Source organism: Pseudomonas putida (assembly GCF_001941965.1).
GTDB lineage: Bacteria > Pseudomonadota > Gammaproteobacteria > Pseudomonadales > Pseudomonadaceae > Aquipseudomonas > Aquipseudomonas putida_L.
This window is the reverse complement of the sequence record NZ_MKZO01000047.1, coordinates 169,987-226,869: the sequence shown is the minus strand read 5'-3', so window position 1 is coordinate 226,869 and position 56,883 is coordinate 169,987. Positions and strand designations below refer to the sequence as shown.

Here is a 56,883-nt window from a genome sequence, read left to right as displayed (position 1 = left end):
ATACGTCTTCGACCTGGTTGCGCGTGGCCGCCGCGACCCACTGCGGCGAGAGCAATTGCGCGCCGTTCCACTGGCCCTGCTGCAGGTGCAGCACGCCGAACTTCAGGGAGTCCTCGGCCGTGCAGCTCAGGCCGTTACCACCACTGTTGCAGCCTTCGGGCGCCAGGTCCCAGCTGATCGGGTCCAGGCCCAGGTGGCGCAGCACGCGGTCTTCGAGCAACTGGTGCAGGGTCTGGCCGCTGACCTGGCTGACGATCGCCGAGAGCATGTAGCTGGAGGCGCTGCTGTAGATGAACGACTGCCCTGGCACGTCGTCCACCGGCTCGTCGAGAAAGGCCTTGATCCAGCTGCTCGACAGGTTGCGCCAGTCGCCGCCGGAAATACCGCGACGGTGCCCGGTGCGCATGGTCAGCAGGTCTTCGACGGTCATCGCGGCGAGGTTGGCACTGACGTGTGCCGGACAGAGTTGCGGGAAGAAATCCACCACCTTGTCGGTCAGGGCCAGGCGCCCGTCGTCGATCAGCAGGCCGATCCCGGTGGCGGTCCAGCTCTTGGTCGCCGAGTGCTGCACATGGGGCCGCCGCGCCGCATAGGGGCGCCAGTACGCCTCGCTGACCAGCGCGCCATCGCGGTACAGCAGGAAGCTGTGCAGCTCCAGTCCGGCGGCCTGCACCGTCGCGAGGAAATCGACGATGGCCTGGGGATCGACGCCCTTGTCCTGGGGCAAGGCGCGCGGGAGGGGGATGTAACTCATCAACGGATTCCTCGAACGAATCGGTGGCAGACCACCGATGTTTTTATATGCAAAATAAAACAAAGATGCGTAAATACGCTGCGGTAACGCTTGTACGGGTGTTGCCTGTCGAACACCGGGCCCTGGCCTTCGGTATGCTTCCCTCCCCCAGTCACAGGAACGACTTCGCCTCATGGCTCAACTCACCTCGCTGCAGACCAAGGTTGCCGGGCAGATCCTCTCGGCCATCGATACCGGCGACCTCGCTCCCGGCAGCCACCTGAAGGAAGTCGAGCTGGCCGAGCGCCTTGGTGTATCGCGCTCGCCGGTACGGGGTGCGCTGGCCTACCTGGCCGAACAGCAACTGATCGAACCGCTGCCGCAGCAGGGTTTTCGCGTGCCGCTGGAGCCGCGGGCGGGGCAGGCCGAGGTCAGCGAGTTGCACAACGAAGAGGACGCGCTGTACGCGCGGCTGATCGACGACCGCCTGAACCAGGCGCTGCCCGACCAGATTTCCGAAAGTGACCTGCTGCGCCGCTACGGCGCCGGCAAGAGCGTGTTGCGCCGTTGCCTGCTGCGCCTCTCCGATGAAGGCGTGATGCAGCGCAAGCACGGCCATGGCTGGCAGTTCGCGCCGACCCTGAGCGATCGCCAGACGCGTTTCGAGAGCTACCGTTTCCGCATGCTGCTGGAGCCGGCGGGGTTGCTGGAGCCGACCTTCCGCCTCAACCCGGAGCAGATGCAGCGCTGCCGGCGGCAGCAACTGGACCTGCTCGAAGGCGTGGCCGACAGCAAGCGTTTCTTCGAGAGCAACGCGCAGTTCCATGAACTGCTCGCGGCAGCCTCGGGCAACGCCTACATCCTCCAGGCGGTGCAGCAGCAGAACCGCCTGCGCCGGCTCACCGAGTTCCATTCGGTGAACAACGTCGAGCGGGTCAAGGCCTCGTGCCGCGAGCACCTGGCGATCCTCGATGCGCTGGAACAGGGCGACAACGAATGGGCCTCGACCTTGCTGCATCGCCACCTGGAAGTGGCGAGCAAGATGGGGGTGGCGCGGAGCAAGGGCTGAGCACCGGTGTTGCTCCGGTCGCCGGCAACGCCGGCCAGGAACATGCGCCACCCCGGCCATCACCAGATCGCCACGGTGTAACCGAGGATCACCCGGTTTTCGTTCATGTCACGCAGGTAGTTGGCCTGGGTCAGGGCATTGCGCCAGCGCAGCGACAGGCCCTTCAGCGGCCCGCCCTGGAACACGTAGCCGAGGTCGATGTCCCGCTCCCATTCCCGCGCCTCGCCCTCGAAGCCCTTGACCTGCGCCTGGTCGCCCTTGGCCCAGCGGGTCGAAAAGCTCAGGCCGGGAATGCCGAGGGCGGCGAAGTCGTAGTCATAGCGCGCATGCCAGGTACGTTCCCGGGTCTGCGAGAAGTTGCTCAGTTGGTACTCGGAGAACAGGAAGGTGTTAGTGCCATCCACGTAGGTGAACGGGGTGTCGCCGAACTGCTCCTGATAGCCGCCGCCGAAGGTGTGGCCCTTGTAGCTCCAGGCCAGGCGGGTACTCAGCGCGCGGTTGTCGACCTTGCCGGCAAGGCCGGCGCCGGCCTTGTCGGCGTCGAAGTAGCGCAGATCGCTTTTCAGGGTGCCGCCGCCCAGGGCAAAGCTGTGCTTGAGGCCCAGGTAGTGCTGCTGGTAGATGTCCTCCAGTTGGGCGAAGTGGTAGCTCAGCAGCAGGCTCGGGGTCAGCTTGTAGTCACCACCGACGAAGCGGAAACGGTCGCTTTTCGCCGAGCTGCGGTAGGCGCCGCTCTGGCTGGTCAGGCCCATGTCCTCGTAGTCGGTGGACTCGCGCTGGCGCACCTGGTCGATCTGCCCGCCGATCAGGGCCAGGCCGGGAATGTCGCCGGACTTGAGCTGGGTGCCGCGGAAGGTCTGCGGGAAGATCCGGCTGGTGTTCGGCTGCAGGGTCGGCAGGTCCGGCAGCAGGTGACCGCTGCGCAACTCGCTCTGGGCGAAGCGCACCTTGCCGGTCACGCCGAGCTTGGAATACTCGTCCTGGGCCCGCTTGACGTAGCTCGGCTTGCCCGGCTCGGCTTCGTTGTCCCGGGCCAGCAGGCCGGAACCGGAACGCTCCGGGCTGGAGTCGAGCTTGAGGCCGAGCATGCCCACCGCATCCACGCCAAAGCCGACGATGCCTTCGGTAAAGCCCGATTGGAGGTTGAGGGTAAAGCCCTGGGCCCATTCTTCACGCTTGGACTGGCCGGCGTCTTCGCGGTAGTCGCGGTTGAAGTAGTAGTTCTTCAGTTCCAGCGAGGCCTTGCTGTCCTTGATGAAGTCGGCATGGGCCTGCACGGAAAGCAGGCCGACACCGGTGAGCAACAGGTTGAGGTTCGGGTGTTTCATGGGTTCTGGCTCCTGGCAGTCGTTGTAGGAAGGCTGTTGTTGTTGTTTTTCGGACATGACTTGCCCCTCCACGCCGCTGCGAAGGCGGCGCGCTGGGGTTGGATCAGGGGTTCAGGTCAGCTGGCGCGGCGTATTCGGTAACTGCCGTCGTCGAGCTTCTCCAGGGGGCTGGCTGCGGCCAGCAACTGCCGGGTATACGGATGGCGCGGGGCATCGAAGACCTGCTCCCGCGTACCCACCTCGACCACCTCGCCCTGGTGCATCACCGCCACCCGATGGGCGATGCGTTCCACCGCCGAGAGGTCGTGGGAGATGAACAGGCAGGCGAAGCCGTAGCGCGCCTGGAGGCGCTCGAAGAGCTCGAGGATCTGCTTCTGGATGGTCATGTCCAGGGCCGAGATCGGCTCGTCGGCGATCACCAGCTGCGGGTGCCGCACCAGCGCCCGGCCAATCGCCACGCGCTGGCGCTGGCCGCCGGAAAGCTGGTGCGGGAAGCGCTCGGCGAAGGCTTCCGGCAGGCCGATATCGAGCATGGTCTGCGCCACCCGCTCGCGCCGCGCACTGGCGCTGAGGCCTGGTTCGTGGCGCAGCGGTTCGATCAGGATGTCGCCGATCTTCATCCGCGGGTTCAGCGAGGAGAACGGGTCCTGGAAGATCATCTGGCACTGCAGGCGATGGATACGGTTGGCGGCCTTGAGGATATCCACGCCCTTGAAGCGGATCGCCCCGGCGCAAGGTTTGACCAGACCGACCAGGGAGCGACCGAGGGTGGTCTTGCCCGACCCGCTGCCGCCCACCAGGGCAAGGGTTTCTCCCGGCGCGATGCTCAGGCTGGCGGAGTGCACCACGCGCTTGAACGCGCGCTTGCCCCAGAAATTGCTCGGCCCGGGATGTTCGATGCAGACCTGGTCGACCTCCACCAGCGGCCCCTCGCTGGCCGGCAGCGCGGGCAGTTCGCCGCGGCGCGGCAGCGCTTCGAGTAGTTGTCGGGTGTACTCGGCCTTCGGTGCCAGGAGGATATCGCCGATGGCGCCCTGCTCCACCGCCTGGCCCTGGCGCATCACCACCACCTTGTGCGCATAGCGCGCCACCAGCGACAGGTCGTGGCTGATGAACAGGATCGCCGTGCCCTGCTCCCGGGTCAGTTCCAGCATCAGCTCGATCACGTCCAGTTGCGCCAGGCAATCCAGGGCGGTGGTCGGTTCGTCGGCGATCAGCAGTTTCGGCCGCAGCAGCATCACCGAGGCGAGCATGATGCGCTGGCGCATGCCACCGGAGAACTGGTGCGGGTAGGCCTTGAGGCAGCGCTCGGCGTCGCGGATGCCGATACGCTGCAACATCACCAGGCAACGCTCGTGGATCCGCGCTTCGTCGAGGTCGGTGTGCAGGCGCAGGGCCTCGGCCATCTGCCGGCCGATGGTCAGGGCCGGGTTCAGCGAAACCATTGGCTCCTGGAACACCATGCCGATCTGCGCGCCACGAATGGCACGCATGGCCGGGGCGTCGAGACGGTTGAGGTCGCGACCCTGGAACTCCAGTTGCCCGCCGCAGACCTGCATGGGCATCGGCAACAGGCCGATGGCGGCGCGGGCGGCCATGGTCTTGCCGCTGCCGGACTCGCCGACCAGGGCGACGATCTCGCCCGGGGCCACGTCGAAACTCAGGCCGTCCACCGCCAGCGGGCCGTGCTCGCCGACGCGGATCTGCAGGTCGCGGACCCGCAACAGGGAATTTGCCGAAGACATGATCATTTCCTCATGCGCGGGTCGAGACGATCGCGCAGGGCATCGCCGAACAGGTTGATGGCAAGCAGTGCCAGGCAGATGAACAGCCCCGGGAAGATCCCCAGCCAGCTGGCCGAAGCGATGTACGGACGGCTGCTGGCGAGCATGTTGCCCCAGGTCGCCGCCGGTGGCGGCACGCCCAGGCCGAGGAAGCTCAGGGCGCTTTCCGAGAGCAGCGCCCAGCCGAACATGCTGGTGGCCAGCACGCACAGCGGGGCCAGGCAGTTGGGAGCGATATGGCGGAACATGGTGTACAGCTCGGAGTTGCCGATCACCCGCGAGGCCTCGATGAACTCCAGCTCGCGCAGCGACAGCACGCTGCCGCGCACCACCCGCACCACCGACGGCGTGTAGGCAATGCCAAGGGCCAGGACGATGCCGTACTGGCTGGCACCGATGATCGCCATGATGCCCAGGGCCATGAGGATCCCGGGAAACGCCAGCAAGGCATCGTTGAACATCATCAGCAGGCGGTCGGTCCAGCCACGCAGGTAGCCGGCGAGCATGCCGATCACGGTCCCGGCGCACACCGCGCAGCTCACCGCCAGCAGGCTGATCCACAGGCTGGTGCGGGCGCCGATCAGCAGGCGGCTGAACACGTCGCGGCCAAACTCGTCGGTGCCCAGCCAATGCACCGCCGAAGGTGCCTGGAGGCGTGACAGCAGGTCGATGCGCAGCGGATCGAACGGCGTCCACAGCAGCCCGAGCAGGGCCAGCAGGATCAGCGCCATCAATAGCGTGGCACCGATCAGCGCATTGGCCGGCGGCCAGGCCCGCGGGGCCTTGCGCGGCGCCGCGGCGGGCGCGGCCAGGGGCGCGCAGGAGGGTTTCGGACTCATAACTTCACCCTTGGGTCGAACAGTGGGTAGAGCAGATCGACGAACAGGTTGACCAGCACGTAGACGAAAGTGATCAGCAGCAGGCAGCCCTGCAGCACCGGGTAGTCGCGGGCGAAGATCGCATCGACCATCAGCCGGCCGATGCCCGGCAAGGTGAACACCGTCTCCAGCACCGCGATGCCGCCGAGCAGGTTGCCAAGGATCAGCCCGACCAGGGTCCAGGTCGGGGCAAAGGCATTGCGCAGGGCATGCCGCCACAACACCGCGCTTTCCGACAGGCCCTTGGCCCGGGCATGGGCGATGTACTCCAGGCGCAGCACCTCGATGGTGCTGGCCCGGGCCATGCGGGTGATGGCGCCGACTTCCACCAGGGTCAGGGTGACGATCGGCAGCACCAGGTAGCTCAGCGCCTGCCATGGGTCCTGGCCGAAGCTGACGTAGCCCACCACCGGCAGCCAGCCGAGCTTGATGCCGAAGGCATAGAGCAGCAGCAGGCCGAGCCAGAAACTGGGGATCGACAGCAGCAGCGTGGCGCTCATGACCAGGCCCAGGTCGAGGGCGCTGTTCTGTTTCCACGCCGCCAGCAGCCCCACCGGCACCGCGATCAGGGTCGCCAGCAGCACCGCCACCAGGACGATGCCGGCACTGACCGTGAAACGCTCGAGGATCAGCGGCAGCACCGCTTCGCGGGTGCTGATGGAGAAGCCCAGATCACCGCTGAGCACGGCCTTGAACCAGATCAGGAACTGGGTCACCAGCGAATGATCCAGACCCAGGTTGCGGCGCATGTCGGCCAGGCTCTGCGGGTCGGCCATATCACCGAGCATGAGCAGCGCCGGGTCGCCGGGAATCAGGCGGATCAGGGCGAAGACCATCAGCGAGATCAGCAGCAGGGTCGGCAGCGCCATGCCGAGTTTTTGCAGGATAAAGCGCAACATCGTCGGGCCCGCCCTACTGCGTCGCGAGGCTGACGCCCCACAACCGTGGTTTGGCCACCGGCCAGGAATGGTAGCCACGGGTGCTGTCGCGCAGCGCGCCGATCACCGTGCCGTTGTAGATGATCACCATGGGCGTGTCCTCGATCATCATTTTGTGCATCTGGTCGAACAGCACCTGGCGCTTGCCGCTGTCACGCTCGCGGATCGCCTCGCGCAGCAGTGCCTGGGCCTGCGGGTTGTCCCAGACCTTGCGCGGTTCCTTGCTTTTGTCGCCCATCAGCGAGTCGAAGCCCAGCGCCGGGTCGAGACGCGACGAATAGGAGAACGACATCATCTGGTAGTTGCCGCTCTGGTAGCGCTCCAGCTGGGTGCCCCATTCCAGGGTTTCCATCTGGATATTCAGGCCACTGGCCTGGGCCATGGCCTGGCTCAGCACGCCCATGTCGAACATCTGCTGGTAGCGCTTGTTGACGATCATCCTGATCGGCTGACCGCTGTAGCCGGCTTCCTTGAGCAGGCGCCGGGCTTCATCCGGGTCGTAGCGGTAACCCTGTTTCGCCACCTCGTCGTAGAAGGCACTGGTCTGCGGGATCGCCGAGTTGTTCGGCTGCGACAGGCCGTTGGACAGCGCCGTGACCATCTGCCCGTAGTCCAGGGAATGGGCGATGGCCTGGCGGATGCGCACGTCCTTGAGCAGCGGGTCGTTGGTCTGGAACAGCAGGCCGCAGATGGCCATGATCGGGCTCACCGAGACCCGGATCCCCGGCAGGGCCTTGAGCTCCTGGGCGTCGCTGGCAGTGACGTCCGGCAGCAGGTCGACGTTGTTCGACAGCAGCGCGGCCTTGGCCGAGGACGGATCGGGAATGATCATGAAGCGCAGGTTGTCGACCAGTGCCTGCTTGTTGCCGGTGAAACCGTCCGGCCCGGCTTCGGCGCGGGCGCTGTAGTCCTTGAAGCGCGCCAGGCGCACGTATTGGCCCGGCTTCCATTCGGCGAAGCTGAACGGACCGGTGCCGACCGGGGCTTTCCAGCTGCCGTCGGCGGCCAGGGAATCCGGGTGCAGGATGCCGGCGCCACCGCAATCGGGGCGCGACATCGAGGCAAGGAACAGGGCGTTGGGCTGATCGAGGGTGAAGACCACGGTGCGCGGGTCCGGCGTGGTGATCGCGGTGATCTTCGCCCCGCCCCGGCCATCGAATTCCGGCAGGCAGCGCCATTGGGTCTGCGGATCGAGGTAGCGCTCCCAGGTCCACTTCACTTCGGCCGAACTCAGGGTCGCGCCGTTATGGAAATGCACGCCGTCGCGCAGGGTGAAGCGGTAGCTCAGGCCGTCGTCGGAGACGTCCACGGCGCTGGCCAGCAGCGGCCCGACCGAGGCGTCCTCGCGGTGGGCCACCAGGCCCTCGACCACATGCAGGATCACCGTATCGGTGTTTTCGTCACGGTTCACACCGGGTTCGGTGCTGCGGATATCGGCCCCCAGGCCGACGCGCAGGGTGGTATCGGCCATGGCCTGCTGGGCCAGGGTGCCAAGGGCCGCAAGGCCGATCACTCGCAGGCTGCGAGCAAGGGAAGGATTACGGAAGCGATGCACGGGAGAGGTTCTCCTTCGCTGAAGGACCGGTCGTTGGCAGGCCCGGCCTAAAGGTTCTGATCATGTCGTTGTTGTTATGGCCCGAGGGTGGTCAGGGGCCAGGCGATTTTGTTTTTTTCAATTCGCCGGGACATATTCACAGCGTACAAAGACTTTGTAAATGTTTTTTTATGAATTAAAAAACAATGAAAAATACATTGCCGGCTCTTACTGCCACCCCTCCAGCCGCATCGTCGCCCGCACCAGCCGCTGCTCCTCCTGCTCGATCTCCCGCAGGTTGTTCCTGATGCTCCCCAGATGCTCCCGCGCCGCCCGTTGCGCCTGCTCCGGCAACTGCTCCATCACCGCGTGGTACAGGCGCGCGTGCTGGCGATCGATCTGGCGTTTCTGCGCCGGGCGGCAATAGAGGTTGTTCACCGAGGCGAACACCGTGCTGAGCATCAGGTCGTTGAGCCCCTGCAACGTGTGCACCAGCACCGGGTTGTGCGAGGCCTCGCTGATGGCGCGGTGGAAGGCGTGATCGAGACGGGCCTGCTCGCGGGCATCCTGCTCCTCGGAACCGACCATTTCATCGAAACGCCGCTTGATCAGCAGGCGGTCGACATCAGTAGCGCGCAACGCCGCCAGCCGCGCCGACTCCCCTTCCAGCAGCGCCCGCACCTCCAGCAGGTCGAACAGCGTGCGCGGCTGCGAGGCGAACAGGTGCATCAGCGGCGTGGTGTCGTCGGCCCGGCTCAGGTCGGCGACATAGGAGCCACGCCCATGTTCGGTCTCGACGATGCCGCGCCCGCGCAGGATGCGCAGCCCCTCGCGCAAGGCCGAGCGCGAACAGCCCAGCTTGTCCACCAGGCGCCGCTCCGAAGGCAGCGCCTGGCCGACCTTGAGCACCCCATCGACGATCAGCTTCTCGATACGCTCGGCCACCTGGTCGGCGACCTGCTTCTTGCCCGCAGTGGAATCGGCCATCGGATGACGCTCCGAAACTGGTAGGACCAGTATGAATCTGACGATGATTTTTGCCCGGAGTGTATGGGCAGAATCTTTGAGATAGCCACCTGTCTCTGTAGATCTTCGGAAAAACTGGTAGGACCAGTTCGCTCCCCGGTCGACGGACAAGCGCACGGACGAGCAGTCTGCAAGGCGTTCACCCCATAACAAGAATGGATGCCCCAGCCCGATGAACATCCTCTACGACGAACGCGTGGACGGCGCCCTCCCCGCCGTCGACAAGCCGCGCCTGCTGGCGCAATTGCGCCAGGCCCTGCCCGATCTGGAAATACTCCACAGCACCGAAGACCTGCGGCCCTACGAGTGCGATGGCCTGTCCGCCTACCGCGTGGTGCCGCTGCTGGTGGTCCTGCCGGAGCGCATCGAGCAGGTACAGACTCTGCTGCGCCTGTGCCACGCCAACCAGGTGCCGGTGGTGGCCCGTGGCGCCGGGACCGGCCTGTCCGGCGGCGCCCTGCCCCTGGAAAAGGGCATCCTCCTGGTGATGGCGCGCTTCAACCGGATCATCGAGGTCAACCCGCAGGGCCGCTTCGCCCGGGTCCAGCCCGGGGTGCGCAACCTGGCAATTTCCCAGGCCGCCGCGCCCCACGGCCTGTACTACGCCCCCGATCCGTCTTCGCAGATCGCCTGCTCCATCGGCGGCAATGTCGCCGAGAACGCCGGCGGCGTGCATTGCCTGAAGTACGGGCTGACCGTGCACAACCTGCTGCGGGTCGACATCCTCACCGTCGAGGGCGAGCCCCTGACCCTGGGCAGCGATGCCCTGGACTCGCCGGGCTTCGACCTGCTGGCGCTGTTCACCGGCTCCGAAGGCATGCTCGGCATCGTCACCGAGGTCACCGTCAAGCTGCTGCCCAAACCGCAGGTGGCGCGGGTGCTGCTGGCCAGCTTCGATTCGGTGGAACTGGCCGGGCGGGCGGTGGCCGATATCATCGCCGCCGGCATCATCCCCGGTGGCCTGGAAATGATGGACAACCTGTCGATCCGCGCCGCCGAGGACTTTATCCACGCCGGCTACCCGGTGGACGCCGCGGCCATGCTCCTGTGCGAACTGGACGGGGTCGAGGCGGATGTCCATGAGGACTGTGCGCGGGTCGATGCGGTACTGCGCCAGGCCGGCGCCACCGAGGTGCGCCTGGCCCGGGACGAAGCCGAGCGCGTGCGCTTCTGGGCCGGACGCAAGAACGCCTTCCCCGCCGTAGGGCGCATCTCTCCGGACTACTACTGCATGGACGGCACCATTCCGCGCCGCGAACTGCCGGCGGTGCTGCGCGGAATCGAGGAACTGTCGCGGGAGTTCGACCTGCGGGTGGCCAATGTCTTCCATGCCGGCGACGGCAATATGCACCCGCTGATCCTCTTCGACGCCAACCAGCCCGGCGAGCTGGAGCGGGCCGAAGCCCTGGGCGCGAAGATCCTCGAACTGTGCGTGGCGGTGGGCGGCAGCATCACCGGCGAGCACGGCGTTGGCCGGGAAAAGATCAACGCCATGTGCGCCCAGTTCAGCAGCGAGGAAATCACCCTGTTCCACGCGGTCAAGCACGCCTTCGATCCCAAGGGCCTGCTCAACCCCGGCAAGAACATCCCCACCCTGCACCGCTGCGCCGAGTTCGGCTCGATGCATATCCACCAGGGCAAGCTGCCCTTCCCGGAACTGGAGCGTTTCTGATGAGCCTCGATCACGATGACAGCACGGCGCTGCTGGAACAGGTCAACCAGGCGCTGAACGCCGGCAATGCCTTGCGTATCCAGGGCGGCAATACCAAGGCCCTGCTGGGGCGCCACACCAGCGGCGAGGTGCTGGACACCCGCAGCCATCGCGGCATCGTCAGCTATGACCCAACCGAACTGGTGCTGAGCGCCCGGGCCGGCACGCCGCTGGCGGAGATCGAAGCGGCGCTGGAGGCCGAGGGGCAGATGCTGCCGTTCGAACCACCGCATTTCGGCGCCGGGGCGACCATTGGCGGTGCCATCGCCAGCGACCTGTCGGGGCCGCGTCGGCCCTGGTCCGGTTCGGCGCGGGACTATGTGCTCGGCACCCGCGTCATCACCGGCCACGGCAAGCTCCTGCGCTTTGGCGGCGAGGTGATGAAGAACGTCGCCGGCTACGACCTGTCGCGCCTGCTGGCGGGCAGCTTCGGTTGCCTGGGCGTACTCGCCGAAGTCTCGCTCAAGGTGCTGCCGAAACCACGCACCTGCGTCAGCCTCAAGCTGGAAATGGGCGCCGCCGAGGCCCTGTGCGAACTGGCCGAGTGGGGCCAGCAACCGATCCCGATCAGCGCCGCCTGCCACGACGGCGAACACCTGCACCTGCGCCTGGAAGGCGGCGAAGGCTCGGTGAAATCCGCCTGCCAGCGCCTCGGCGGCGAGCACATCGACAGCGGCTACTGGACGCAACTGCGCGAGCAGCAATTGCCGTTCTTCGCCAGCACCCGGCCACTGTGGCGACTGTCCGTGCCCAACAACACCGGGTTACTGGATCTGCCAGGCCAGCAGTTGCTGGACTGGGCCGGGGCGCAGCGCTGGTTGCTATCGGAGGCGCCTGCGGAAGATATCCGCCGCGTGGTGAGTGCGGCGGGCGGTCACGCGACCCGTTACGGGCCTCACGACTCACCGTTCCAGCCCTTGCCGGCGCTGCTGTTGCGCTATCACCAGAACCTGAAAAAGCAGCTCGATCCCCAGGGCATCTTCAACCCTGGCCGACTGTACGCGGAGGTCTGAGACGCCATGCAAACCCATCTGAGCGAACAGGCCAAGCGCCTGCCCCGCGCCGCCGAAGCCGAACGTATCCTGCGCTCCTGCGTGCACTGCGGATTCTGCACCGCCACCTGCCCGACCTACCAATTGATGGGCGACGAGCTGGATGGCCCGCGCGGGCGCATCTACCTGATCAAGCAGGTGCTGGAAGGCCAGGACGTGACTGCCAGCACCCGGGAACACCTGGATCGCTGCCTGTCCTGCCGCAACTGCGAAACCACCTGCCCGTCCGGGGTGGAGTACCACAACTTGCTGGATATCGGCCGGGCGGTGGTCGAAGAGCAGGTGCCACGCGGTCTTGGCGAGCGCCTGTTGCGCCAGGGGCTGAGAGCGCTGGTGCCGAACCCCGTGGTGTTCAAGGCGCTGGCCCGCACCGGGCAGGTGTTCCGCCCGTTGCTGCCGGAAAGCCTGAAAGCCAAGCTGCCCCGCCATCCGGTTGCGGCCAAGGCGCGTCCGCTGAGCCAGCATCCACGCAAGGTGCTGATGCTGGAAGGTTGCGTGCAGCCGTCGCTGTCGCCCAATACCAATGCGGCGGCGGCGCGGGTGCTGGATCGGCTGGGCATCTCCGTCGTCGCGGCGAAGGAAGCTGGCTGCTGTGGCGCCATCGACTATCACCTGAATGCCCAGGAACAAGGGCTGCAGCGGGCACGGCGGAATATCGATGCCTGGTGGCCGGCGATCGAGGCCGGCGCGGAGGCGATCGTGCAGACCGCCAGTGGTTGCGGTGCCTTCGTGCGGGATTACGGGCACCTGCTGGAAAACGATCCGGCCTATGCGGCCAAGGCGGCGCGGGTCAGCGAACTGAGCCGGGACCTGGCCCAGGTGCTGGGTGCCGAGCCGGTGGAGCGCCTGGGAATTCACGCCGAACGGCGCCTGGCGTTCCACTGCCCTTGCACCTTGCAGCATGCGTTGAAGCTGGGCGGTGCGGTGGAAAGCATTCTCCAGCGCCTGGGCTTCAGCCTGACCGCCGTGAGTGACGGGCACCTGTGCTGCGGCTCGGCGGGAACCTACTCGCTGACCCAGCCGGAGCTGTCACGGCGCTTGCGGGATAACCGCCTGAATGCCCTGGAGGCCGGCAATCCGGAGGTGATCGTCACCGCCAATATCGGCTGCCAGACCCACCTCGACGGGGCCGGGCGAACGCCGGTGCGGCACTGGATAGAGCTAGTAGAAGAAGCATTGGCATAAGCAACGCGGACCCTGTGGGAGCGGGTTTACCCGCGATTGCGATGCTGAATTCACTGATGTCATCGCGGGTGAACCCGCTCCCACAGGGCCCGCGTATCGCTCTCGAACGTCGAAAAAGGAGAACCCCCATGCAACAAAAAGCAGTCCTGGAAAACACCGACGCCACCCGCCTCCTCGCCGCCGCCCGCGACGAGGCCCGGCGCAACGGCTGGAACGTGAGCATCGCCATCGTCGACGACGGCGGCCATCTCCTGGCCCTGGAACGCCTCGACGGCAGCGCACCGATCAGCGCCTACATCGCCACCGAAAAAGCCCGCTCGGCCGCCCTGGGCCGACGCGAAACCAAAGGCTACGAGGAGATGGTCAACAACGGCCGCACCGCCTTCGTTAGCGCCCCGCTGCTGACCTCGCTGGAAGGCGGCGTTCCGGTCCGCTTCGAGGGCCAGGTGATCGGCGCCGTCGGCGTGTCCGGCGTGAAGTCGGAACAGGATGCACAGGTCGCGGCAGCAGGTGTCGCCGCGCTTTGAACCCAACATGTCCCAAGGAGTACTGGCCGTGACCCAGCGTATTGCCAGCCACCGGTTGCAGGTGGCGGAAAACCTCAAGCGATTCATCGATGACGAAGCCCTGCCGGGTACCGGGGTCGATGCCACAGCGTTCTGGAGCGGCTTCGACCGGCTGGTCCACGATCTCGCCCCGAAGAACCGCGCCCTGCTGGCCGAGCGGGATCGCCTGCAAACCCTGCTGGACACCTGGCACACCGAGCACCCGGGGCCGGTCACGGACCTGCCGGGCTACCAGGCGTTTCTCGAAGAGATCGGCTACCTGGTGCCGCAACCGGCGAACGTGAAAGTCGCCACCGCCAAGGTCGACCACGAAATCACCACCCAGGCCGGCCCGCAGTTGGTCGTTCCGGTGATGAATGCCCGCTATGCCCTGAACGCAGCCAACGCCCGCTGGGGCTCGCTGTACGACGCGCTGTATGGCACCGATATGCTCAGCGAAGCGGATGGCGCACAGAAAAGCGGCGGCTATAACCCGCAGCGCGGCGCGAAGGTGGTGGCCTGGGCCAAGGCGTTCCTCGACCAGGTGTTTGCCCTCGAAGGTGCGTCGCACACGGAGGCCGTGGCCTATCGCGTGGCTGCCGGGGAACTGAAGGTCGCGCTTGCCGATGGCCGTGACACGGGGCTGAGCAAACCCGGGCAGTTCGCCGGTTATCAGGGCAGCGCCGAAGCCCCAGGCGCGGTGCTGCTGCAAAACCACGCCCTGCATATCGAAGTGCAGATCGACCACGACAGCCCCATCGGCGCCACCGACCCCGCCGGGGTCAAGGACCTGCTGGTGGAGTCGGCCATCAGCACGATCATGGACTGCGAGGACTCGGTGGCGGCCGTGGATGCCGACGACAAGGTGCTGGTCTACCGCAACTGGCTGGGCCTGATGAAAGGCGAGCTGAGCGAATCGGTGAGCAAGGGCGGCAAGACCTTCTCCCGCACCCTCAACCCCGATCGCCGCTACCACGGGCGTGACGGCGCGGAACTGACCCTGCCTGGTCGCTCGCTGCTGTTCGTGCGCAATGTCGGCCACCTGATGAGCAACCCGGCGATTCTCGACGAGGCCGGCCGGGAGATCCCCGAAGGCATTCTCGACGCGGTGGTCACCAGCCTCGCCGCCGTGCACGACCTGCAGCGCAAGGGCAACTCGCGGACCGGCAGCGTCTATATCGTCAAGCCGAAGATGCACGGCCCGCAGGAAGTCGCCTTCGCCAACGAACTCTTCGGCCGCGTCGAGGACCTCCTCGGCCTGCCCCGCCACATCCTGAAAATGGGCATCATGGACGAGGAGCGGCGCACCAGCGTCAACCTCAAGGCCTGTATCGCCGAGGCGGCGCAGCGGGTGGTGTTCATCAACACCGGCTTCCTCGACCGCACCGGCGACGAGATGCACAGCGCCATGCAGGCCGGGGCCATGCTGCGCAAGGGCGACATGAAGGGCAGCGCCTGGATCCAGGCCTATGAGCGCAGCAACGTGCTGGTCGGTCTGGCTTGCGGGCTGCGTGGGCGGGCGCAGATCGGCAAGGGCATGTGGGCCATGCCGGACTTGATGGCGGCCATGTACGAACAGAAGATCGCCCACCCGCAGGCCGGCGCCAACACCGCCTGGGTGCCCTCGCCCACCGCCGCGACCCTGCATGCCCTGCACTACCACCAGGTGGATGTGCAGCAGGTTCAGGCCGGGCTCGAAGCCATCGATGCGGACGCCGAGCGCGGGGCGTTGCTGCACGGGTTGCTCAGTGTTCCGGTCAGTGCCGGGCGCGATTGGAGTGCGGCGGATATCCAGGCGGAGCTGGACAACAACTGCCAGGGCATCCTCGGTTATGTGGTGCGCTGGGTGGAACAGGGCGTGGGGTGCTCCAAGGTGCCGGATATCCATGATGTCGGGCTGATGGAAGACCGTGCGACCTTGCGCATCTCGGCGCAGCATATTGCCAACTGGCTGCACCATGGGGTGGTGGGTGCCGGGCAGGTGCGCGAGACGCTGGAGCGCATGGCGGCGGTGGTGGACGGGCAGAATGCCGGGGATCCGGCGTACCGGCCGATGGCGCCGGGGTTCGAGGCGTCCCATGCATTCCGCGCGGCCTGTGACCTGGTGTTCAAGGGGGTGGAGCAGCCGAGCGGGTATACCGAGCCGTTGTTGCATGAATGGCGGCGCAGGTTCAAGGAGGAAGTCAGTCAGTAATCATGGGGTGTTGCTGATGGCCCTATCGCTGGCAAGCCAGCTCCCACAGGGTACGCGTACCTGTGGGAGCTGGCTTGCCAGCGATAGGGCCAGTACTGTCATCACAAATGCCCGCTACTGCTGACAATCCGCAACGACAACGCTTCATACGGATCCAGGTTGATCAGCAACCGTCCATCCTCCCGCAAATCCCCCTCCAGCGTCTCACCCAGCATGTCCACCACAGGCCCCGGAGTGAAGCCCTCCAGCACGATCTCCTCGGCGATTACCTCGTTGCCGAAGTTCAGCGCCGTCAGCTGCGTGCCCTTCCCCGCCGGCAACTCATGCACCATCACCAGCAACCCCGGATGCTGCACCTCCGGCACCAGCACCTGGCGACTGGCGGCGATGCCATAGGCCTGACGTACCGCGAGCACCTTCTTCACCCGGCTGGCAAAGGAGTCCGCCTGCTGCAACTGGCTGGCCAGGCTGCCGTACAACGAGCGCGCTCGCGGCATGCCGCGCAACGATTCCCCGGCCTCCGGCGCCAGATCCACCAGGTCGTAGCCGCCGCGATGAATCCAGCGGGTATCGCCATCGCCCATGCGCTCGGCCACCTCTTCGGCGGCCAGCGGCAAGGCCCCGACCAGGTCCCAGCCGGACAGCGCCACCACCCCCGGCTGCATGGCGTTGTAGATCACCAGCAGCAGGTGAATCTTCTGGATCAGCGCCAGCTCTTCACTGCCGATCTGCGCCAGGTCACGAATCCCCAGCGCCGCCGTAATGATGCTGACAGTGGTGCAGGACACGCCATTGGTGACGAAACGCAAATTGTACGGCGCATGCTCGCCGGACAGGCGCTCGTACATTTCCTCGCGGATATGCTCGCGCAGGATGCTGCCGGGGAAGGTCTGGCCCTTGTAGAGGAACATGTCGTTGGCGTGCAGGGTCCAGAAATGCACCAGTTCGATGGTCAGTTCGTCATGATTCTGCAGGGCATGGATCAGCGAGGCCGGGTCGATGCCGAAACGCTGCATCTCGCCGAGCATCAGGCGCAGGAAGCTGGTGTCACCGGTCAGCAGCGCATGCTGGTAGGCCGGGCGGGTGACGAAGTCATAGGACAGGTCGGCGCCGCCCCTGGACATCTGGGCGATATCGTCGAGGGTCAGGTTGAGCTCCTGGAAGCTGAAGGCGCCGGCCTTGCGGATCATGCCGCCGAGGATCTGGTTGCCGGTCAGGGACAGCGGGTGGCTTTCCGACCAGGCGGTGTCGTTGGGGCGCATCTCCACGCCAAGGAAACCGTTGGCATCCAGGCGCAACCCACGGGCGCCCAGGCAGTCGATGGCATGCAGGGCATCGCCGATGATCAGTTGCTGGGCGGCGAAGGTCGGGTCGAGCCAGTTGAGGGACGGCTGGCCTTCCTTGAAGTAGTGCAGGTACACCCAGCGCCGGGTCTTGCCATCGCTGCCCACCACCGGCGGCGTCGCGCTCCAGTCGGTTTCCTTGACCCCGGGCTCGAAGAAGATCACCCGCTGCAGCTGGCCGACGATGTACTGGCGCTGCTTGAGTTCGTCGCACTGGGCCGGGCTGAGGTTGACCGCGTCGCGGCCCTCGGGCACCTCAGGCAGCAGGCCCCAGTCTTCCTCGCGGATCTCGACCATATGGTAGATGCCGGGGTATTCCCCGTGGCCCATCTCCGCCAGGCGGAAGTCGGCGCCCTTGCCGGTGTGGGAGGGAATCAGGTCGTCGATGGTCACCGCATTGTGCGCCGCCGCCATGCGGCTCAGGTGCACCAGTTGCTCCTCGCTGCCGTAGAGCGGATCGATATCGAAGCTGATGCGGTCGAAATTGCCATCGACGCTGGGGGTGAATTCACGGCCGCTGATACCGCCCGAGCGCTTGATCGGGCCGGTGTGGATGCCCTGCACGCCGAGTTCGGACAGGGCTTTCCACAGGCTGTCGGCGCCGAGGGCGTCGAGCACGCTGGCATCCTCGGGGCCGATGATGGAATCGGGGTAGACCGTCAGCCACACCGAGGCGATCTCGATGGCCCGCCGCGGCCGCGCCTCGGCATAGGGGTTCATCCACAAGCGGGACTGGCCGGCATAGCTCCGCGCCCGCTCCCGGGCCGCCTTGAGCATGGATTGCGCCTCCAGCCATTCCACGTAGTCGCCTTTTGCGGCCGTCATCACTACCTCCTTAGCAGCAGGGTCATTGCTAACTCTGACGGCGTGGAGGCGGAAACGTTCTGGTTGACAACGATGATGGCCTGGGACCATTAAGGACCCTTTGCCAAAACAGGAAGTCCACCATGTTCAACGCACTGTTGGTCGAAAAAGAACCCGCCTACGCCACCCGCCTGGCGCAACTGGACGATGAGCGCCTGCCCGAGGGCGATGTCACCGTTCGCGTGGCCTACAGCACCCTGAACTTCAAGGATGCCCTGGCGATTACCGGGCAGAGCCCGGTGGTCCGGCAGTTTCCGCTGGTGCCGGGGATCGACCTGGCGGGGACGGTGGAACAGAGTTCGCATCCGCGCTACAAGGCCGGCGATCGGGTGTTGCTCAATGGCTGGGGCGTCGGCGAGAACCACTGGGGCGGCCTGGCGCAAAAGGCCCGGCTCAATGGAGACTGGCTAATCCCCCATCCCGAAGCCTTCAGCGAGCGTCAGAGCATGGCCATCGGCACCGCCGGCTACACCGCCATGCTCTGCCTGATGGCGCTGGAGCGGCATGGCCTGAATCCCAATGACGGCCCGGTGCTGGTGACCGGTGCCAGTGGCGGCGTTGGCAGCTTTGCGATCAGCCTGCTGGCGGGGCGCGGGTATTCGGTGATCGCGGCCACGGGCAAGGCCAATGAGGCGGACTACCTGAAGCGCCTGGGTGCCGGCAGCGTGATCGACCGTGCCGAGCTGTCCGAACCGGGCCGGCCATTGGCCAAGGAGCGCTGGGCGGCGGCCATCGACTCGGTGGGCAGCCATACCCTGGCCAACGTCTGCGCCGCGACCCGGGCCGAAGGTGCAGTGGCCGCCTGCGGGCTGGCCCAGGGGATGGACCTGCCGGCCACAGTGGCGCCGTTTATCCTGCGTGGGGTGAGCCTGCTCGGGGTGAACAGCGTGACCCAGCCCTATGCGCGGCGGGTCGAGGCCTGGGAGCGGTTGGGGAGCAGTGTCAGTGCCGAGCAGCTGGAGCTGATTACCGAGGAGATCGGGTTGGGGGATGCCATCGAGGCGGCGGCGCGGTTGTTGCGGGGTGAGGTTCGTGGGCGGATCGTGGTGGATGTGAATCGCTGACAGTCCCGGAACCTGGTTGTTTTTGCGGGCCTCATCGCTGGCAAGCCAGCTCCCACAGGGTTCGGCAGCGCCGCGGACACTGTGGGAGCTGGCTTGCCAGCGATGAGGCCCTCTGGAGCGAAGCCGCTTCCGGATCGATCACCCAACCGCCAGGCGGTCGAGCCCGGCACGCAGATCGCGCTTGAGGTCCTCCATGCCTTCCAGCCCTATCTGCAACCGCAACGCCAACCCATCCGGCGCCCAGCGGGTCGCCGTGCGGTAGCTGCGGCAATCGAAGGGAATGATCAGGCTCTCGAACCCGCCCCAGGAATAGCCCATGCCGAACAGCGCCAGGTTGTCCAGCATATGGGCGAGGTTCGCCTTGCTGTAGCCGGGCTTGAGGATCACCGAGAACAGGCCGGTGGAACCGCTGAAATCACGCTTCCAGATCTCATGCCCCGGACACTCCGGGAAGGCCGGGTGCAGCACCGTGGCGACCTCGGGCTGCGCCGCCATCCAGTGGGCCATTTCCAGGCCCCGGCGCTGGGCCTCTTCCAGGCGCAGGTGCAGGGTACGCAGGCCACGCAGGGCCAGGAAGCAATCCTCGGCCCCCGGCAGCATGGCCATGGCGTCGTAGGTCTTGCGCAGGGCCGGCCAGGTTTCGGCATTGGCCGTGACCAGCCCCATCAGCAGGTCGGAATGCCCGCCGAGGTACTTGGTCCCCGCCTCCACCGCCAGGTCGCAGCCGTGCTCGTGGGCGCGGAAGAACACCGGCGTGGCCCAGGTGTTGTCGAGGATGGTCTTGATCCCCCGGGCCTTCGCCACGGCGGTGATGGCCGGGACGTCCTGGACTTCGAAAGTCTGCGAGCCGGGGGACTCGAGGAAGATGGTCGAGGTGTTGGGCTTGAGCAATTCGGTGATATTGGCGCCGACCAGCGGGTCGTAGTAGGTCACCTCGACGCCGAACTTCTTCACCAGGTTCTCGCACAGCATGCGGGTCGGCTGGTAGGTGGAGTCAGGCATCAGCAGGTGGTCGCCGCTTTTCAGCGTGGTGAACAGCGCCAGGGCCAGGGCGCCGAGCCCCGACGGCGACATCACCGTGCCCGCCGCCCCGGACAGTTCGCTCCAGGCCTTTTCCAGGGCTTCGATGGTCGGCGTGCCCTTGGTCCCGTAGGTGTAGCGGCCGCGGTTCGCTTCCAGATCGGCCAGGGTCTTGAACACCACGGTGGAACCGCGGAACACCGGCATATTGACGAAGCCGTGCTGCATGTCGTGATCGCGGCCCAGGCGGGTCAGTTGCGTCGCGAGGGAAAACTCGTCGTTGGAATCGGTCATCAGAGGCTCATGATCATTTCATGCCAGGACATGCCGCCATGCTCGGACGGCGACGGTTGTACGTACTGATAGCCCATCCGGCGATACAAATCGACATGCTGTTGCTTGCACATCAGATGGATGGTGGCCTTGTTCAGGACCTTCATCTGCCGGACGAATTCCGTCATCAGCGCCTTGGCGTAGCCCTTGCCCTGGAAGGCCGGGTCCACCACCACCGACATGATCACCACATTGGGCGCTGCCGGATCGTGGCCGACCAGTTCCTTGAAGGCCTCGTCGGACATCACCACCTCGTGGGCGCAGCCGCTGTTGATGAAGCCGGCGACCTGGCCGTCCACTTCGAGAATCAGGAAGCCCTGCGGGTACTCGCCGATACGGGTGCGGATCTTCTCCAGGGTCGCGGCCTCGTCGCCCTCGTAGGCGCCGGTTTCGATGGCGAAGCAGCGTTCGGCGTCGGCGGGGAGCGGGTGGCGGAAATGCAGGGTGGACATGAGTGAGGCTCCTGGCTAAGGCGGGCGAGGTGCCTATGGTAAAGCAGATGTCGTCTGATAGGGCCTAATCGCTGGCAAGCCAGCTCCCACAGGTCTACCAGTGCTCTCGAGAGCACCGCTGTACCTGTGGGAGCTGGCTTGCCAGCGATTAGGCCATCAGCAACACAACAAAATCCAGCTACCAGATCGCGATGTCATAGGTGAGATAGACCCGATTGCTATCCCGCCCCCTGGAAAAATCCGAGCGATACACATAGTTCCGTGCCTTGATACCCAGCCCTTTCAAAGGCCCCGACTGCAGGACATAGGCCAGCTCCATATCCCGCTCCCACTCCTGCCGGCTGGCACTGCCGGAGTGGTCGTTGTCGCCACTCAGGTAACGGGTCATGAACGTCAGACCCGGTACCCCCACGGCGGCAAAGTTGTAGGCATAACTGGCCATCCAGGTCTTTTCATCCTCCTCGATGAACTTGCCGATACCGACGTTGCTGAACGAATACACGGTCGCGCCGCTGATATAAGGCAGCCCCGCATCCCCCCGCAGCACCTGGTAGCCGCCACCGACCGTGTGCCCGGAATGGCTGTACGACAGCTGCCCGCTGAGCATGTCGTTGTCGATCTTGCCGCCGTGGGCCGCGCCGCTGTCCTGGCTCTTGAAGAAGCGCAGGTCACTGGTCAGCACGCCGCCGGCCAGCGGCAAGTCGTGCTGGACTCCGGCGAAGTCCTGGCGATAGAAGTTCTGCAGTTCGCCATGGAAGTAGCTGAGGCGCAATTGCTTGCTGAAGGCGTAGTCGGCACCGGCGTAATTGAAGTCTCCGGAAGCGTCGCCGCTGTAGCCATCGAGGAACAGGCCGACGCTGTCGGACGAGTCGCGCAGCTTGAAGCGGTCCAGGTGACCGGCCGTCAGGGTCAGGCCGGCGATGTCCTTGCTGACCAGTTCCGAGCCCTGGTAGGTCTGTGGTAGCAGGCGCGCGTCGTTGTAGACCAGCAAGGGATTCTTCGGCAGCAAGGTGCCATGGCGCAGCACGGTTTCGCCCAGGCGAACCTTGGCGGTAGCCCCGGCGCTGGCGAATTCGTCGGCGGCCCGGCCGTCGTCATGCACCGGTAACAGACCGGTACCGCTGCGGCCCTTGCCCGAGTCGAGCCTGACGCCGACCAGGCCCAACGCATCCACGCCGAATCCAAGGGTGCCCTGGGTAAAGCCCGACTGGTAATCGAGCAGGAAGCCTTGGGCCCACTCCACCCGCTCGCTTTTCGCAGTAGCTGCGGCGCGGGCGCTCATACCCTGCTCGTCGCGGAAGTTTTCGTTGAAGTAGACGTTGCGCAGTTGCAGCTTGAGCTTGCTGTCTTCGATGAAGCCTGCGGCGCCGACAACGGGCAGATAGCAGAAACACAGGCCGCAAGCGACCCCACGACGGTAGATACGGGTCATGTTGGAAACTCTGTTTTATTGTTGTTGGGTGTGGTTTCAGACGAAGAACGAAATGGCGCCGGTCAGCACGGCCAGTACGGTGATCACCAGGGAGGTCAACACCGCCCATTTCACCGTGGCTTTCTGGAAATCGCCGATATCGCGATCGACCATGCCCACCAGCAGCAGGGTCGAGGCCACCAGCGGGCTCATCAGGTGCACCGGCTGGCCGAGTACCGAGGCGCGGGCGATCTCGATCGGGTCGATGCCGTAGGCCGCAGCGGCGTTGGCCAGGATCGGCACCACCCCGAAGTAGTAGGCATCGTTGGACAGCACGAAGGTCAGCGGCATGCTGGTCAGCGCCACCACCAGCGGGAACCAGTGGCCCCAGGCCTCGGGAATCCAGGCGACCAGGGTCTGGGCCAGGGCATCGACCATCTTGGTCCCGGAGAAGATGCCGGCGAAGATGCCGGCGGCGAACACCAGCAGGACCACGGTCATGGCGTTGCCGGAATGGGCGAGGATCCGCTCTTTCTGCAGTTCGAGCTGCGGGTAGTTGATCATCAGTGCCGCGACGAAGCCGATCATGAACAGGATGGCGGCGTGCATCAGGCCCATCACCAAGGCGACCATCACCACGATCACCAGCACCAGGTTGACGTAGGCCAGGCGCGGACGCTTGTACGGGGTGTCTTCGAGGATCGCCTTGATGTAGCAGTTGCCGCCACCGGACTCGAGCTTGATGTTGCCGATGCGCTTGCGCTCCATGCGCCCCAGCAGGAAGGCGGTGAACACCACCCAGGCCGCCCCGCCGATCATGGTCGGCAGCATGGGGATGAAGTACTCCGTGGCATCCAGGCCAAGGGCCGCGATCGCCCGGGTCGCCGGACCGCCCCAGGGGCTCATGCCGCTCATGATGCTCAGCGAGAGCATGGACACGGTCGCCAGGATCATCGGGTTCATGCCGATGCGCTTGTACAGCGGCAGCATCGCCGCGCAGGTGATCATGTAGGTGGTGGTGCCGTCGCCGTCCAGGGCCACCAGCAGCGAGAGCAAGGCAGTGCCGATGGCGATCTTGACCGGGTCGCCGTTGACCCGCTTGAGGATCTTGCGGATCAGCGGATCGAACAGGCCGGCATCGATCATCAGGCCGAAGAACAGGATGGCGAACAGCAGCAGTGCGGCGGACGGCGCAACCATCTTCAGGCCGTCGAGCATCATCTTGCCCAGCTCCGGGGCGAAGCCGCCGATCAGGGCGAAGACGATCGGCACCACCGTCAGGGCGACGATCGGGGACAGGCGTTTACTCATGATCAGGTAGGTGAAGGTCACCACCATGATCAAACCCAGCAATGCGAGCATAGGATTCACTCTTGTTTTTATTGTGAAGGCAGCCGTATTCGCTACCCGGCAGTATGACTGCCGGGCAGGGGTATCGGAGTGTTATGTCGGGGTAACGCGGGTTGGATCAGGTGTGGCGCTGGGGCTGCTCGGCAGGCCAGGGCACCGATTGCTCGCCAGGCTCGGCGACAGGCGCCTGGTGGCCCTCGTCCAGGGCACGCATCAGCACCTCGCGGTCACAGGCCTTTTCGGACAGCGACATGACCACGGTGGCTACCGCGTTACTGGCCAGGCTGGTCAGGGCCCGGGCCTCGGACATGAAGCGGTCGATACCGATCAGCAACGCCAGACCGGCCAGCGGGATGTCGTGGATCACGGTGAGGGTCGAGGCCAGGGCGACGAAGCCGCTGCCGGTCACCCCTGCCGCGCCCTTGGACGACAGCAGCATGATCGCCAGCATGGTCAGGGTCTGGCCAAGGCTCAGGTCGATATTGCAGGCCTGGGCGATGAAGACGGCGGCCAGCGACAGGTAGATCGCCGTACCGTCGAGGTTGAACGAGTAGCCGGTGGGCAGCACCAGGCCGACCACGCCCTTCTTGCAGCCAAGGCCTTCGAGCTTCTCGATCATCCGCGGCAGCACCGGCTCGGTGGACGAGGTGCCGAGGACCACGAGGAATTCCTCGCGGAAGTAACGCAGCAGCTTCCACAGGCTGAAGCCATGGAAACGGCACACGGCACCCAGCACCACGATGACGAAGAAGGCGCAGGCGATGTACAGGGTCATCACCAGCTTGGCCAGCGAGCCGAGCGAGGTGATGCCGTACTGGCCAACGGTGAACGCCAGCGCACCGAAGGCACCGACCGGGGCGAAGCGCATCAGGTAGCCGAAGATGCGGAAGACCATCTGCGACAGCGCTTCCAGGACATCCAGCACCGGCCGGCCGCGCTCACCCATGGCCGACAGGGCGAAACCGCAGAGCACGGCGATGAACAGCACCGGCAGGACCTCGCCCTTGTTGAAGGCGCCGATGAAGGTGTCGGGGATGATGTGCATGAAGAAGTCCACCACGCCCAGCTTCGCCGCCGAATCGGTGTACTGGCTGAGGCCGGCCATGCTCAGGGTGGACGGGTCGATGTTCATGCCCACGCCGGGCTTGAACAGATGGACCGCCGCCAGGCCGATCGCCAGGCTGATCACCGTCAGCGCCAGGAACAGAAACAGGGTCTTGCTCATCAGGCGGCCGAGGCTGCTCTTGTCGGTCATCCCGGCGATGCCGGTGACGATGGTGCAGAACACCACGGGGGCGATCATCATCTTGATCAGCTTGATGAAGGCATCACCCAGGGGCTTCAGGGCAACCGCCTGTTGCGCCCAGAAGTGGCCGACCAGCACGCCGAGCAGGACGGCGCAGATGATCTGGAAATACAGTGATTTTGCGAGTTTCATGAGGCATCACCCATTCTTGAATTTGTGCGGATGCGCGCTGTGGTGACGGTTACCTGCAGTATCAGCCAGCAAGCCGTCGCGAGGTTGGTGCGTAGACGAAACCGGAGAACAGCCGACGGGCGGTACGGACCACCGAGGCTTGCAGGGTCTTGCCGCCCGGTCCGCTACGGGACAGGGCGATATCGATGCCGCCACCCGGGTGCTCCAGGCGCACTTCGGTCAGGTCCGCCGCGCTGTCACCGAGCAGTTGCTGGGCAACGGTGCCCGGGCTGACGCAGGCGGTGGCCAGGCCGATGGCACCGGTGATCGCCAGTGCACGATGGCAGTTGTGCGGCATGAAGTAGCGGACCTGCAGGGTGCCGTCCTGGCGCGGCGGCGAAACCAGCACCGGCTTGGGGATGACCATATTGCTCACATCACCCAGGCCCATCGCCCTGCCCGCCTTGAGCCGCAGCGCTTCCAGGCGCTCCAGCAGCTCACGGTCGGCATCCAGTTGCGCCGGGCTCTCCGAACCACTGACGCCAAGCTGGCTCGCCTCGACGATCATCATCGGCATGGCCATGTCGATGCAGGTCACCGGCACGCCATCGATCACGTCCTTGGCCTGGCCAGTGGGGAACAGCTTGCCGGTCTTGCTGCCGACGGCATCGAGGAAGGTCAGGTGGATCGGCGCTGCGGTGCCCGGTACGCCGTCGATGGCAGTACGGCCCTCGTAGCGGACGATGCCACCCGGGGTCTCCACCAGCGAATTGACGAAGGTATTGGTGTTCAGGTTACGAATGCGCACCAGGGTGCGGCCTTCCTGGCCCTTGACCAGCCCCTGCTCGATGGCGAACGGGCCGACGGCGCAGAGCATGTTGCCGCAATTCGGCGCGGTATCGACCCGGCGCTGGGCGACCATCACCTGGACGAACAGGTAATCGACGTCGGCATCGGCGTGCAGCGACGGGCTGACGATCGCCACCTTGCTGGTCTGCGGGCTGCCGCCACCGATGCCGTCGATTTCCAGCTCGTGCCCCGACCCCATGATATTGAGCAGGACTTCATCACGCTCGACCACGTTCGACGGCAGATCCCAGGCATGGAAGATCGGGCCTTTCGAGGTACCGCCGCGCATGAGCACACAGGGAATTCGTTGCATGACTACTGACTCTCGTTTATCAATCGACATGATTGATGCTGTTGAAACAAGAGTGACAGGCTCGTATAAATCAATCCAATGCAAAGATCGTCCTGATTATTGCGTTTCAAACATGAATAAAAGCGCCATCGACCAAGGCTGTTTTCCATGGAATATGAGCTTCAAGATTTGAGATCTTTCGTCAAAATCGCCGAACTCGGGAGCTTCCATGAAGCGGCCGAAGCCCTGCACCTGTCGCAGCCGGCCCTGAGCCGGCGCATCAAGAAGCTGGAGGAAGGCCTGGGCACCCCGCTGCTCGAACGCACCACCCGGCGCGTCGGCCTGACCAGCGTCGGCCGCGACTTCCTGCCTAAGGCGCGACGCCTGCTGGATGACTTCGAGGATTCGATCCTGAGCATCCGCGAACTGGCAGAGCGCCAGAGTGGCCAGGTCACCCTGGCCTGCATTCCGACCGCCGCGTTCTATTTCCTGCCTTCGGTGATCCGCCTGTACAACGAGCAGTACCCGAAGATCCGCATCCGCCTGCTCGACCTCAGCGCCAACGACGGGCTGGAGGCGGTGCTGCGCGGCGAGGCGGATTTCGGCATCAACATGATGGGTGGGCAGCACGCCGATATCGAGTTCGTACCGCTGGTGGAAGAGAAGTTTGTCCTGGCCTGCCGCCGCGACCATGAACTGGCCGAGCGCAAGGCCCTGACCTGGTCGGAACTGGCGCCCTACCGGCTGATCGGCGTGGGTCGCCTGAGCGGCAACCGCATGCTGCTCGACCATGCCTTGAGCGGGCTGAATATCAAGCCGAAGTGGTTCTATGAAGTGCAGCACCTGTCCACGTCGCTGGGCATGGTCGAGGCCGGCCTGGGGGTCTCGGCCATGCCCAGCCTGGCCATGCCCGGGGCCGACCACCCGACCCTGGTCAGCATCCCCCTGGCCGAGCCGGAGGTGACCCGGACCCTGGGCCTGGTCTATCGCCGGGGGGCGTCGTTGTCGCCGGCAGCGGAGAAGTTCGTGGCGATCCTGCTGGAGAAATGGAAGGAGCGCTGAGGGTCAAGGCTCAGGCGTGCTGAAGCGCCGCCCGGGCATGGCTCAGGCAATTGACCAGATGCAAACGCATCGCCGCCCGCGCGCCCTCGACGTCCTTGCGGCTGATCGAGGCGAAAACCTGCTCGCGCTCGCGGCTCCAGCGCGCCCGCTGCGGCTCGTCGAACACCGGAGCGGCGTCGCCCATCAAGCTGCTGCCCAGATGGCTCATGGCATCGATGAAGAAGCTGTTGCCGGTGCACAGGGCGATCTGCAGGTCGAAGGCGAAATCGTCGTCCGCCTGATCGAGGGCGGCGCGCATGGCCTCCAGTTGCGCGGCATTGGCCCGCTGCGCGGCGATCCCGGCGGCTTCCACTTCCAGGCTCAGGCGCAGTTCGACGATGGCCACCGCGTCGCAGGCGCTGCCCTTCTCCGGGGCCTCACCTTCGGTTTCACCGGGGCGCACCGCATCGACGACGAAGGTGCCGATGCCCCGGCGCGTTTCCACCAGCCCTTCGGCCTGCAAGCGCGACAACGCCTCGCGCACCGTGGTGCGGCTGACGCCATGGGCCTCGGTCAGCACCTGCTCGGTCGGCAGCTTGCTGCCCGCCGGCCATTCACCGGCGTGGATTTTCTCCGACAGCACCAGCACCAGTCGCTGGGCCAGGCTCGGACGTCGATCAGGGGAAGCGTGCGGCATATTCAGGAACAACCGTGCTAAGCGAAAAGATGATGGCAGTATACCGGCAGCCCTTGGGCAAACCGCACTATACTGCCGGCCAATTGACGAAGAGCCTGCCCATGACGGACCTCACCGCCCTCACGCCGCACAAGCCCCGCCGCCTCGCCGAAACCCTGGTCGAACGCTTTGCCCAGCGCATGCGCGACGGCCAGTTGCAGCGTGGCGAAAAGCTGCCCACCGAAGCCAGCATCATGGAGGCCGAAGGGGTCAGCCGCGCCGTGGTGCGCGAGGCGTTGTCGCGGATGCAGGCGGCGGGGCTGGTGGAGACCCGGCATGGCGTCGGCACCTTCGTCCTCGACATGCCGGCACCGGAGGGTTTCAACGTCGGGCCGGCGACCATCGTCCTGCTGTCCGACGTCCTCGCTCTGCTGGAGTTCCGCCTGAGCCTGGAAGTCCAGGCCGCCGGCATGGCCGCCGAACGGGCCACCCCGCAGGCGCTGGAGGAACTGGAGCAGGCCCTGGAAGCGCTGATGCAGGGGCCGGAAAAGTCCGGCAGCACCACCAATGCCGACTTCCAGTTCCATCTTAAGATTGCCAAGGCATCGGGTAACCGGTACCTGATCGACATCATGAAGAACCTCGGGACCAAGATGATCCCGCGGACCCGGATGAACTCCGCCTACACCGGCCAGAGCAACCGCAGCACCTACCTGGCCGGGATCAATGTCGAGCACCAGCAGATCTTCGACGCCATCGCCAGCCGCCAGGTGGATGCGGCGCGGGCGGCGATGTTCATGCATTTGAACAACAGCCGCATGCGCTTGCGTGAGGCGCAGAAGCTGCAGGCGTTCTACAGCGAATGAAGCCGTAACACATAACCTGTGGGAGCTGGCTTGCCAGCTCCCACAGGGTCATCTGAGGTCAGGCGTTATGGGGTTGGCTCGACATCGCTGAACGCCAGGTCCGCGCTAGTTGCGATCTTCCAGGGGTTGCCCCCCATCGTCTCACTGAACCTCACCCCCTCGAACCGCGAATCCCGCAGCCCGTCGATCTTCACCTTGGCCCCGCCACTGAAGCGCACCCGCTCGAACACCAGCCCTTGGTGCCAGGCATCGTGCGCGCTATCCCCCTTGACCTCGATCGCCGCCATCCCGGCATTCTCCACACTCACATCACTGACCCGCACATCGCGGAACTGCCCGGCAATGGTCGAGCGCTGGTAGTCGAGCTTGGCGTTGGGATCGTTGTAGTCGAGGGTGAAGATGAACGCCTGCTTCACCGTGTTGCGCAGCGCCGAATCGCGGAACACCACGTTGCGCGCCCCGCCGCCCATGAAGTTGGTGCTCTTCATGCGCAACCCGGCATCGGTACCGTCGGAGACGTTGTCCTCGGCAAGGATATTCTCGATCCAGGCCCCCGTGTGACTGCCGGCGACCACCATGCCGTGGCCCTTGCGGAAGTAGTTGTTGAAGATCCACGCGCCATCCTGAGGCTTCTGCTTCACCGCCTCGGCACCGGTGCCGGCAGCGAAGTTGACGCAGTCGTCACCGGTATCGAAGAAGTTGTTGAAGACCATGGCATTGCGGCTGTTGGCGAACTCGATGCCGTCGCCGTTGTTGGCGTCGTAGGTCTTGTGGGTGGTATTGGCCAGCACCACGTTCTCGGTCTCCAGGTTCATGATCCCGTGGTACGCCGGGTTGAGCACGGTGAAGCCGCCGTAGAAGACGTTCTTCACATCGCGCAGGGTGATCAGCGACGAGCGCATCTGCCCGTAGGCGTCCTTGACGTTCATGCCCTCGGCCACCGCCCGCTCCACCTGGGCCTTGGCCAGCACGCCATCGTGCATGTAGCGGGTGTTGTCGCTGGGCAGGTAGAACGGCAGCGTTTCGCCCGCGCGATCCTCGCGCTTCCAGCCGTTGCCGTCGATGGTGCCCTTGCCGACGATGCGGATGTTCTCGAAGGCCTGGTGGGCACGCGGGTCGCGGGGCAAGGCGTTGATCAGCGAGGCCGGGCGCACGGTGGTCGAGTACGGGTACTGGATATAGCCGTCGCGCGGGTAGTCCTCAGGGCGCTCGGAGCCAAGCAGGGTCGCGCCTTCGGCGATTTCCAGGGTCATGTTGCTCTTCAGGTAGAGCGCGCCGCTCTTGTAGGTGCCGGCGGGCAGCAGGACCTTGCAGCCGGTGGTGCAGGCGTCGATGGCGCGCTGGATGGCGGCGGTGTCCAGGGTAGAGCCATCCCCCTTGGCGCCATACTTGCGAACGTCGAACAGGGCCGGGACCTTGCTGGTGCGCTGCACGAGCACCGGGCTGTCGGCAGACTCCTTGCCGTCACGGCCCACCGAACGCACGGTGAAGCGGTATTCGCGGTCGGGTTGCAGGTTTTCCGCGGTGAAGCTGTGCAGGGCGATGCGGTGGTGGAACTTGCGGGTGTCCTGCTGGTAGAAGCGGTCGATCCAGGGTTTGGCCGGCGAGACCTGGTCGGCGTTGGCGTTGGCGCCGCCGAGCAGCTTGCCGTTGGCGTAGATGTGGTAGTCGGTGATGTCGCTGTGGCCGGCTGGTTTTTCCCAGACCAGGATGATCTGCCGGTCGTCATAGGCCAGGGTCGGGACCTGGGGTTTGGGTGGGGCTTCAAGGGCCCAGAGTGGCAGGCTGCCGGTCAGGGCCAGGGTGGCGATAAGGGGGCGCATCATTGTTATCTTCCTTGTTTGATAGGCACAGGGTTTGTGATCAACCTGCGATTTCGGCGCTCGCCCGATTAACGAACACCGCCCGCTGCATCTCCCGGACATCCATGGACAGCGTCTTCACCTCCGGCAACAGGGCAACCAGCGCCGCGATGGTCGCGGTCGCCAGGCTGCGTCGTTGCTCGACACTGCGCCCATCCAGCACCGACAGGGTCACATGCACGAAGTCATCCTCCCCTGCCCCACAGCGGTAATGCCCATAGCCGGCAATCCGCACCTTGATATCCCCGGGCTTGAAAAACCCGCTGGCATCGATGGCGTCATGCACCGCCGTCAGCAGCACCCGCTCGCCGACCCGCGCGGCCAGCGTGGTCGGGCATTCGATCAGGCAGTGAGGCATGGACGGCTCCCCTCGGCACTGAAATCACGGCTGGCCTGGACCAGCATCCGGGTGTACTCGTGGGTCGCCAGGTCCTGGCTCAACCCCTGGCAATCCAGGCGCTCGACGATGCGCCCGTGCTGCATCACCGCGACCTTGTCGCACAGGTGGCTGACCACCCCGAGATCGTGGGTGACCATCAGGTAGGTGAGCTTCTCGCGCTGGCGCAGGTCCGAGAGCAGGTTGAGGATTTCCGCCTGCACCGACACATCCAGCGCCGAGGTCGGCTCGTCCAGCAGCAACACCCGCGGCTGCAGGATCAACGCCCGGGCGATCGCCACGCGCTGGCGCTGGCCACCGGACAACTGGTGCGGGTAGCGATAGCGGAAGCTGTCGTTGAGCCCGACCTTGTGCAGGATGTCGTCGATGCGGTCGTCGCGCTCGCCGATGCCATGGATCACCAGCGGCTCGCGCAGCGCGGTGTCGATGGTGTGGCGCGGGTGCAGCGAGCCGTAGGGGTCCTGGAAGACCATCTGCACCTTGCGAAAGTGCTCCTTGGGAATCTTGTGCTGCAAGGGCACGCCGGCAATGCTCAGCGCGCCGGTCCAGTGCCGGTATTGCCCGGCCAGGCAGCGCAATACGGTGGTCTTGCCGGACCCGGACTCACCGACCAGGCCGAAGGATTCACCATCCTCGACACTCAGGTTGACGTCGTGCAGCACCTGGTTCAGCGCCGGGCCGACGCCGAAGCTCAGGTTCAGCGATTGGGCTTGGATCATGGACATGGTCGGTTCCTCAGCAGGTGAGCCAGAGCGGGTCGCGTTGCAGCACCGGCAGGCGCGGACGGCGGTTGTCCATGCTCGGCAGGGCCGCCAGCAGGCCGCGGGTATAAGGATGTTCGGCGCGGTGCAGGTCGGCGGCGGCAAGGGATTCGACCACCCGCCCCGCGTACATCACCAGCACCCGGTCGCAGTAGTTGCGCACCAGGTTGAGGTCGTGGCTGACGAAGATCAGCCCCATCTGCTGCTCCACCACCAGCTCCTCCAGCACGTTGAGCACCTGCTGGCGCACCGAGACATCGAGGGCCGAGGTGGGCTCGTCGGCGATGATCACCTCCGGGTTGGTGATGACCATCATGGCGATCATGATGCGCTGGCCCATGCCGCCGCTGACTTCGTGGGGATACAGGTCGTAGACCCGCTTGGGGTCGCGGATATGCACCTTCTCCAGCATCAGCAGGACCCGCTCGCGGGCCTCGGCGCGGCTGGCCTTGTGGTGGGCCAGGTAGGCCTCGGCGATCTGGTCGCCGACCCTGACCACCGGGTTCAACGAGTACTTGGGGTCCTGCATGATCATCGAGATGCGCTGGCCGCGGATCTGCTGCATGGCCTTTTCGCTGGCCGAGAGCAGGTCGACATCGCCGAAGCGCAGGGCGTTGGCGGTGATCTGCGTGCTGGCCGGGTGCAGCTTGAGCAGGCTGCGCCCGACCGTGGACTTGCCCGAGCCGGACTCGCCGACGATGGCCAGCTTTTCCCGGCCCAGGGTGAAGGACACATCGCGCACCGCGTGCATTTCTTTCTTGCCGTTGACGAAGCGCACGTTGAGCGAATCGACAGTGAGTTTGAGCGACGACATAGAAGCCTCCAGTTACTCGCTACGCGGATCGAGGATGTCCCGCAGGCCGTCGCCCAGCAGGTTGAACGCCAGGCTGACGAGCATGATCGCCGCCCCCGGTACCGCCACCAGCCACCAGCACTCGAGCATGTAGCGGCGCCCGGTGGAGATCATCGCGCCCCACTCCGGCAACGGCGCCTGGGCGCCCAGGCCGAGGAAGCCCAGGGCCGCGGCGGTGAGGATGATGCCGGCCATGTTCATGGTCAGGCGGATGATCACCGAGGACAGGCACATCGGCACGATATGCCGGAGGATGATGCGGCTCGCCGAAGCGCCCTGCAGCTCCACCGCAACGACGAAATCGGCCTTGCGCAGGGACAGGGTCTCGGCCCGGGCCAGACGGGCGATCGGCGGCCAGGAAGTAAGCGCGATGGCGACCACCGCATGCTCCAGGCCAGGGCCGAGGGCCGCGATGAAGGCCAGGGCCAGGACCAGGCTGGGGAAGGAGATGAAGATATCAGTGATGCGCATGAACACCGTGTCCACCACCCCGCCGAAGTAGCCGGAGACGGTGCCGATGAACAGCCCGATCGGGCCGACGATCACGGTCACCAGGGCAATGATGTACAGGGTGATGCGCGAGCCGTAGACCAGGCGGCTGAAGATATCCCGGCCATATTCGTCGGTGCCGAACCAGTGCGCGGCGCCCGGTGCCTGCGAGGCATTGGCGAGGTTCTGCACCACCGGGTCATGGGTGGCGATCCACGGCGCGAAGGCCGCGACCACCACCAGCAGCAGGGCGACGATCGAGCCCGCCAGGGTCATGGGGTTGCGCAGCAGGTGGCGCGCCACGCGCAGGCTGCTCTTGTAGAAGGCGTCGAGACTGGACGCCGGGGTAGTGTCGGCTGGCCGCTTGGCGGCGCTTTCGCTGGAAGACATGTTGGCAATCATCGGCCTGTTCTCGCGGTCGGTTGATGACCGCCCGGGTCGCCCCGGACGGGTACTCAGCGTTGCTTGTAGACGCCCAGGTAACGGGTCGCCTCGGCGTCGTCGCCGGTGAAGCCCTTGATATCCACCGCGCTGACCGCGGTGTCGGTCATCTGCGAAATCATCATGATCGGCCCGGCCTCCTGGTCGTAGCGGGTCTGCGCCTCGTGGTAGAGGGCCAGGCGCTTGGCGGCATCGCGCTCGACGCCGGCACGGTCGATCAGCTCGTTGAGCTGGCGGTCGAAGAACGAGGCGCGCCAGCCCTGGAAGTTGGGCAGGCCGGCAGCATCGCTGTTGTCCGGGTTGTAGACGAAGGTGCGCAGGCTGAAATACGGGTGCGGGTAACGCTCGGCGCCGCGAGCCACGATCATCTCGAAGTTGCGCGCACGCATGGCGCCGTACACCTGGTTGCCGGTGCCGGGAACGATGGTGGCCTTGATCCCGCCTTCGGCCAGGGTCGCCTGCATGCGCGCGGCGATATCGATGAAGGGCGGCTCGGACAGGGTGCGGATGGTGGTAGTGAAACCGTCCGGATAGCCCGCCTCGGCCAGCAGCGCCTTGGCTTTCGGCACGTCCAGCTTGTAGCCCGGATCCGGCAGGCGCGCCTCCAGGCCCAGTTGCATCGGCTGCTGGTTGAGCTTGCCGTAGTGCGGCATGACCTGCTGGTCCAGGCCCTGGTAGTCGATCAGGTTGCGCACCGCCTCGCGGACCTTCTGGTTGGCGAACTGCGGCTGCTTCATGCTCATCGCCACGTAGTACATGGTGCCGCGTTGCAGGGACTGCACCTGCAATTTGTCCGAGCTTTCGATAGCCTTGATATCCGGCGCGGCCATGCCGTAGGCCAGGTCGAGGTCGCCGCGCTCGAGCATCAGGCGCAGCGACTGCGACTCGGTCATATGCCGCAGCAGCACCCGCTTCATCTTCGCCGGGCCGCCCCAGTAGCCGTCGAAACGGGTCATCACCAGGGCGTCGTTGGCGCTCCATTTGCTCAGGGTGAAGGGGCCGCTGCCGGCTTCGTTGGTGACCAGCCAGGCGCCGCCGAGGTCGCCGTTCTTCTCGTGCTTGAGCACCTCCACCCGGTCCACCACCACCGCGCTCGGCGAGGTCGCCAGGGAGTCGATCACCAGCAGCGGATCAGTAGGCTGTGGCAGCTCCACCACCAGGGTATGGGCATCACTGGCGCGGATCAGCGCCTGGATATTCTCGACGGTGTAGCCGTAGGCCTTCCAGTTGGTGGCCAGGCCGAAGTTGAGCTTCATCACCCGGTACAGCGACCAGGCCACGTCCTCGGCGGTCAGCGGGTTGCCGGAGTGGAACTTGACGTCATCGCGCAGGTGGAAGGTGATCGACTTGCCGTCCTCGCTCACCTCCCAGCGCTCGGCCAGTTGCGGCAGGTGCTTTTCCGGGTTGCCCTGGTCGCGCTTGACCAGGGTGTCATAGAGGTTGGCGTTGATCCCGGAGGCATCCAGGCCCGGGGCGTTGGCCGGGTCGATGGAGAACAGGTTGACCAGGCTCATGCCGACGATCAACTGGTCGGCCGGGGTCTTGGCCTGCACCGCGGCCATCGGGCCCAACGCCAGCACGGCGCCGAGCAAGGCGGGAAATACAGTCTTCATGGGGCATCCTTCTTTTTGTAGTTATGCCGGGTGGCCACGGGGGCTTCAGCGGGTCCTTGGGTCGAACACCTTGTACAGGGCGTCGCTGATCAGGTTGAGGGCGACGAAGATCAGGCCGATCACCAGCACGCAGCCCATCACCGCGTTCATGTCGCCGAGCATCAGGCTGCTGGTCAGGTACTGGCCGAAGCCGGGCCAGGCGAACACCGTCTCGATCAGCACCGCGCCTTCGAGCAGCGAGCCGTAGGCCAGGGCCACCACCGTCAGCAGTTGCACGAGGATGTTGCGGAAGGCATGGCCCCAGACCACCTGGCGCCGCGACAGGCCCTTGACCCGGGCGGTGATGATGTATTCCTGGGACAGCTGTTCGAGCATGAAGCTGCGGGTCATGCGGCTGATATAGGCCACCGAGTTCAGGCCGAGGATCAGCCCCGGCAGGACGATATGCTTGAGCGCGCTGGCGAAGGCCTCCCAGTCCCGGGCGATGGCGGTGTCCACCAGCAGCAGGCCGGTGACTTCCTCGACCATGCCGTCGTAGGCCAGGTCGATGCGCCCTGCCCCGCCGGCCCAGCCAAGCCAGGCGTAGAACACCAGCAGGCCCATCATGCCGACCCAGAAGATCGGCGTGGAGTAGCCGAACAGGGTGATGACCCGGGCCACATGGTCACCGACCTTGCCCTGGTTGCTGGCCGCGACCACGCCCAGCGGCAGGCCGATCAGCACGCCGAAGAGGATCGCCAGGGTGGCCAGCTCGATGGTCGCCGGGAACACCCGCTTGATGTCCTCCAGCACCGGGTGGCCGGTGAGCAGGGCGTTGCCGAAATTACCGTGGAGCAGGTCGTTGAGGTACAGGCCGAACTGGGTCCAGATTGGTTTGTCCAGACCCATGGCCCGGTACACCTGGTCGTAGGTGGAGCTGTCGGCATCCGGGCCGACCACGGCCAGCACCGGGTCGAGGGGCATGACCCGGCCGATGAAGAAGGTCAGCGCCAGCAGGCCGAGCAGGGTCACCAGGACCGTGCCGGCCCGGCGCGCGGTGCCGGACGCGCGGGCGCCCAGCAGGGAGGCAGAGGAAGCGAACATAACGGGCTCCTGAAGAACGCTGCACCAGGCCTCAGCGGGCCTTGTACACGTCCTTGTAACGGGTGGTGGCGGCGCTATGGCCCTGGTAGTCCTGGACGTCGTGATAGAGCACCACGGTGTCGGTCATCTGCGACACCGGCAGGATCGCCCCGACCTGCTGGTCCAGGGTGGTCTGGATCTGCTGGTACTGGGCCAGTTGCTTCGCCGGGTCCGCTTCGACTTCGGCCTGCTCGATCAGGGTGTTGAGCTCCGGGCTGTAGAACGAGGTACGCCAGCCCTGGAAGTTGCTCAGCTTGGCTTCGTCGCGGTTGTCCGGGTTGTACACCAGGGTGCGCAGGCTGGAGTGCGGATGGCGCTCGGCCCCGCCGCCGCCACGACCGACCAGAATGTCGAAGCTGCGCTCGCGCATGGCACCGTAGATCTGGTTGCCGGTGCCGGTGATGATGGTCGCCTGGATCCCGGCCTGGGCCAGGGTCGCCTGCAGGCTGGAGGCGATATTGATGAAGGGCGGCTCGGTGAGCACGCGGATGGTGGTCTTGAAGCCGTCGGGGTAGCCGGCCTCGGCCAGCAGCTTCTTCGCCTCGGCGACGTTCAGGGTGTAGCCCGGATCGTCCAGGCGCGCGGCCAGGCCCAGGGGCAATGGACGCTGGTTGAGCTCGCCGTAGTGCGGCATCACCGTCTGGTTCAGACCCTGGTAGTCGATCAGCGAGCGCACGGCCTTGCGGACCCGGGCGTCGTCGTAGGGTTTGTTCTTCACGCTCAGGGCGACGTAGTAGAGGGTGCCGCGCTGCACGGTCTGGGTGCGGACCTGATCGGATTTCTCCAGCGCTTCGATGTCCGGCGCCGACATGCCCTTGGCCAGGTCGAGGTCACCGCGCTCGACCATCAGGCGCAGCGACTGCGACTCGGTCATGTTGCGCATGACGATGCGCTTGAGCTTGGCCGGGCCGCCCCAGTAGCCGTCGAAGCGGTTCATCAGGATCACATCGTTGGCGCGCCAGTCCTTGAGTACGAATGGGCCGCTGCCGGCCGCGTGGGTGGTCAGCCAGGCGCCGCCCATGTCGTCGCCCTTCTGGTGCTGCTGCACCACCTTGCGGTCGAGGATGAAAGCGCTTGGCGAGGTGGCGAGGGTGTTGAGCACCAGCAGCGGGTCGGTCGGCCGCGGCAGCTCGATGACGAAGGTCTGCGGGTCGACGGCGCGCATCTGCGTGGCGACGTTGCCAGCGGTGAAACCGTAGGCTTTCCAGGTCGAAGCCAGGGCCAGGTTGAGCTTGAGCACCCGTTGCAGCGACCAGGCGACGTCCTCGGCAGTCAGGGTGTTGCCGGAGTGGAACTTGACGCCCTCGCGCAGCTTGAAGGTCAGGGACTTGCGGTCGTCGCTGACCTGCCAGCTTTCGGCCAGGGCCGGGACCAGTTGGTCCGGCTGGCGGGCGTCCTGGACCAGGAGCATGTCGTAGAGGTTGGCATTGACCTCCGACACGTCCAGCCCGGTGGCAGCGGCCGGGTCGAGGGACAGCAGGTTGATCATGCTCATGCCGACGATCAGCTGGTCGGCCGGGGTCTTGGCGAAAGCCAGGGGCGTGGCGCTCAGGGCCAGCAGCGTAGCCAACGCCCCCGCGCGGAGTTTCGGGAGAACGCTCATGTGAGATTGCCTTTCTTGTAGTTATTGGACTCTCGGGCGGCACGCGCCGGGCGCGCGCCGCCAGGCACGAATCAGTAGCTGTGCAGTGTATTGGTCTCGACGTAGTTGAAATCGATGTCCTCGCCCAGGCCCGGCAGGTCGGAGAGATGGACGAAGCCGTCGGCATCCATCGGGTCGACCAGGCGCTTGAGGTAGGCAGGCACCTCGTCGTAATCGAGGAACGGGTGCAGCAGGCCGCGCTCGTACCAGGTGCAGTTCTTGATCGCGCCGACCACCGCCAGGTTGGCCGCGCCGTTGCCGTGGATCTCGCAATCCATGCCGAACGACTCGGCCATGTGCGCCACCTTCAGGCACGGGGCGATACCGCCGACCCCGGCGACACCGGCACGCAGGATGTCACAGACATCGTTCTTGACCCAGCTGGCCCGGCTCAGGTGTTTGCCGCCGAGGCTTTCCGGGCCGAGGATCGGGATGTCCAGCTGGCCGGCGAGCCAGGCATAGGACTCGGCCGAGTCTTCCATCATCGGCTCTTCGAACCAGGCGAAGTCGAGCTTCTCCAGGGCGCGGCCGATGGTCAGGGCGTCGGTGCGGCTGTACCAGTGGTAGCCGTCGATCATCAGGGCGATATCCGGGCCGACCGCCTCGCGCACGGCGGCGCAGGCCTTGATGTCCATCGGCACACTAGGGGCGAAGGACACCGGCGGCATCCAGGTGTGCAGCTTGATCGCCTTGTAGCCGCGCTTGACCAGGGTCTCGGCGAAGCGGCCGTACTCTTCAGGGGTGGACAGGCCACCGGGGAGTTCGTCGCCGCACATGGTCGAGCCATAGGCCGGGACCTTGTCGCGGTAGGCGCCGATCAGCTTGTGCACCGGCAGGTTCAGCTTGCGTCCGGCCCAGTCCCACAGTGCCTGTTCCACCAGGGCCAGGGCGCGGTCGGTGAGCTGGCTGGCGCTGCCGCGCTGCCAGTGGGCGAGGTCATGCCAGATCTTCTCGCGGTCGAAGGCATTGGCCCCGACCAGCACCTTGCGCACGAAGCCGTCGAGCACATAAGGGCGGATCAGTTCGGGGGCGCCCAGGGCGTAGCCTTCGTTGCCGCATTCGGTGGTGATGCGCAGCAGGGCCATCTTCGCCTGGGTCACGTCACCGGGGTGGGCATGGCCGGCGCTGTCGACGGCGCGGCGGGTGGGGTAGGAAAAAATCTGCACGTTTACAGCAGTGATGATCATGGACGTCTGAGCCTTTTTATTAGGTTTGGCGGCGGGAGAGTCACGCTCTGGACAGGATCCTACGTCATCATACAACTTTTGAAAAGCACCCCTTTGAAATCTTTATCAACGACCCTTAACCACCCAATTCAGCACCTGCAAACCTCCACAAACACCAACACATACAGGCGAAACACCCGAAATAGAGCCATCAAAATTTGTCGTCAGACAACATCTCAAGAAATCGTAGACAACCCAAGAGTTGTCCGATAACTTGTTTTGCACCTGCCGCCACGGAGCCACCCATCCACAGCACCTTTACCGACCCCTGCCTCATACCGACCTCAACAACAAAAACAAAAGAAGATCGCATGAACATCACACTGCACAGCCTTGTGGCCGTCGCCACACTCGGCCTGTCCCTGCACGCCTTCGCGGACTCGGCCAGCATCAACTACCGCCACGGTTTCACCGAAGACGACAGCATCCATTCGGACCGGATCAAGATGAACTACCGGATGGACAGCGGCCTGGGCTTCGCCGCCGAGATCAAATACAAGACAGCGGGCGATCGCGAAGACGTCGCCTACGACAACATGGTCAACAACGGCCATGAGTTCACGGTGGACTACAACTACAAGTTGAGTCCCCGGTCGACGCTGACGCCGGCGTTCCAGATGGACAGCTCCAAGGATTCGACCACCTACAAGTTCGGCCTGAAGTACAGCTACAAGATCTCCGACACCTGGTATGTCGCTACCCGCGTACGCCAGGACGCCCGCAGCCTCGATCGCGACCAGATCGACCGCAGCAAGGACGACCGCGCCAAGGACAACCAGAACACGACCCGTCTGGAAGGCTGGCTTGGCTATACCCCGAAAGGCCCGTGGGCCTTCGAGTACCAGTACATCCACTTCAGTACCGACTACATCCGCTACGACAACAAGAAGAGCGACTACGAGCAGAACCTGATCATCAAGTACAAGCTCAACAAGCAATGGGCGCCGTTCATGGAAGTGGGTGACATCAAGGTCAGCTCCACCACCGACGACCGCCAGGCTCGCTGGCGCCTTGGGATCCAGTACAACTTCATGTAGCGCTCTCCTCCGGGCAGCCCACCCGGCTGCCCGGTCATGTTTTCCACCGAAGCAAAGGCCACTTTCATGACCACCAGCAAACCCTTCCACCGCCTGCTGCTCACCGGCGCCGCCGGCGGCCTCGGGCAGATCCTGCGCGAGGCCCTGCAGGCCCATGCCGCCATCGTTCGTGTTTCCGATATCAGCGAAATGGCGCCGGCTGCCGGCGCCCATGAAGAAGTGCTGCCCTGCGACCTCGCCGACAAGGCCGGGGTCCTGGCCCTGGCCGAGGGTGTCGATGCCATCGTGCACCTGGGCGGAATTTCTACCGAGCGGGCGTTCGAGGAGATTCTCGACGCGAATATCCGCGGCACCTTCCATATCTACGAGGCGGCGCGCAAACAGGGGATCAAGCGGGTGATCTTCGCCAGTTCGAACCATGTCACCGGTTTCTATCCGCAGGACGAGACCGTCGATGCCCACTCGCCGCGCAGGCCGGACTGCTACTACGGGCTGTCGAAGTCCTATGGCGAGGACCTGGCGACCTTCTATTTCCATCGCTATGGCATCGAGACCGTGAGCTTGCGGATCGGCTCGTCATTCCCCGAGCCGCGCAACCTGCGCATGCTCTCGACCTGGCTGAGCTATGCCGACCTGGCGCACCTGGTGGAGCGGGCGCTGCTGGCGGAGGGTGTGGGGCATACGGTGGTCTACGGGGTATCGGCCAACCGTGAGCTGTGGTGGGACAACCGTCATGCGGCGCACCTGGGGTTCGAGCCGAAGGACAGCTCGGAGCGGTTTCGCGGGAAGATGCAGCCGGCGGCGAACGATCCGGGTGCCGGGCTGCAAGGCGGGGCGTTTACCCAGGCGGGGCCGTTCGGCGACTGATGAATCGGGCGCCGCTTGCGCGGCGCATCGCCGGCAACGCCGGCTCCCACAGGTATTGTGGGCACCGCCGGACCTTGTGGGAGCCGGCGTTGCCGGCGATGAGGCCATCAGCAACACCCCATCACCGACTGGCCACCTCCTCCCCCGGATTCCGCGCAAACTGCCGCTTGTACTCGCGACTGAATTGCGAACTGCTCTGATATCCCACCCGATGCGCCACCTGCGCCACCCCCAGCCCTTCGCCGATCAGCATCTGCTGCGCCTTCAACAAGCGCAGGCGCTTCAAATACTGGATCGGCGACAACAAGGTGGTGCGCTTGAAATGCTCATGAAACGCCGACGCACTCATATTCGCCCGCCCCGCCAGATCATCGATGCTCAACGGCTGGTCATAGTGATCCCGCAGAAACGCCAGTGACGCACCGATCCGCGCAAAATGCCCCTGCTGCTCCACCAACGCCCGCAAGGCCCCGGCCTGCGGCCCGTTTAGCGCCGCGAAATACACCTCGCGCATCCGCGCCGCGCCCATCACCCGGGCATCCTCGTCCCGTTGCAGGCATTGCAGCAGGCGCAGCACCGCCTCCGCCATCGGCTCGTCCAGCGGCGCCGAACTCATGGATTCCGGGGTCTGCGCCCGAGCCAGGCCAGCCGCCAGCGGATCCATGCTCTGGACCATTTCACTCAACACCAGCGGATCCAGCGCCACCGAAACCCCATACAACGGCTCCGCCTCGCTGGCGAAGGTTTCGCACATGAACGGCACCGACAGCGCCTGCACCAGGTACTGCCCGGCGCCATAGTCCAGGGTGCGTTCGCCAAGCCGCGCCAGCTTGCTGCCCTGGGCCAGGATCATCAGGCTGGGCTCGTAGATCTGCGGGCTGCTGGCCACATACCCGGACCACGACAGCACCTCCACCTCGGGCAGACGGGTCTCGACGAACCCGGGTCGGGTGGCCAGGGGATGGATCAGGTTGCAGAGGTGTTCAAGGCCGGGCGCGGCTATCGAGGCGGACATGCTGAATCGCTACAGTGGAGAGGCGGGCCATGATCCCAGATTTCACCGGTAAATGAGCAGCCCTGGAGGAATAGGCACGACAAACGGAGGAATGCTCATCGGCAGGCGCGGCCGCCGCGCGTAAAGTGCGCCGCCCTCGCAAGTCGCAAAATGAGAGTGTCCCACCATGTACAAAGCCATTGGCTACGCTGCCCAATCCTCCACCGCCCCGCTCACCCCGATGCACTTCGAACGCCGCGCCCCGCGGGCCGACGACGTGGTCATCGAGATCCTCTACTGCGGCGTGTGCCACTCCGATATCCACCAGGCACGCAACGAATGGGGCATCGCCGTGTACCCGCTGATGCCGGGCCACGAGATCATCGGCCGGGTCAGCGCGGTTGGCAGCAATGTCAGCCAATACCAGGCCGGCGACCTGGTCGGGGTGGGCTGCATGGTCGACTCCTGCCGCACCTGCGAAGCCTGTCATGCCGACCTGGAGCAGTACTGCCTGGAAGGCCCGACCATGACCTACACCACCCCGGACCGGGTCGACGGCAGCTACACCCTGGGCGGCTACTCCAACCGCATCGTGGTCAGCGAAGCCTTCGTCGTGCGCATCCCGGACGGCATGGACCTGGCCAGCGCGGCGCCGATCCTCTGTGCGGGCATCACTACCTACTCGCCACTGCGCCACCACGGCGTCGGCCCGGGCCACAAGGTCGGCATCCTCGGCATGGGCGGCCTGGGCCATATGGGCATCAAGCTGGCCAAGGCCCTGGGCGCCGAAGTCACCCTGTTCACCCGCTCCGCCGCCAAGGCCGCCGAAGCCCGCAGCCAGGGTGCCGACCATGTGATCGTGTCCACCGACCCCGAGCAGATGGCCGCCGCGGCGGACCACTTCGATTTCCTGCTGGACACCATCCCGGTACAGCACGACCTCAACCCGTACCTGCAAACCCTCAAGTTCAATGGCGTGCATATCCTGGTCGGGCTGATCGAGCCGGTCGAACCGGCCATCGATGCCGCGCACCTGGTGCTCAAGCGCCGGGTCATCGCCGGCTCGCTGATCGGCGGGATTGCCGAGACCCAGGAGGTCCTGGATTTCTGCGCGGCCCACGATATCCGTTGCGATATCGAGATGCTGGATATCCGCAATATCAATGAAGCCTATGAGCGGATGATCAAGGGGGATGTGAAGTATCGCTTCGTGATCGATATGGCGACCTTGCAGGACGCCTGAGCCCGTCACACCTCGCGGAAAAACCTGCGCCCGTTCTCCCTCAGCAATTCGACCAGTGCATTCGCCGCCGGCGGGATATAACGCCCCGCCGGCAGCGAAATCCCGATGGAGCGCAGCATGGTGGTCTGCGCCAGCGGCACTTCCCTCAGGCGCGACATCCCCTGCCCATGTTCAAGTATTTCCCGTGCGACGAAACTCAGCAGCCGGGTCTGCGCGATCAGCCGCGGCAGCATGGAGATGGTATTGGTCTCCACCTGCACCACCGGGACCGGCAACTGGTGTTCGATGAAGGCATTGTCGATCCAGCGCCTGGCACTGACCGTTGGCGCACCAAGCACCCAGCGGTACTGGCACAAATCCTTTAGCTCCACCGGCCCGTCGAACAGCGGATGTTCGGCACTGGCCACCACCACCATTTCATCCTCGAGTACCGGATAGCTGACGAAGTGCTCTTCATCCGCGACCAGCGGACAGATGATCACGTCCAGCCGATCGGAGCGCAGCGACTCCCTGAGCACGTCGTCCTGGGCGATCGACAGCTTCAGCAGCAGATCCGGCGCCCGCTCCAGCAACGCAGCAGTGAGTTGGGGCAACAGGTACTCGGCCATACTCGCCGCGCAACCCAGGCGAATCGTGCCCGTCAGGCCACCGGCGAAATCGCGGATCTCGCGCTCGGTCTCGGCGATGCTCATCTGCAGTTGCCGACCACGAGCCAGCAACAGTTCACCGACATCAGTCAGCTTGATGCGCCGGCCGTCGCGCTTGAACAGGCGTGCGCCGAGCGACTCCTCAAGGCGCTGGATGCTTTTGCTCAGGGCCGGCTGACTGCGGTTGAGCTTTTCCGCCGCCCGCCCGAGATGGCCCAGTTCGGCGATGGTTGCGAAGTACTTGAGGTCGCGAAGGTCCATGATTGATGAATTTCAGTTATCGATTGATCGAAAGTAGAAAATAGACTTGATGATTCGCCAAGTCGATAATTTCTCCGCCGACGGCCACTGGCCCGCCGGTCATTGCCCCCCCCCCGCAGGAGACTCTCGACCTTGCCTGACCCCACCCCGAAACACCGCCTCCACACCTCCCTTCCCCGCTGGCTGATGCTGATCCTGAGCGCCGGCAGCGCGGGCCAGATCCTCCACGCCCTGTCGGTTCCCGCCGGCCTGTTCCTCGGCCCGATGCTGGTGGCCATCGTCTTCGGTGTCAGCGGCGCCAACCTCAGCCTGCATCGCCAGGTATTCCGCTTCGGCCAGGGTTGCGTCGGCTTGCTGGTGGCCCATTCGGTGACCTGGGCCGTCCTGGTGTCACTGGCCCAGGCCTGGCCGCTGATGCTGTTCGCCACCCTGGTTACCGTGGTGTTGAGTGCCCTGGTGGGCCTGGGCACCGTGCGCTTTGGTGGCATCCCCGGCAGCACGGCAGCCTGGGGCACAGCCCCCGGCGCGGCTTCGGCGATGGTCTCGATGGCCGAGGAATACGGCGCCGACGCGCGGGTCGTGGCGACCATGCAGTATGTGCGGGTGGTGTGCGTGGTGATGGTGGGTTCGCTGGTCAGCCATGCCCTCGGGGCGTCCATCGGTGATGGGCTGACCGCCAGCGCCGCGCCACTGGTGGCGGCGCCGGAGCTGGGCAACATGGCCCTGAGCCTGGGGGTGGTCCTGCTGGGGATCGCACTGGGCAACCGGCTGCCGGCCGGCGCCTTGCTGGTGCCGTTGCTGCTCGGTGGTGTGCTGCAACTGGGCGGCGTGCTGGTCATCGAGATGCCGGAATGGCTGCTGGCCTTCGCCTACGGCGCCATCGGTTGCTATATCGGCCTGCGCTTCGACCGCCAGACCATGGGCTATGTCTGGAAACGCCTGCCGACGATGATCGCCGGGGCACTGGTGCTGATCCTGCTCTGCGCCGGCTGCGCCTGGGTACTGGCGCGCATCGCCGGCACGGACTTCCTGTCCATGTACCTGGCGACCAGCCCCGGCGGCCTGGACGCCATGGCGATCATAGCGGTGGAAACCCATGCCGATGTCGGCCTGGTCCTGGCAATGCAGACCTTGCGGCTGTTCGGGGTGATCCTGACCGGGGCGTTTTGTGCGAGGCAGATCATTCGCCTGACCCAGCGTTGAACGCTATCGCCCCGCCTGCCCCAAAACGACATCGATATCCCAGCCTTCATCCAGCGCCCTGGCCAGGCGCCCCTCGATCACCTCCGATGAGGCCATCAGCAGCACCCTCAATCCACAGCAGCCGCCAACCCCGGCACCCGCTGCCGGGTAAAGCACACCAGCAGGATGAACAGGGTCACCCCCGCCGTCATCAGCGCCTCGTAGCGATAGGCATCGCTGACCAGCATATAGCCCAGCACCGTGAGGATCGCCGCGATCACCAGCCAGGTCAGCCAAGGGAACAGCCACATGCGAAACGCCGGTGGCGTCCCTGCCCGCTCGGCTCGCGCCCGCATGCGCAGCTGGGACACGGCGATCACCAGGTACACCAGCAAGGCAATCGACCCGGTGGTCGAGAGCAGGAAGCTGAACACCTTGCCCGGAAACACATAGTTCACGACACAGCCTCCAAACCCGGCCAGGGTCGACAACAACACCGCCACCACCGGCACGCCATTGCGCGAGACCCGCCGGACAATCGGCAGCGCCTCGCCCCGGGCACCCAGCGAATGCAACATGCGCGACGCGGTATACAGCCCCGAGTTCATGCAACTGGTCACCGCCACCAGGACCACCAGGTCGACGATCAGCTTGGCCCCCGGCACATTCAGAACCTCCAGCACCCGCTGGAAAGACCCCACCGCCTTGAGCCCCGGGTCATTCCAGGCCACCAGCGACACCACCAGGAAGATCGACACCAGGTAGAAGATCGCGATGCGGTACACCACCAGGTTGGTGGCACGACGGATCTTCTCCTGGGGATTGGAGGTTTCATCGGCGGCAATGGTGACGATCTCGGCACCGAAGAACGAGAAGATGGTGATCAGCACCCCGCCCAGCACCGTGCCGAAACCATTGGGCATGAAGCCGCCATTGGCCCACAGTTGGCTGACCCCGGAAACCTGCGCCAGTGGCCAGAAACCAGACACCGCCATGGCACCGACCACGATAAAGGCGATGATCGCCAGCACCTTGACCAGGGCGAACCAGAATTCGAACTCGCCGAAGTTCTTCACGCTAACCAGGTTGCTGCAGGCCAGCACGCCCATGATCAGGAAGGCGAACAACCAGGACGGCACGGCCGGGAACCAGGCGTGCAGAATGTCCGCGCCAGCGATGGCCTCGACCGGGATGATCAGCACCCAGAACCACCAGTACAGCCAGCCGATGGTAAAACCAGCCCAGGGCCCGATGGCCTGCCCGGCATAGGTGGAGAACGAGCCGCTGTCGGGGTTGGCCACGGCCATTTCGCCGAGCATGCGCATCACCAGCAACACCAGCAGGCCGGTCATGGCGTAGGAGATGAGAATCGCCGGGCCGGCCGAGGCGATGGCATTGGACGAACCAATGAACAGGCCGGCACCGATGATGCCGGCGATGGAAATCATGGAGACCTGACGAGAGGTCAGGCCATGTTGCAGGGAGCCGTGTTTTTCTTGTGATTGCGACGTCATCTGAAACCTTCGATGCACTTCGCCGTCGCGCGGACGACGGCGAGATAAAGCCAATACCGTCCCTCAGGCCGCGGCGGTAACGATGATTTCCACCAGCATGCCGGGCCTGGTCATGCGCACCTGGCCAGTGGAACGGGCCGGGGCGTGCGCCGTGTCGACCCAGGCATCCCAGACCTGGTTGACCTCGTCGAAGTCGCGCAGATCGTCCAGCCACAGCTGGACGTTGAGGATGCGGCGCTTGTCAGTGCCGGCCTGGGCCAGCAACTCATCGATCTTGCCCAGCACCTCGCGGGTCTGGTCGGCGGCGGAAGTTCCCGGCGTGCCGACCTGGCCGGTCAGGTAGACCACGCCGTTGTGCTTTACCCCATGGTGGACCCGGGTATCGAATCCGTAGCGTTCAATCTGGTTCACAGCTTTTCCTCTCCATTCAAAAACAGCCCGGTCATTCGCCGAGATAGGCCTTCTGTACCTGCTGGTCATGCAGCAGTTCGTGGCAATCACCCGCCAGGGCAATGCGCCCGGAATCGATCACATAGGCGCGGTCGCAGGTCTGCAACGCCAGGCGCGCGTTCTGCTCGACCAGCAGCAGGGTCACGCCGCCCTTGACCACCTCGCGGATGGTTTCGAAGATCTTCTGCACGATGATCGGCGCCAGTCCCATGGACGGCTCGTCCAGCAACAGCAGCTTGGGCCGGCCCATCAACGCGCGAGAGATCGCCAGCATCTGCTGCTCGCCGCCGGACATGGTCCCGGCCAGCTGGAAGGCGCGCTCCTTGAGGCGCGGGAAAATGCCGTACATGCGCTCGATATCGGCGTTGATCGCGTCCTTGCCGTCGCGCCGGGAAAAGGCGCCCATTTCCAGGTTCTCGTGCACGGTCAGCTTGGGGAAGATGCCCCGCCCTTCCGGCACCAGGGCCAGGCCCTCGCGGATCAGGTCATAGGCCTTGATCGCCGAATGGGCCTTGCCGTCGAAGGTGATCTGCCCGGCACTCGGAGTGAGCAGGCCGCCAAGGGTCTTCAGCGTGGTGGTCTTGCCAGCACCGTTGGCACCGATCAGGGCGACCATCTCGCCTTCGCGGACCTTGAGGTCGATGCCCTTGATCGCCTGGATCGCACCGTAGGCGACCTTGAGGTCGCTGACTTCGAGAATGTTCTTCATGCCTCTACCTCCGCACCGAGGTACGCCTCGATGACCTTGGGATCCTTCTGCACGTCGGCCGGCAGGCCGTCGGCGATCTTGCGACCGAATTCCAGCACGGTGACGTGGTCGCACAGGCCCATGACCAGCTTCACGTCGTGCTCGATCAGCAGCACCGTCTTGCCGTCCGCCTGCATCTTGCACATCAGCTTGCGCAGGCCTTCGGTCTCCGAAGCGTTCATGCCGGCGGCGGGCTCGTCGAGGGCGATCAGCTTGGGTTCGGTGGCCAGGGCGCGGGCGATTTCCAGGCGGCGCTGGTCGCCGTAGGAGAGGTTTTTCGCCAGTTCGCTGCCGAGGTGGGCGATGCCGACGTAGTCCAGCCAATGGCGCGCAGCCTGGCGGATCTCGCGCTCTTCGCGCACGCAGGCGGCGGTACGCAGGATGGCGCCGAACACACCGCTGCGGGTACGCACATGGCGGCCGATCATCACGTTCTCCAGGGCCGTCATGTTGTGGAACAGGCGGATGTTCTGGAAGGTCCGCGAGATGCCGGCTTCCACCACCTTGTCCGGCTTGCTGATGCGCAGCGGCTTGCCGTCGAACATCACCCGCCCCTGCTCGGCCTGGTACAGCCCGGTGAGCACGTTGAACAAGGTGGTCTTGCCGGCGCCGTTGGGGCCGAGCAGGCCGCGGATCTCGCCGCGACGGATGCTCAGGTCGATGCCATGCAGGGCCTGCAGGCCGCCGAAGAACTTGCTGACCTGATGCAGTTCGAGAAGGATATCGCTCATGCCTTGTCCGCCTCTTTGGCCGGGTATTCGAAGGAAGCCTCGCTGGCCGGCGCATGCACTGCCGTGCTCAATGCCGCCGGTACGGGAGCGGGCTCGGGGTCGGCGTCATGCAGCTCGGCGCGACGGCGATCGGACGGCCACAGGCCTTCGGGACGGAAACGCATGACCAGGATCAGGGCAAAGCCGAACACCAGCATGCGCAGGGTCGAGGCATCCAGCACGTTGCGCAGGATGTCGCGGCTGACGAAGGTGACATTGTCCATTACCCAGGGCTGGATCCAATTGACCAGGTCGCGGAACAGCTCGGGCATCACCGAGAGGATCAGCGCCCCCAGGACCACGCCACGAATCGAACCCATGCCACCGAGCACCACCATGGCCAGGACCATGATCGACTCCATCAGGGTGAAGGACTCGGGGCTGACGAAGCCCTGGTAGCTGGAGAACAGCACCCCGGACACGCCGCCGAAGGTGGCGCCCATGGCGAAGGCCAGCAGCTTGAGGTTGCGCTTGTTCAGGCCCATGGCCTCGGCAGCCACCTCATCTTCGCGCAGGGCCATCCAGGCGCGGCCGATGCGCGAGACTTCGAGGCGCTTGGAGAGGACGATGCAGAGGATCACGATGAACAGGAAGAACAGGTAGTAGCTGATCACCGGCGACACGTTCAGGCCGAACAGACTCCAGCTTTCCTGCAGCGACAGCACCGGCGCCGCGCCCTGCCCCGGCGCGTGGCTCCAGGCGCCGAAGTCCATATGCAGCGGAGCGATATTGCTGATGCCCTGGGGACCGTTGGTGAGGTTCACCGGCTGGTCGAGGTTGTTCATGAAGATGCGGATGATCTCGCCGAAGCCCAGGGTGACGATAGCCAGGTAGTCGCCACGCAGCTTGAGCACCGGGGCGCCGATCAGCACCCCGCAGATGGCTGCGGCCACGGCCGCCAGGGGGATGATCACCCACAGCGGCCAGTCCAGCACGCCACCGGTCAGCCCGGCCATGTTCAGGTGCGGGGAGGCGAGCAAGGCGTACAGGTAGGCGCCGATGGCGTAGAAGCCGATGTAGCCCATGTCCAGCAGGCCGGCGTAGCCGATCACGATGTTCAGGCCCAGGGCCAGGAGCACGTAGAGCATGGCAAAGCCGAGGATACGTACCCAGGTCGGGCCGAGCATGGGAATGGCATCGACCAGGAACGGCAAGGCGATGAAGCCGAGGATCAGCAACAGGTATTGGGTCTTGTGGTTTTTCATCACGGCCACCTCAGGCGCGGTCGGCCTGGCGTTCGCCAAGCAGGCCATTGGGGCGGAACAGCAGGACCAGGATCAGCACGGCGAAGGCGAAGATGTCCTGGTAGTTGGCACCGAGGAAACCGCCGGTGAACTGCCCGGCATAGCCCGCCGCCAGCAACTCGATCAGCCCCAGCAACAGGCCCCCGGCCATGGCCCCGAAAAGGTTGCCGATACCGCCGAGCACCGCAGCGGAGAAGGCTTTCAGGCCCAACAGCAGGCCCATGTAGGCGTCGGCCTGGCCGTAGTTGATGGCGCGCATCACCCCGGCGATCGCGCCAAGGCTGGCGCCGATCAGGAAGGTCGCGGAAATCACCCGGTTGATATTGATGCCCATCAGCCCGGCCACTTCCTGGTTCTGCGCGGTGGCGCGCATGGCCTTGCCGAGGCGGGTCTTGTCTACCAGCAGCCAGAGGCCGAGCATGATCACCACGGAGATGATCATGATCGACACCTGCACGTTGGTCAGGGTCGCGCCGAGGATCTCCACCGGTTGGGTCTCGATCACTTCCGGAAAGGTCTTGTAGCCACGGCCCCAGATCATCATCGCCAGGTTCTGCAGGGCAATGGAGATGCCGATGGCGAGAATCAGCGGGGTCAGCCGCGGCGCCTTGCGCAGCGGCCGGTAGGCGTATTTCTCCATGCCCTGGGCCAGCAGCATGCACACCACCGCCGCGGCCATGATCGCCAGGAGCAGGGTGACGATGCCCGGGGCAAAGCCTGCGCCCGCCAGCATGGAGAGAACCGAAATGGTGACCATGGCGCCGACCATCACCACCTCGCCATGGGCGAAGTTGATCAGGCCGATGATCCCGTAGACCATGGTGTAGCCCAGCGCGACCAGGGCGTAGATGCTGCCCAGCACCAGGCCGTTGAGGACCTGCTGCAACAAAATATCGAAAGTACCGTCCACGAGCTGAATCCTCGAAACTGCATTGAGATCGTCACGGCGGAGGGTTGACCGCGCGTGCGACTGGCCTGGCAGGTGGGAAAAGATCTTCTTGTTATGCGGCGGGCCTCGCGGGCCCGCTTGTTATTGGGGTAAAGCTCAGTTGCGCTCGACCGACATGGTTTTCCAGCCGCCATCGGCGAACTGGAACACGGTTGCCGCCGGGCTTTTCAGGTTGCCCTTGTCATCGAAGGCGATGGTGCCGGTGACGCCTTCGTAGCTTTCGCTCTTGAGCACCGGCAGGTAGGTTTTCGGGTCGGCGGAACCGGCCTTGACCATGGCATTGATCGCCGCCCAGGTGGCGTCGTAGGCCGCCGGCGAGGACTGCACCACACCGACGCCGAACTTGTCCTTGAGCTTCTGCTCGAAGGCCGCGCCCTTGGGCATGTCCAGCAGCGGCGTGCCGTAGTTCCAGGCGTAGACGCCGTTGGCGGCGCTGCCGGCCATCTGCTTGAACTGTTCGTTGGGCAGGTTGCCGATATTCATGAAGCGTGCCTTCAGGCCGAGGTTCTTCATCTGCTTGGCCATGGGCGCGGCCTGGTAGTCGAGGGCGGCGAAGAACACCGCATCGGCCTTCTGTGCCTTGGCCGTGGTGAGGATGGCGTTGAAGTCGGTGGACTTGTCGTTGGTGTACTCGCGCACCACCACATTGCCGCCGGCCGCCTTGACCGCCTTGGTCACCTCGTCGGCCAGGCCCTGGCCGTAGGCGGTACGGTCATCGAAGATGGCGATGCGCTTGGCCTCGAGCTTGTTGACCAGGTAGTTGCCGGCGTAGCGGCCGAGGGTGGCGTCGTCGTTGACCACGCGGAACACCGAGGGGATGCCCTGCTGGGTCAGCGCCGGGTTGGTGGCGGAGGGAGAGATCTGCGGAACGCCGGCGGCGGCATAGATCTTCGAAGCGGGGATGCTGGTGCCGGAGTTGTAGTGACCGATCACCACCGCCACTTTCGAATCCACCAGGCGCTGGGCCACGGCAGTGCCGGTACGGGGGTCGGCGACATCGTCCTCGGAGACCAGCTTGAACTCGGCCACTTCGCCACCGATCTTCAGTTGTTGCTGGTTGGCTTCCTCGATGGCGATCTGGATGCCGTGCTCGACATCCTGCCCCTGGTGTGCCGAAGGCCCGGTGAGGGGGCCGGCGAAACCGATCTTGACCACTTCCGCCTGCGCGATCCCCATGGCCATGAACAACGTTACCGCGGTCGCTAGGGCTGTACGCCCGCCGATATTCTTCTTCATTTTTTCAGCTCCCAGTAGTGGTCGGACGAACCAGCGAGAAACAGGGCAAGCCAATGGGGTGCACGCAAGCAGACCGAGCACCTCGTCATCGCTTACCGCTCGCGATTGGCCAGAACGCCATCGCACTTGTAAGATAACAGTCAGCAGGCAACTGTCAATGGGTGTATGCTTGGGAAAAATGTAAAAAAGCCTGGCAAGCGCCCGAGGCGAACCCGGCCGTAAATCGGCCGTCGCCACCTGCCTGGTCAGATGTTTGATAACATATGGCCACACAATTACCGCTGGTTGGCTACGGATCCCGACCGCATGGGGCTTACGGGCTGCGCATGACCTGGCGGAGAATCAACCGTGATGAGCCAAATCAGTTTCAGGAGCAATTCGATGAATGCGTCGTTAGGCACGCGCCGCGCCAATCTGGCGGAAACCGTGATCCAGGAGCTGTCCGGGCGGATCGACAATGGCACCTACCGGCCCGGCGACAAGCTGCCGTCCGAGCAGGAGCTGTGCAAGGAATTCGGGGTCAGCCGCCCGGTGATCCGTGAGGCCGTTGCCTCGCTGCGCCTCGGCGGCCGCCTCATTGCCCGCCAGGGGGTGGGGGTGTTCGTGGTCGAGCAGGATGTGAAGCGCATCGGCTTCGCCATCGACAGCGTGGTCGATGATGTACGCGCAGCGGCGCACATCCTCGAATTGCGCCTGGGCATCGAGACCGAATCGGTGGCCCGTGCTGCCGAGCGCCGCAGCCCGACCAGCATGGCGCAGATCACCGAAGCCTTCGACCGCTTCAATGCGCTGGACGGGGCGAGCCTGGAAGAAGAAGCCAAGGCCGACTTCGAATTCCACCTGGCGATTGCCCGGGCCACCAACAACCCGCACTTCACCCAACTGCTCGAAGCCCTGGGGCCGGACATCATCCTTGACCTCAACCTCAAGCATGGCCAGGTGACGGGCAAGAACCGCCAGACCCATATCAAGAAGATCGGCCGCGAGCATGGCGCGATCCTCTCGGCGATCACCATGGGTGATGTGAACGGGGCGCGGACGGCGTTGCGCAAGCATCTGGAAGAAAGTCTGTCGCGGTACCAGCGGGTGCTTGATAGCAAGAGCTGAGGTTGCCTGTACCGGCCTCATCGCTGGCAAGCCAGCTCCCACAGGGACCCCGCTGCTTTCGAGAGCACCGGTGAACCTGTGGGAGCTGGCTTGCCAGCGATAGGGCCCTCAGCGTTTCACAACCCCAGGCAGACGTACTTGATCTCCAGGTAATCCTCGATCCCGTACCGCGACCCTTCCCGCCCCAGCCCCGACGCCTTGACCCCGCCAAACGGCGCGACTTCGGTCGCCACCACCCCGACGTTGACCCCGACCATCCCGTATTCCAGCGCCTCCGAGACCCGCCACACACGCCCCAGATCCCGCGCATACAGGTAGCAGGCCAGGCCGAACTCGGTGTCATTGGCCGCCGCGATCACCTCCTCCTCGCTGGAGAAGCGGAAGATCGGCGCTACCGGCCCGAAGATCTCCTCCCGCGCCACGCGCATCTGCGGCGTGACATCCGCCAGCAAGGTCGGCTCGAAGAACGCATCGCCCAGCGCATGCCGACGCCCACCCGCGACCACCCGAGCACCCGCCTCCACTGCCTCGCTGACCATGCGCTCCACCCCGGTGGCAGCACGCCCGTCGATCATCGGTCCGACCTGGGTTCCTGGCTGATCGCCCTCGCCCACCACCAGCTCGTTCACCCGCTCGGCAAAACGCTGCACGAAGCGCTCATAGATGCCGTCCTGGATATAGAAGCGGTTGGCGCAGACACAGGTCTGCCCACTGTTGCGGAACTTGGCGATCAGCGCGCCTTCCACCGCCTTCTCCAGGTCGGCGTCGTCGAAGACGATAAACGGCGCATTGCCGCCCAGCTCCATGGTCACCTTCTTCACCGTCGCCGCGCACTGCTGCAGCAACTGGATGCCGATCGGCGTCGAGCCGGTGAACGACAGCTTGCGCACCACCGGGCTGGCCGTCAGCTCGCCGCCAATGGCCGCGGAATCACCGGTCACCACACTGAGCACACCCGGCGGAATACCCGCGCGCTCCGCCAATACACACAGCGCCAGGGCACTGAACGGTGTCTGCGAGGCCGGCTTGAGTACCAGGGTGCAGCCCGCCGCCAGCGCAGGGGCGGCCTTGCGGGTGATCATCGCCGAGGGAAAGTTCCATGGCGTGATCGCCGCGCAGACGCCAATCGGTTCCTTGGTCACCAGCAGGCGCCGGTCGGCATTCGGCGACGGGATCACATCGCCATAGATACGTTTGCCCTCCTCGGCATAGAACTCCAGGTAGGACGCAGCAAAGGCGATCTCGCCACGGGACTCGGCCAGAGGCTTGCCCTGCTCGGCGGTCATGATCCGCGCCAGGTCTTCCTGGTGGGTCATGATCTCGCGGAACCAGGCTTGCAGGCGCGCCGCCCGCTCCTTGGCGGTCAGCGCACGCCAGGCCGGCAGGGCACGCTCGGCGGCGGCGATGGCGCGACGGGTCTCCTCGGCGCCCATCCGTGGCACATGCCCCAGCACCTCGCCATTGGCCGGATTGGTCACGGCAATGCGCTGGCCGCTGTCGGCCGCCAGCCATTGCCCGTCGATATAGCAACACTCACGCAGCAGGTCGTGATCGGCAAGTTTCATGTCGATTGGCTCGTTCGAAAAAGGGAAAAAGGTGGGGCCGTACCGCGCCCCACCCGAGGTCAATCAGCGCGCGGACTGCAACGCCTTCTCGCGAATCTGGCTGAGGGTCATGCGCGGAGTCAGGGCTTCCGGATCCACCTGGATCTCGATCAGCGCCGCCTTGCCCGAGGCCTGGCAGCGCTCGAAGGCGCCGGCGAAGTCCTCGGTGCGGGTCACGGTCTCGCCATGCAATCCATAGGCCCGGGCCAGCGCAGCGAAGTCCGGGTTATGCAGCTCGGTGCCGGAAACCCGGCCCGGGTAGCTGCGCTCCTGGTGCATGCGGATGGTGCCGTACATGCCGTTGTTGATCACGATGGTGATCAGCCGGGCGTCGTAGTGCGCCGCCGTGGCCAGTTCCTGGCCATTCATCATGAAGCAGCCGTCACCGGCGAAGGCGATCACCGTACGCTGCGGGTAGGTCAGCTTGGCCGCCACCGCCGCCGGCACGCCGTAGCCCATGGAGCCGTTGGTTGGACCGAGCAAGGTGCGGAACACCCGGTGCTGGTAGCCACGGTGCACCCAGCCGGTGTAGTTGCCGGCGCCGCAGGTGAGGATGCTGTCGGCCGGCAGGGTCTTGTTCAGCCAGGCGATCACTTCGCTCATCTGCACATCGCCGGGCGAGCGCGGGGTTTCGAAGTTGCCGCGATAGCCGCGATTGAGGCTGGCGACCCAGTCCTCGAACGCCGCCGGCGCCACCGCCGGCAAGTCCGCAGCCTGGGCCAGGAAGCTGGCCGGCCCGGCATTGATGCCCAGGGTCGGCTGGTAGACCCGGCCGATTTCCTCGGCGCTGGCATGCACATGGACCAGGGCCTGCTTCGGCGTCGGGATATCCACCAGGGCGTAGCCGCCAGTGGTCATTTCACCGAGACGGGCACCGACCACGATCAGCAGGTCGGAACCTTTCACCGCCTCCACCAGCGCCAGGCCGGCCGCCAGGCCGAGGTCACCGGCATAGTGCGGGTCGGTATTGTCGAACAGGTCCTGGCAACGGAACGAGGCCGCCAACGGCAGGTTCTGCACCTCGACGAAACGCTTGAGATCGGCCACCGCCGCGGCATTCCAGCCACCGCCACCGGCAATCACCAACGGCTTGCTGGCCTTGCCGATCAGCGTCTGCAGCTCGGCCAGTGCCGCCGGAGCCGGAGCGGCCTCGACCCGCTGCGCCGGGCGGGCGTCGGCCACCGAGACCAGATCGGTCAGCATGTCTTCCGGCAGCGCCACCACCACCGGGCCCGGGCGCCCGCTGATGGCGCGCTGGAAGGCCTGGTTGACCAGCTCGGGAATCCGCGCCGCGTCATCGATCTGCACCACCCACTTGGCCATCTGCCCGAACATGCGCCGATAGTCCACCTCCTGGAAGGCCTCGCGCTCAATCTGGTCACGGGCCACCTGGCCAATGAACAGGATCATCGGCGTCGAGTCCTGGAACGCCGTGTGTACGCCCACCGAGGCGTTGGTCGCGCCCGGGCCACGGGTGACCATGCAGATCCCCGGCTTGCCGGTGAGCTTGCCGTAGGCCTCGGCCATATAGGCCGCCCCGCCCTCCTGGCGGCAGACGATCAGGTCGATCTCGTCCTGCACGTCATGCAGCGCATCGAGCACCGCCAGGTAGCTTTCGCCGGGCACGCAGAAGGCGCGCTCGACCCCGTTGACCCGCAAGGCATCGACC

50 protein-coding genes (2 of these 50 cut by a window edge) are annotated in these 56,883 nt (G+C 65.2%); 15 read left to right on the top strand and 35 right to left on the bottom strand.

The features are described from left to right. Window positions 1-754 carry the 5' portion of a serine hydrolase domain-containing protein gene (locus PSEMO_RS24400; RefSeq protein WP_064303937.1) on the bottom strand. Its footprint begins 746 nt before the window's first position, so only the first 754 of its 1,500 coding nucleotides appear in the window; its start codon is at window positions 752-754; the stop codon falls past the left edge of the window. 172 nt (window positions 755-926) lie between these two features. Here PSEMO_RS24400 and PSEMO_RS24395 point away from each other — a divergent pair, with 172 nt between their 5' ends. Continuing rightward, the gene (locus PSEMO_RS24395) at window positions 927-1,802 is read left to right on the top strand and encodes a GntR family transcriptional regulator (RefSeq protein ID WP_064303938.1); all 876 of its coding nucleotides are present in this window, start codon (window positions 927-929) and stop codon (window positions 1,800-1,802) included. Window positions 1,803-1,861: 59 nt separating this feature from the next. On the opposite strand, the gene PSEMO_RS24390 is transcribed toward PSEMO_RS24395, so the two are convergent. The 6 genes from PSEMO_RS24390 to glcC all read right to left on the bottom strand — a co-directional run bounded on the left by PSEMO_RS24390 (window position 1,862) and on the right by glcC (window position 9,251). Continuing rightward, window positions 1,862-3,130, bottom strand: a complete 1,269-nt coding sequence (locus tag PSEMO_RS24390) for an OprD family porin (protein WP_075805500.1) — start codon at window positions 3,128-3,130, stop codon at window positions 1,862-1,864. A gap of 116 nt (window positions 3,131-3,246) precedes the next feature. Beyond that, window positions 3,247-4,875, bottom strand: coding sequence for an ABC transporter ATP-binding protein (locus PSEMO_RS24385; RefSeq protein WP_075805499.1), 1,629 nt, complete (start codon window positions 4,873-4,875; stop codon window positions 3,247-3,249). Window positions 4,876-4,877: 2 nt separating this feature from the next. Beyond that, a complete protein-coding gene (locus PSEMO_RS24380; protein WP_075805498.1) occupies window positions 4,878-5,753 on the bottom strand; it encodes an ABC transporter permease in 876 nt (291 codons plus the stop codon). Continuing rightward, a complete protein-coding gene (locus PSEMO_RS24375) occupies window positions 5,750-6,691 on the bottom strand; it encodes an ABC transporter permease (protein ID WP_075805497.1) in 942 nt (313 codons plus the stop codon). The genes PSEMO_RS24380 and PSEMO_RS24375 overlap by 4 nt, the downstream gene beginning before the upstream one ends. 13 nt (window positions 6,692-6,704) lie before the next feature. After that, window positions 6,705-8,201, bottom strand: coding sequence for an ABC transporter substrate-binding protein (locus PSEMO_RS24370; RefSeq protein ID WP_075805618.1), 1,497 nt, complete (start codon window positions 8,199-8,201; stop codon window positions 6,705-6,707). A 291-nt stretch (window positions 8,202-8,492) separates the two neighbouring features. After that, a complete protein-coding gene (glcC, locus tag PSEMO_RS24365; protein WP_075805496.1) occupies window positions 8,493-9,251 on the bottom strand; it encodes a transcriptional regulator GlcC in 759 nt (252 codons plus the stop codon). 211 nt (window positions 9,252-9,462) lie between these two features. Between glcC and glcD the strand changes: the two genes are divergently transcribed. The 5 genes from glcD (at window position 9,463) to PSEMO_RS24340 (ending at window position 15,977) form a co-directional block, all read left to right on the top strand. Further along, window positions 9,463-10,962: a glycolate oxidase subunit GlcD gene (glcD, locus tag PSEMO_RS24360; RefSeq protein ID WP_075805495.1), complete on the top strand. Its 1,500-nt coding sequence runs from the start codon at window positions 9,463-9,465 to the stop codon at window positions 10,960-10,962. Then, complete coding sequence (glcE, locus tag PSEMO_RS24355; RefSeq protein WP_075805494.1) at window positions 10,962-12,014, top strand: glycolate oxidase subunit GlcE; 1,053 nt, start codon at window positions 10,962-10,964, stop codon at window positions 12,012-12,014. The genes glcD and glcE overlap by 1 nt, the downstream gene beginning before the upstream one ends. A 6-nt stretch (window positions 12,015-12,020) precedes the next feature. Continuing rightward, on the top strand, window positions 12,021-13,238 hold the full coding sequence (gene glcF / locus PSEMO_RS24350; RefSeq protein ID WP_075805493.1) for a glycolate oxidase subunit GlcF: 1,218 nt from the start codon (window positions 12,021-12,023) through the stop codon (window positions 13,236-13,238). 128 nt (window positions 13,239-13,366) lie between these two features. After that, window positions 13,367-13,765 (top strand): heme-binding protein, encoded by a 399-nt coding sequence (locus PSEMO_RS24345; protein WP_075805492.1) that lies wholly within the window; start codon window positions 13,367-13,369, stop codon window positions 13,763-13,765. Window positions 13,766-13,793: 28 nt separating this feature from the next. After that, on the top strand, window positions 13,794-15,977 hold the full coding sequence (locus PSEMO_RS24340) for a malate synthase G (protein ID WP_075805491.1): 2,184 nt from the start codon (window positions 13,794-13,796) through the stop codon (window positions 15,975-15,977). Window positions 15,978-16,078: 101 nt separating this feature from the next. Here PSEMO_RS24340 and treS read toward each other — a convergent pair whose 3' ends face one another. Continuing rightward, window positions 16,079-18,145: a maltose alpha-D-glucosyltransferase gene (gene treS / locus PSEMO_RS24335; protein ID WP_075805490.1), complete on the bottom strand. Its 2,067-nt coding sequence runs from the start codon at window positions 18,143-18,145 to the stop codon at window positions 16,079-16,081. A 122-nt stretch (window positions 18,146-18,267) separates the two neighbouring features. Here treS and acuI point away from each other — a divergent pair, with 122 nt between their 5' ends. Beyond that, window positions 18,268-19,248, top strand: a complete 981-nt coding sequence (gene acuI / locus PSEMO_RS24330; RefSeq protein WP_075805489.1) for an acrylyl-CoA reductase (NADPH) — start codon at window positions 18,268-18,270, stop codon at window positions 19,246-19,248. 138 nt (window positions 19,249-19,386) lie between these two features. On the opposite strand, the gene metC is transcribed toward acuI, so the two are convergent. The 6 genes from metC to PSEMO_RS24300 form a co-directional block, all read right to left on the bottom strand. Then, window positions 19,387-20,562 (bottom strand): cystathionine beta-lyase, encoded by a 1,176-nt coding sequence (gene metC, locus PSEMO_RS24325; RefSeq protein ID WP_075805488.1) that lies wholly within the window; start codon window positions 20,560-20,562, stop codon window positions 19,387-19,389. After that, on the bottom strand, window positions 20,562-21,053 hold the full coding sequence (locus PSEMO_RS24320) for a GNAT family N-acetyltransferase (RefSeq protein ID WP_075805487.1): 492 nt from the start codon (window positions 21,051-21,053) through the stop codon (window positions 20,562-20,564). The genes metC and PSEMO_RS24320 overlap by 1 nt, the downstream gene beginning before the upstream one ends. A 178-nt stretch (window positions 21,054-21,231) precedes the next feature. Further along, window positions 21,232-22,485: an OprD family porin gene (locus PSEMO_RS24315; RefSeq protein WP_075805486.1), complete on the bottom strand. Its 1,254-nt coding sequence runs from the start codon at window positions 22,483-22,485 to the stop codon at window positions 21,232-21,234. 36 nt (window positions 22,486-22,521) lie between these two features. Further along, window positions 22,522-23,826 carry a CitMHS family transporter gene (locus PSEMO_RS24310; RefSeq protein WP_075805485.1) on the bottom strand — a complete coding sequence of 435 codons (1,305 nt, stop codon included), beginning with the start codon at window positions 23,824-23,826 and terminating at the stop codon, window positions 22,522-22,524. 106 nt (window positions 23,827-23,932) lie between these two features. Continuing rightward, the gene (locus PSEMO_RS24305) at window positions 23,933-25,252 is read right to left on the bottom strand and encodes a dicarboxylate/amino acid:cation symporter (protein ID WP_075805484.1); all 1,320 of its coding nucleotides are present in this window, start codon (window positions 25,250-25,252) and stop codon (window positions 23,933-23,935) included. Between the two features lie 61 nt (window positions 25,253-25,313). Continuing rightward, complete coding sequence (locus tag PSEMO_RS24300) at window positions 25,314-26,393, bottom strand: 4-oxalomesaconate tautomerase (RefSeq protein ID WP_075805483.1); 1,080 nt, start codon at window positions 26,391-26,393, stop codon at window positions 25,314-25,316. On the opposite strand from PSEMO_RS24300, the gene PSEMO_RS33600 reads away from it, so the two are divergent. Then, window positions 26,392-26,565, top strand: a complete 174-nt coding sequence (locus tag PSEMO_RS33600; RefSeq protein ID WP_178392048.1) for a hypothetical protein — start codon at window positions 26,392-26,394, stop codon at window positions 26,563-26,565. The two genes, PSEMO_RS24300 and PSEMO_RS33600, sit on opposite strands and share 2 nt — an antisense overlap. Next, window positions 26,541-27,434, top strand: coding sequence for a LysR family transcriptional regulator (locus tag PSEMO_RS24295; RefSeq protein ID WP_075805482.1), 894 nt, complete (start codon window positions 26,541-26,543; stop codon window positions 27,432-27,434). Before PSEMO_RS33600 ends, PSEMO_RS24295 begins: the two co-directional genes overlap by 25 nt. Before the next feature lie 10 nt (window positions 27,435-27,444). On the opposite strand, the gene PSEMO_RS24290 is transcribed toward PSEMO_RS24295, so the two are convergent. Continuing rightward, on the bottom strand, window positions 27,445-28,110 hold the full coding sequence (locus PSEMO_RS24290) for a FadR/GntR family transcriptional regulator (protein ID WP_075805617.1): 666 nt from the start codon (window positions 28,108-28,110) through the stop codon (window positions 27,445-27,447). 101 nt (window positions 28,111-28,211) lie between these two features. Here PSEMO_RS24290 and PSEMO_RS24285 point away from each other — a divergent pair, with 101 nt between their 5' ends. Continuing rightward, window positions 28,212-28,955, top strand: a complete 744-nt coding sequence (locus PSEMO_RS24285) for a FadR/GntR family transcriptional regulator (protein ID WP_075805616.1) — start codon at window positions 28,212-28,214, stop codon at window positions 28,953-28,955. 65 nt (window positions 28,956-29,020) lie between these two features. On the opposite strand, the gene PSEMO_RS24280 is transcribed toward PSEMO_RS24285, so the two are convergent. From PSEMO_RS24280 to PSEMO_RS24240, 9 genes are all read right to left on the bottom strand, one after another. Beyond that, on the bottom strand, window positions 29,021-30,781 hold the full coding sequence (locus tag PSEMO_RS24280; RefSeq protein ID WP_075805481.1) for a glycosyl hydrolase family 28 protein: 1,761 nt from the start codon (window positions 30,779-30,781) through the stop codon (window positions 29,021-29,023). 37 nt (window positions 30,782-30,818) lie between these two features. Beyond that, window positions 30,819-31,175 carry a 5-carboxymethyl-2-hydroxymuconate Delta-isomerase gene (locus PSEMO_RS24275; protein ID WP_075805480.1) on the bottom strand — a complete coding sequence of 119 codons (357 nt, stop codon included), beginning with the start codon at window positions 31,173-31,175 and terminating at the stop codon, window positions 30,819-30,821. After that, complete coding sequence (locus PSEMO_RS24270) at window positions 31,160-31,939, bottom strand: ABC transporter ATP-binding protein (RefSeq protein ID WP_075805479.1); 780 nt, start codon at window positions 31,937-31,939, stop codon at window positions 31,160-31,162. The genes PSEMO_RS24275 and PSEMO_RS24270 overlap by 16 nt, the downstream gene beginning before the upstream one ends. A 10-nt stretch (window positions 31,940-31,949) precedes the next feature. Then, window positions 31,950-32,789 carry an ABC transporter ATP-binding protein gene (locus PSEMO_RS24265; protein WP_075805478.1) on the bottom strand — a complete coding sequence of 280 codons (840 nt, stop codon included), beginning with the start codon at window positions 32,787-32,789 and terminating at the stop codon, window positions 31,950-31,952. 12 nt (window positions 32,790-32,801) lie between these two features. Beyond that, on the bottom strand, window positions 32,802-33,719 hold the full coding sequence (locus PSEMO_RS24260) for an ABC transporter permease (protein WP_075805477.1): 918 nt from the start codon (window positions 33,717-33,719) through the stop codon (window positions 32,802-32,804). Between the two features lie 53 nt (window positions 33,720-33,772). Next, the gene (locus PSEMO_RS24255) at window positions 33,773-35,371 is read right to left on the bottom strand and encodes an ABC transporter substrate-binding protein (protein WP_075805476.1); all 1,599 of its coding nucleotides are present in this window, start codon (window positions 35,369-35,371) and stop codon (window positions 33,773-33,775) included. A gap of 45 nt (window positions 35,372-35,416) precedes the next feature. After that, window positions 35,417-36,454, bottom strand: a complete 1,038-nt coding sequence (locus tag PSEMO_RS24250; RefSeq protein WP_075805475.1) for an ABC transporter permease — start codon at window positions 36,452-36,454, stop codon at window positions 35,417-35,419. A gap of 31 nt (window positions 36,455-36,485) precedes the next feature. Continuing rightward, window positions 36,486-38,096: an ABC transporter substrate-binding protein gene (locus tag PSEMO_RS24245; RefSeq protein WP_075805474.1), complete on the bottom strand. Its 1,611-nt coding sequence runs from the start codon at window positions 38,094-38,096 to the stop codon at window positions 36,486-36,488. Between the two features lie 71 nt (window positions 38,097-38,167). Continuing rightward, on the bottom strand, window positions 38,168-39,322 hold the full coding sequence (locus PSEMO_RS24240) for a mandelate racemase family protein (protein ID WP_075805473.1): 1,155 nt from the start codon (window positions 39,320-39,322) through the stop codon (window positions 38,168-38,170). A gap of 350 nt (window positions 39,323-39,672) precedes the next feature. Between PSEMO_RS24240 and PSEMO_RS24235 the strand changes: the two genes are divergently transcribed. Next, window positions 39,673-40,398 (top strand): oligogalacturonate-specific porin KdgM family protein, encoded by a 726-nt coding sequence (locus PSEMO_RS24235; protein WP_075805472.1) that lies wholly within the window; start codon window positions 39,673-39,675, stop codon window positions 40,396-40,398. Between the two features lie 66 nt (window positions 40,399-40,464). Continuing rightward, window positions 40,465-41,265: an NAD-dependent epimerase/dehydratase family protein gene (locus PSEMO_RS24230; RefSeq protein WP_075805471.1), complete on the top strand. Its 801-nt coding sequence runs from the start codon at window positions 40,465-40,467 to the stop codon at window positions 41,263-41,265. A gap of 121 nt (window positions 41,266-41,386) precedes the next feature. Here the strand turns inward: PSEMO_RS24230 and PSEMO_RS24225 are convergent, their stop codons facing one another. Beyond that, window positions 41,387-42,280, bottom strand: coding sequence for an AraC family transcriptional regulator (locus PSEMO_RS24225; RefSeq protein ID WP_075805470.1), 894 nt, complete (start codon window positions 42,278-42,280; stop codon window positions 41,387-41,389). Window positions 42,281-42,446: 166 nt separating this feature from the next. On the opposite strand from PSEMO_RS24225, the gene PSEMO_RS24220 reads away from it, so the two are divergent. Further along, the gene (locus PSEMO_RS24220; protein ID WP_075805469.1) at window positions 42,447-43,502 is read left to right on the top strand and encodes an NAD(P)-dependent alcohol dehydrogenase; all 1,056 of its coding nucleotides are present in this window, start codon (window positions 42,447-42,449) and stop codon (window positions 43,500-43,502) included. Window positions 43,503-43,507: 5 nt separating this feature from the next. On the opposite strand, the gene PSEMO_RS24215 is transcribed toward PSEMO_RS24220, so the two are convergent. Next, window positions 43,508-44,410 carry a LysR family transcriptional regulator gene (locus PSEMO_RS24215; protein ID WP_075805468.1) on the bottom strand — a complete coding sequence of 301 codons (903 nt, stop codon included), beginning with the start codon at window positions 44,408-44,410 and terminating at the stop codon, window positions 43,508-43,510. Window positions 44,411-44,596: 186 nt separating this feature from the next. On the opposite strand from PSEMO_RS24215, the gene PSEMO_RS24210 reads away from it, so the two are divergent. Beyond that, window positions 44,597-45,613, top strand: a complete 1,017-nt coding sequence (locus PSEMO_RS24210; protein ID WP_075805615.1) for an AbrB family transcriptional regulator — start codon at window positions 44,597-44,599, stop codon at window positions 45,611-45,613. 107 nt (window positions 45,614-45,720) lie between these two features. Here the strand turns inward: PSEMO_RS24210 and PSEMO_RS24205 are convergent, their stop codons facing one another. From PSEMO_RS24205 to PSEMO_RS24175, 7 genes are all read right to left on the bottom strand, one after another. Then, window positions 45,721-47,106 (bottom strand): amino acid permease, encoded by a 1,386-nt coding sequence (locus tag PSEMO_RS24205; protein ID WP_075805467.1) that lies wholly within the window; start codon window positions 47,104-47,106, stop codon window positions 45,721-45,723. Window positions 47,107-47,169: 63 nt separating this feature from the next. Beyond that, window positions 47,170-47,517, bottom strand: coding sequence for a RidA family protein (locus PSEMO_RS24200; RefSeq protein WP_075805466.1), 348 nt, complete (start codon window positions 47,515-47,517; stop codon window positions 47,170-47,172). A 31-nt stretch (window positions 47,518-47,548) separates the two neighbouring features. Beyond that, on the bottom strand, window positions 47,549-48,265 hold the full coding sequence (locus PSEMO_RS24195; protein WP_075805465.1) for an ABC transporter ATP-binding protein: 717 nt from the start codon (window positions 48,263-48,265) through the stop codon (window positions 47,549-47,551). Continuing rightward, window positions 48,262-49,035, bottom strand: a complete 774-nt coding sequence (locus PSEMO_RS24190) for an ABC transporter ATP-binding protein (protein WP_075805464.1) — start codon at window positions 49,033-49,035, stop codon at window positions 48,262-48,264. Before PSEMO_RS24190 ends, PSEMO_RS24195 begins: the two co-directional genes overlap by 4 nt. Next, a complete protein-coding gene (locus PSEMO_RS24185; protein WP_075805463.1) occupies window positions 49,032-50,279 on the bottom strand; it encodes an ABC transporter permease subunit in 1,248 nt (415 codons plus the stop codon). Before PSEMO_RS24185 ends, PSEMO_RS24190 begins: the two co-directional genes overlap by 4 nt. Before the next feature lie 10 nt (window positions 50,280-50,289). Further along, window positions 50,290-51,228 carry a branched-chain amino acid ABC transporter permease gene (locus tag PSEMO_RS24180; protein ID WP_075805462.1) on the bottom strand — a complete coding sequence of 313 codons (939 nt, stop codon included), beginning with the start codon at window positions 51,226-51,228 and terminating at the stop codon, window positions 50,290-50,292. 135 nt (window positions 51,229-51,363) lie between these two features. Then, a complete protein-coding gene (locus tag PSEMO_RS24175; protein ID WP_256721188.1) occupies window positions 51,364-52,503 on the bottom strand; it encodes a branched-chain amino acid ABC transporter substrate-binding protein in 1,140 nt (379 codons plus the stop codon). Window positions 52,504-52,884: 381 nt separating this feature from the next. Between PSEMO_RS24175 and PSEMO_RS24170 the strand changes: the two genes are divergently transcribed. After that, the gene (locus tag PSEMO_RS24170; protein ID WP_075805461.1) at window positions 52,885-53,610 is read left to right on the top strand and encodes a FadR/GntR family transcriptional regulator; all 726 of its coding nucleotides are present in this window, start codon (window positions 52,885-52,887) and stop codon (window positions 53,608-53,610) included. 116 nt (window positions 53,611-53,726) lie between these two features. Here PSEMO_RS24170 and PSEMO_RS24165 read toward each other — a convergent pair whose 3' ends face one another. Both PSEMO_RS24165 and PSEMO_RS24160 read right to left on the bottom strand, forming a co-directional pair. Continuing rightward, complete coding sequence (locus tag PSEMO_RS24165; RefSeq protein ID WP_075805460.1) at window positions 53,727-55,175, bottom strand: NAD-dependent succinate-semialdehyde dehydrogenase; 1,449 nt, start codon at window positions 55,173-55,175, stop codon at window positions 53,727-53,729. A 63-nt stretch (window positions 55,176-55,238) separates the two neighbouring features. Further along, window positions 55,239-56,883, bottom strand: partial view of a thiamine pyrophosphate-binding protein gene (locus tag PSEMO_RS24160; RefSeq protein ID WP_075805459.1) — the 3' portion only. 41 nt of this gene lie beyond the right edge of the window; 1,645 of the gene's 1,686 nt are visible here — the last part of the coding sequence; its start codon lies off the right edge, out of view; its stop codon occupies window positions 55,239-55,241.

Coding starts and splice junctions, on each gene's coding strand:
- PSEMO_RS24215 (WP_075805468.1), bottom strand. CDS start 44,410: ATGGACCTTCGCGACCTCAAGTACTTCGCAACCATCGCCGAACTGGGC.
- PSEMO_RS33600 (WP_178392048.1), top strand. CDS start 26,392: ATGACTACTGACTCTCGTTTATCAATCGACATGATTGATGCTGTTGAA.
- PSEMO_RS24205 (WP_075805467.1), bottom strand. CDS start 47,106: ATGACGTCGCAATCACAAGAAAAACACGGCTCCCTGCAACATGGCCTG.
- PSEMO_RS24235 (WP_075805472.1), top strand. CDS start 39,673: ATGAACATCACACTGCACAGCCTTGTGGCCGTCGCCACACTCGGCCTG.
- PSEMO_RS24240 (WP_075805473.1), bottom strand. CDS start 39,322: ATGATCATCACTGCTGTAAACGTGCAGATTTTTTCCTACCCCACCCGC.
- PSEMO_RS24165 (WP_075805460.1), bottom strand. CDS start 55,175: ATGAAACTTGCCGATCACGACCTGCTGCGTGAGTGTTGCTATATCGAC.
- PSEMO_RS24300 (WP_075805483.1), bottom strand. CDS start 26,393: ATGCAACGAATTCCCTGTGTGCTCATGCGCGGCGGTACCTCGAAAGGC.
- PSEMO_RS24230 (WP_075805471.1), top strand. CDS start 40,465: ATGACCACCAGCAAACCCTTCCACCGCCTGCTGCTCACCGGCGCCGCC.
- PSEMO_RS24250 (WP_075805475.1), bottom strand. CDS start 36,454: ATGTTCGCTTCCTCTGCCTCCCTGCTGGGCGCCCGCGCGTCCGGCACC.
- PSEMO_RS24370 (WP_075805618.1), bottom strand. CDS start 8,201: ATGGCCGATACCACCCTGCGCGTCGGCCTGGGGGCCGATATCCGCAGC.
- PSEMO_RS24225 (WP_075805470.1), bottom strand. CDS start 42,280: ATGTCCGCCTCGATAGCCGCGCCCGGCCTTGAACACCTCTGCAACCTG.
- PSEMO_RS24280 (WP_075805481.1), bottom strand. CDS start 30,781: ATGATGCGCCCCCTTATCGCCACCCTGGCCCTGACCGGCAGCCTGCCA.
- PSEMO_RS24385 (WP_075805499.1), bottom strand. CDS start 4,875: ATGTCTTCGGCAAATTCCCTGTTGCGGGTCCGCGACCTGCAGATCCGC.
- PSEMO_RS24265 (WP_075805478.1), bottom strand. CDS start 32,789: ATGTCGTCGCTCAAACTCACTGTCGATTCGCTCAACGTGCGCTTCGTC.
- PSEMO_RS24260 (WP_075805477.1), bottom strand. CDS start 33,719: ATGATTGCCAACATGTCTTCCAGCGAAAGCGCCGCCAAGCGGCCAGCC.
- PSEMO_RS24245 (WP_075805474.1), bottom strand. CDS start 38,096: ATGAGCGTTCTCCCGAAACTCCGCGCGGGGGCGTTGGCTACGCTGCTG.
- glcF (WP_075805493.1), top strand. CDS start 12,021: ATGCAAACCCATCTGAGCGAACAGGCCAAGCGCCTGCCCCGCGCCGCC.
- PSEMO_RS24290 (WP_075805617.1), bottom strand. CDS start 28,110: ATGCCGCACGCTTCCCCTGATCGACGTCCGAGCCTGGCCCAGCGACTG.
- PSEMO_RS24395 (WP_064303938.1), top strand. CDS start 927: ATGGCTCAACTCACCTCGCTGCAGACCAAGGTTGCCGGGCAGATCCTC.
- PSEMO_RS24270 (WP_075805479.1), bottom strand. CDS start 31,939: ATGTCCATGATCCAAGCCCAATCGCTGAACCTGAGCTTCGGCGTCGGC.
- PSEMO_RS24195 (WP_075805465.1), bottom strand. CDS start 48,265: ATGAAGAACATTCTCGAAGTCAGCGACCTCAAGGTCGCCTACGGTGCG.
- treS (WP_075805490.1), bottom strand. CDS start 18,145: ATGACGGCCGCAAAAGGCGACTACGTGGAATGGCTGGAGGCGCAATCC.
- PSEMO_RS24320 (WP_075805487.1), bottom strand. CDS start 21,053: ATGTCCACCCTGCATTTCCGCCACCCGCTCCCCGCCGACGCCGAACGC.
- PSEMO_RS24390 (WP_075805500.1), bottom strand. CDS start 3,130: ATGAAACACCCGAACCTCAACCTGTTGCTCACCGGTGTCGGCCTGCTT.
- acuI (WP_075805489.1), top strand. CDS start 18,268: ATGTTCAACGCACTGTTGGTCGAAAAAGAACCCGCCTACGCCACCCGC.
- metC (WP_075805488.1), bottom strand. CDS start 20,562: ATGACCGATTCCAACGACGAGTTTTCCCTCGCGACGCAACTGACCCGC.
- PSEMO_RS24170 (WP_075805461.1), top strand. CDS start 52,885: ATGAATGCGTCGTTAGGCACGCGCCGCGCCAATCTGGCGGAAACCGTG.
- PSEMO_RS24175 (WP_256721188.1), bottom strand. CDS start 52,503: ATGAAGAAGAATATCGGCGGGCGTACAGCCCTAGCGACCGCGGTAACG.
- glcD (WP_075805495.1), top strand. CDS start 9,463: ATGAACATCCTCTACGACGAACGCGTGGACGGCGCCCTCCCCGCCGTC.
- PSEMO_RS24190 (WP_075805464.1), bottom strand. CDS start 49,035: ATGAGCGATATCCTTCTCGAACTGCATCAGGTCAGCAAGTTCTTCGGC.
- PSEMO_RS24345 (WP_075805492.1), top strand. CDS start 13,367: ATGCAACAAAAAGCAGTCCTGGAAAACACCGACGCCACCCGCCTCCTC.
- PSEMO_RS24305 (WP_075805484.1), bottom strand. CDS start 25,252: ATGAAACTCGCAAAATCACTGTATTTCCAGATCATCTGCGCCGTCCTG.
- PSEMO_RS24315 (WP_075805486.1), bottom strand. CDS start 22,485: ATGACCCGTATCTACCGTCGTGGGGTCGCTTGCGGCCTGTGTTTCTGC.
- PSEMO_RS24295 (WP_075805482.1), top strand. CDS start 26,541: ATGGAATATGAGCTTCAAGATTTGAGATCTTTCGTCAAAATCGCCGAA.
- PSEMO_RS24285 (WP_075805616.1), top strand. CDS start 28,212: ATGACGGACCTCACCGCCCTCACGCCGCACAAGCCCCGCCGCCTCGCC.
- PSEMO_RS24275 (WP_075805480.1), bottom strand. CDS start 31,175: ATGCCTCACTGCCTGATCGAATGCCCGACCACGCTGGCCGCGCGGGTC.
- PSEMO_RS24310 (WP_075805485.1), bottom strand. CDS start 23,826: ATGCTCGCATTGCTGGGTTTGATCATGGTGGTGACCTTCACCTACCTG.
- PSEMO_RS24210 (WP_075805615.1), top strand. CDS start 44,597: ATGCTGATCCTGAGCGCCGGCAGCGCGGGCCAGATCCTCCACGCCCTG.
- PSEMO_RS24375 (WP_075805497.1), bottom strand. CDS start 6,691: ATGTTGCGCTTTATCCTGCAAAAACTCGGCATGGCGCTGCCGACCCTG.
- PSEMO_RS24220 (WP_075805469.1), top strand. CDS start 42,447: ATGTACAAAGCCATTGGCTACGCTGCCCAATCCTCCACCGCCCCGCTC.
- PSEMO_RS24185 (WP_075805463.1), bottom strand. CDS start 50,279: ATGAAAAACCACAAGACCCAATACCTGTTGCTGATCCTCGGCTTCATC.
- glcE (WP_075805494.1), top strand. CDS start 10,962: ATGAGCCTCGATCACGATGACAGCACGGCGCTGCTGGAACAGGTCAAC.
- glcC (WP_075805496.1), bottom strand. CDS start 9,251: ATGGCCGATTCCACTGCGGGCAAGAAGCAGGTCGCCGACCAGGTGGCC.
- PSEMO_RS24255 (WP_075805476.1), bottom strand. CDS start 35,371: ATGAAGACTGTATTTCCCGCCTTGCTCGGCGCCGTGCTGGCGTTGGGC.
- PSEMO_RS24380 (WP_075805498.1), bottom strand. CDS start 5,753: ATGAGTCCGAAACCCTCCTGCGCGCCCCTGGCCGCGCCCGCCGCGGCG.